56 protein-coding genes (1 of these 56 running past the window's edge) are annotated in these 57,671 nt (G+C 46.7%); 40 read left to right on the top strand and 16 right to left on the bottom strand.

Annotation, left to right across the window (positions count from 1 at the left end; translation table 11 throughout):
* Positions 1–103: the final stretch of a hypothetical protein gene (locus H6F73_RS04395; RefSeq protein ID WP_190757602.1), read on the top strand. Its footprint begins 1,361 nt before the window's first position; 103 of the gene's 1,464 nt are visible here — the last part of the coding sequence; its start codon lies off the left edge, out of view; its stop codon occupies positions 101–103.
* Between the two features lie 41 nt (positions 104–144).
* Here H6F73_RS04395 and H6F73_RS04390 read toward each other — a convergent pair whose 3' ends face one another.
* Positions 145–1,185: a YbhN family protein gene (locus tag H6F73_RS04390; RefSeq protein WP_190757601.1), complete on the bottom strand. Its 1,041-nt coding sequence runs from the start codon at positions 1,183–1,185 to the stop codon at positions 145–147.
* A gap of 449 nt (positions 1,186–1,634) precedes the next feature.
* On the opposite strand from H6F73_RS04390, the gene H6F73_RS04385 reads away from it, so the two are divergent.
* From H6F73_RS04385 to uvsE, 6 genes are all read left to right on the top strand, one after another.
* Positions 1,635–2,015: a response regulator gene (locus H6F73_RS04385; RefSeq protein ID WP_190757600.1), complete on the top strand. Its 381-nt coding sequence runs from the start codon at positions 1,635–1,637 to the stop codon at positions 2,013–2,015.
* Positions 2,016–2,618: 603 nt separating this feature from the next.
* The gene (locus tag H6F73_RS04380) at positions 2,619–2,774 is read left to right on the top strand and encodes a hypothetical protein (RefSeq protein ID WP_190757599.1); all 156 of its coding nucleotides are present in this window, start codon (positions 2,619–2,621) and stop codon (positions 2,772–2,774) included.
* Positions 2,775–3,093: 319 nt separating this feature from the next.
* Entirely contained in the window at positions 3,094–5,643 is a 2,550-nt protein-coding gene (locus H6F73_RS04375; RefSeq protein ID WP_190757598.1) for a GAF domain-containing protein, read from the top strand.
* Between the two features lie 58 nt (positions 5,644–5,701).
* Positions 5,702–6,757: a hypothetical protein gene (locus H6F73_RS04370; protein WP_190757597.1), complete on the top strand. Its 1,056-nt coding sequence runs from the start codon at positions 5,702–5,704 to the stop codon at positions 6,755–6,757.
* Positions 6,758–6,871: 114 nt separating this feature from the next.
* Positions 6,872–7,228, top strand: a complete 357-nt coding sequence (locus H6F73_RS04365; protein WP_190757596.1) for a DUF6464 family protein — start codon at positions 6,872–6,874, stop codon at positions 7,226–7,228.
* Between the two features lie 88 nt (positions 7,229–7,316).
* Complete coding sequence (gene uvsE / locus H6F73_RS04360) at positions 7,317–8,258, top strand: UV DNA damage repair endonuclease UvsE (RefSeq protein ID WP_190757595.1); 942 nt, start codon at positions 7,317–7,319, stop codon at positions 8,256–8,258.
* Between the two features lie 94 nt (positions 8,259–8,352).
* Here the strand turns inward: uvsE and fmt are convergent, their stop codons facing one another.
* The 3 genes from fmt to H6F73_RS04345 all read right to left on the bottom strand — a co-directional run bounded on the left by fmt (position 8,353) and on the right by H6F73_RS04345 (position 10,656).
* Positions 8,353–9,360, bottom strand: a complete 1,008-nt coding sequence (gene fmt / locus H6F73_RS04355; RefSeq protein WP_190757594.1) for a methionyl-tRNA formyltransferase — start codon at positions 9,358–9,360, stop codon at positions 8,353–8,355.
* A gap of 365 nt (positions 9,361–9,725) precedes the next feature.
* Positions 9,726–10,193: a hypothetical protein gene (locus tag H6F73_RS04350; RefSeq protein WP_190757593.1), complete on the bottom strand. Its 468-nt coding sequence runs from the start codon at positions 10,191–10,193 to the stop codon at positions 9,726–9,728.
* Positions 10,194–10,251: 58 nt separating this feature from the next.
* A complete protein-coding gene (locus H6F73_RS04345) occupies positions 10,252–10,656 on the bottom strand; it encodes an NIL domain-containing protein (protein WP_190757592.1) in 405 nt (134 codons plus the stop codon).
* 68 nt (positions 10,657–10,724) lie between these two features.
* Between H6F73_RS04345 and H6F73_RS04340 the strand changes: the two genes are divergently transcribed.
* A complete protein-coding gene (locus H6F73_RS04340; RefSeq protein ID WP_190757591.1) occupies positions 10,725–11,351 on the top strand; it encodes a thioredoxin family protein in 627 nt (208 codons plus the stop codon).
* A 76-nt stretch (positions 11,352–11,427) separates the two neighbouring features.
* Here the strand turns inward: H6F73_RS04340 and H6F73_RS04335 are convergent, their stop codons facing one another.
* The 3 genes from H6F73_RS04335 to murG form a co-directional block, all read right to left on the bottom strand.
* Positions 11,428–12,189, bottom strand: coding sequence for a Uma2 family endonuclease (locus H6F73_RS04335; RefSeq protein ID WP_190757590.1), 762 nt, complete (start codon positions 12,187–12,189; stop codon positions 11,428–11,430).
* A 156-nt stretch (positions 12,190–12,345) separates the two neighbouring features.
* On the bottom strand, positions 12,346–13,254 hold the full coding sequence (locus tag H6F73_RS04330; RefSeq protein WP_190757589.1) for a hypothetical protein: 909 nt from the start codon (positions 13,252–13,254) through the stop codon (positions 12,346–12,348).
* Positions 13,255–13,268: 14 nt separating this feature from the next.
* A complete protein-coding gene (murG, locus tag H6F73_RS04325; RefSeq protein ID WP_190757588.1) occupies positions 13,269–14,330 on the bottom strand; it encodes an undecaprenyldiphospho-muramoylpentapeptide beta-N-acetylglucosaminyltransferase in 1,062 nt (353 codons plus the stop codon).
* Between the two features lie 107 nt (positions 14,331–14,437).
* Here murG and H6F73_RS04320 point away from each other — a divergent pair, with 107 nt between their 5' ends.
* The 3 genes from H6F73_RS04320 (at position 14,438) to lepB (ending at position 17,283) form a co-directional block, all read left to right on the top strand.
* Positions 14,438–15,283, top strand: coding sequence for a nuclear transport factor 2 family protein (locus tag H6F73_RS04320; RefSeq protein ID WP_190757587.1), 846 nt, complete (start codon positions 14,438–14,440; stop codon positions 15,281–15,283).
* 110 nt (positions 15,284–15,393) lie between these two features.
* Positions 15,394–16,167 (top strand): SDR family oxidoreductase, encoded by a 774-nt coding sequence (locus tag H6F73_RS04315; RefSeq protein WP_190757586.1) that lies wholly within the window; start codon positions 15,394–15,396, stop codon positions 16,165–16,167.
* A 6-nt stretch (positions 16,168–16,173) separates the two neighbouring features.
* Positions 16,174–17,283 (top strand): signal peptidase I, encoded by a 1,110-nt coding sequence (gene lepB, locus H6F73_RS04310; protein ID WP_190757585.1) that lies wholly within the window; start codon positions 16,174–16,176, stop codon positions 17,281–17,283.
* A gap of 60 nt (positions 17,284–17,343) precedes the next feature.
* On the opposite strand, the gene H6F73_RS04305 is transcribed toward lepB, so the two are convergent.
* Positions 17,344–18,261, bottom strand: a complete 918-nt coding sequence (locus tag H6F73_RS04305) for a histone deacetylase (protein ID WP_190757584.1) — start codon at positions 18,259–18,261, stop codon at positions 17,344–17,346.
* A 233-nt stretch (positions 18,262–18,494) separates the two neighbouring features.
* Between H6F73_RS04305 and H6F73_RS04300 the strand changes: the two genes are divergently transcribed.
* From H6F73_RS04300 to ndk, 5 genes are all read left to right on the top strand, one after another.
* A complete protein-coding gene (locus H6F73_RS04300; RefSeq protein ID WP_190757583.1) occupies positions 18,495–19,013 on the top strand; it encodes a hypothetical protein in 519 nt (172 codons plus the stop codon).
* 98 nt (positions 19,014–19,111) lie between these two features.
* Positions 19,112–20,143 (top strand): mechanosensitive ion channel family protein, encoded by a 1,032-nt coding sequence (locus H6F73_RS04295; RefSeq protein ID WP_190757582.1) that lies wholly within the window; start codon positions 19,112–19,114, stop codon positions 20,141–20,143.
* A 91-nt stretch (positions 20,144–20,234) separates the two neighbouring features.
* Positions 20,235–21,263, top strand: a complete 1,029-nt coding sequence (locus H6F73_RS04290; protein WP_190757581.1) for a PstS family phosphate ABC transporter substrate-binding protein — start codon at positions 20,235–20,237, stop codon at positions 21,261–21,263.
* Positions 21,264–21,319: 56 nt separating this feature from the next.
* Complete coding sequence (locus tag H6F73_RS04285) at positions 21,320–21,490, top strand: hypothetical protein (protein ID WP_190757580.1); 171 nt, start codon at positions 21,320–21,322, stop codon at positions 21,488–21,490.
* Positions 21,491–21,568: 78 nt separating this feature from the next.
* Positions 21,569–22,018 (top strand): nucleoside-diphosphate kinase, encoded by a 450-nt coding sequence (gene ndk / locus H6F73_RS04280; protein ID WP_190757579.1) that lies wholly within the window; start codon positions 21,569–21,571, stop codon positions 22,016–22,018.
* Between the two features lie 114 nt (positions 22,019–22,132).
* On the opposite strand, the gene H6F73_RS04275 is transcribed toward ndk, so the two are convergent.
* Entirely contained in the window at positions 22,133–22,861 is a 729-nt protein-coding gene (locus H6F73_RS04275) for a TerC family protein (RefSeq protein ID WP_190757578.1), read from the bottom strand.
* A 427-nt stretch (positions 22,862–23,288) separates the two neighbouring features.
* On the opposite strand from H6F73_RS04275, the gene psaM reads away from it, so the two are divergent.
* Together psaM and H6F73_RS04265 are read left to right on the top strand one after the other, a co-directional pair.
* Positions 23,289–23,384: a photosystem I reaction center subunit XII gene (gene psaM, locus H6F73_RS04270; protein WP_190469100.1), complete on the top strand. Its 96-nt coding sequence runs from the start codon at positions 23,289–23,291 to the stop codon at positions 23,382–23,384.
* Positions 23,385–23,667: 283 nt separating this feature from the next.
* Positions 23,668–24,099 (top strand): hypothetical protein, encoded by a 432-nt coding sequence (locus H6F73_RS04265; protein WP_190757577.1) that lies wholly within the window; start codon positions 23,668–23,670, stop codon positions 24,097–24,099.
* 9 nt (positions 24,100–24,108) lie between these two features.
* Here the strand turns inward: H6F73_RS04265 and H6F73_RS04260 are convergent, their stop codons facing one another.
* A complete protein-coding gene (locus H6F73_RS04260) occupies positions 24,109–24,900 on the bottom strand; it encodes a tetratricopeptide repeat protein (RefSeq protein ID WP_190757576.1) in 792 nt (263 codons plus the stop codon).
* A 314-nt stretch (positions 24,901–25,214) separates the two neighbouring features.
* On the opposite strand from H6F73_RS04260, the gene H6F73_RS04255 reads away from it, so the two are divergent.
* Positions 25,215–26,153: a chromate resistance protein ChrB domain-containing protein gene (locus H6F73_RS04255; RefSeq protein ID WP_190757575.1), complete on the top strand. Its 939-nt coding sequence runs from the start codon at positions 25,215–25,217 to the stop codon at positions 26,151–26,153.
* Positions 26,154–26,449: 296 nt separating this feature from the next.
* Complete coding sequence (locus H6F73_RS04250; RefSeq protein WP_190757574.1) at positions 26,450–27,649, top strand: chromate transporter; 1,200 nt, start codon at positions 26,450–26,452, stop codon at positions 27,647–27,649.
* Here H6F73_RS04250 and ctpA read toward each other — a convergent pair.
* The gene (gene ctpA, locus H6F73_RS04245; RefSeq protein WP_190757573.1) at positions 27,646–28,878 is read right to left on the bottom strand and encodes a carboxyl-terminal processing protease CtpA; all 1,233 of its coding nucleotides are present in this window, start codon (positions 28,876–28,878) and stop codon (positions 27,646–27,648) included. The genes H6F73_RS04250 and ctpA overlap by 4 nt on opposite strands.
* A gap of 618 nt (positions 28,879–29,496) precedes the next feature.
* On the opposite strand from ctpA, the gene petB reads away from it, so the two are divergent.
* The 5 genes from petB to H6F73_RS04220 all read left to right on the top strand — a co-directional run bounded on the left by petB (position 29,497) and on the right by H6F73_RS04220 (position 32,975).
* Positions 29,497–30,144, top strand: a complete 648-nt coding sequence (gene petB, locus H6F73_RS04240; RefSeq protein ID WP_190670249.1) for a cytochrome b6 — start codon at positions 29,497–29,499, stop codon at positions 30,142–30,144.
* 121 nt (positions 30,145–30,265) lie between these two features.
* The gene (gene petD, locus H6F73_RS04235; RefSeq protein WP_190670251.1) at positions 30,266–30,748 is read left to right on the top strand and encodes a cytochrome b6-f complex subunit IV; all 483 of its coding nucleotides are present in this window, start codon (positions 30,266–30,268) and stop codon (positions 30,746–30,748) included.
* Between the two features lie 219 nt (positions 30,749–30,967).
* On the top strand, positions 30,968–31,393 hold the full coding sequence (locus tag H6F73_RS04230) for an anti-sigma regulatory factor (protein WP_190757572.1): 426 nt from the start codon (positions 30,968–30,970) through the stop codon (positions 31,391–31,393).
* A gap of 9 nt (positions 31,394–31,402) precedes the next feature.
* Positions 31,403–32,548 (top strand): glycosyltransferase family 4 protein, encoded by a 1,146-nt coding sequence (locus H6F73_RS04225; RefSeq protein ID WP_190757571.1) that lies wholly within the window; start codon positions 31,403–31,405, stop codon positions 32,546–32,548.
* A gap of 46 nt (positions 32,549–32,594) precedes the next feature.
* Positions 32,595–32,975 (top strand): hypothetical protein, encoded by a 381-nt coding sequence (locus H6F73_RS04220; protein WP_190757570.1) that lies wholly within the window; start codon positions 32,595–32,597, stop codon positions 32,973–32,975.
* 384 nt (positions 32,976–33,359) lie between these two features.
* Here the strand turns inward: H6F73_RS04220 and H6F73_RS04215 are convergent, their stop codons facing one another.
* Complete coding sequence (locus tag H6F73_RS04215; RefSeq protein ID WP_190757569.1) at positions 33,360–33,776, bottom strand: hypothetical protein; 417 nt, start codon at positions 33,774–33,776, stop codon at positions 33,360–33,362.
* A 215-nt stretch (positions 33,777–33,991) separates the two neighbouring features.
* On the opposite strand from H6F73_RS04215, the gene H6F73_RS04210 reads away from it, so the two are divergent.
* The 3 genes from H6F73_RS04210 (at position 33,992) to H6F73_RS04200 (ending at position 37,305) form a co-directional block, all read left to right on the top strand.
* Entirely contained in the window at positions 33,992–34,324 is a 333-nt protein-coding gene (locus H6F73_RS04210) for a hypothetical protein (protein ID WP_190757568.1), read from the top strand.
* A 15-nt stretch (positions 34,325–34,339) separates the two neighbouring features.
* Positions 34,340–36,505, top strand: a complete 2,166-nt coding sequence (locus tag H6F73_RS04205; RefSeq protein WP_190757567.1) for a pentapeptide repeat-containing protein — start codon at positions 34,340–34,342, stop codon at positions 36,503–36,505.
* A 287-nt stretch (positions 36,506–36,792) separates the two neighbouring features.
* On the top strand, positions 36,793–37,305 hold the full coding sequence (locus H6F73_RS04200) for a hypothetical protein (RefSeq protein WP_190757566.1): 513 nt from the start codon (positions 36,793–36,795) through the stop codon (positions 37,303–37,305).
* Between the two features lie 127 nt (positions 37,306–37,432).
* Here H6F73_RS04200 and H6F73_RS04195 read toward each other — a convergent pair whose 3' ends face one another.
* Positions 37,433–40,609 (bottom strand): glycoside hydrolase family 38 C-terminal domain-containing protein, encoded by a 3,177-nt coding sequence (locus H6F73_RS04195; RefSeq protein ID WP_190757565.1) that lies wholly within the window; start codon positions 40,607–40,609, stop codon positions 37,433–37,435.
* 17 nt (positions 40,610–40,626) lie between these two features.
* Between H6F73_RS04195 and H6F73_RS04190 the strand changes: the two genes are divergently transcribed.
* From H6F73_RS04190 to H6F73_RS04135, 12 genes are all read left to right on the top strand, one after another.
* A complete protein-coding gene (locus tag H6F73_RS04190; RefSeq protein WP_190757564.1) occupies positions 40,627–42,492 on the top strand; it encodes a hypothetical protein in 1,866 nt (621 codons plus the stop codon).
* Between the two features lie 406 nt (positions 42,493–42,898).
* Positions 42,899–43,018, top strand: a complete 120-nt coding sequence (locus tag H6F73_RS04185) for a photosystem II reaction center protein I (protein WP_190670270.1) — start codon at positions 42,899–42,901, stop codon at positions 43,016–43,018.
* A gap of 108 nt (positions 43,019–43,126) precedes the next feature.
* Entirely contained in the window at positions 43,127–45,511 is a 2,385-nt protein-coding gene (locus H6F73_RS04180; protein WP_190757563.1) for a DUF3769 domain-containing protein, read from the top strand.
* A 101-nt stretch (positions 45,512–45,612) separates the two neighbouring features.
* On the top strand, positions 45,613–46,629 hold the full coding sequence (locus H6F73_RS25885) for a hypothetical protein (RefSeq protein WP_199330412.1): 1,017 nt from the start codon (positions 45,613–45,615) through the stop codon (positions 46,627–46,629).
* Positions 46,630–46,944: 315 nt separating this feature from the next.
* On the top strand, positions 46,945–47,091 hold the full coding sequence (locus tag H6F73_RS04170) for a hypothetical protein (protein WP_190757562.1): 147 nt from the start codon (positions 46,945–46,947) through the stop codon (positions 47,089–47,091).
* A 221-nt stretch (positions 47,092–47,312) separates the two neighbouring features.
* Positions 47,313–48,797 (top strand): PP2C family protein-serine/threonine phosphatase, encoded by a 1,485-nt coding sequence (locus tag H6F73_RS04165; protein ID WP_190757642.1) that lies wholly within the window; start codon positions 47,313–47,315, stop codon positions 48,795–48,797.
* 368 nt (positions 48,798–49,165) lie between these two features.
* Positions 49,166–49,414, top strand: a complete 249-nt coding sequence (locus tag H6F73_RS04160) for a hypothetical protein (RefSeq protein WP_199330411.1) — start codon at positions 49,166–49,168, stop codon at positions 49,412–49,414.
* Positions 49,415–49,532: 118 nt separating this feature from the next.
* Entirely contained in the window at positions 49,533–50,924 is a 1,392-nt protein-coding gene (gene argH, locus H6F73_RS04155) for an argininosuccinate lyase (protein ID WP_190757561.1), read from the top strand.
* A gap of 86 nt (positions 50,925–51,010) precedes the next feature.
* On the top strand, positions 51,011–52,240 hold the full coding sequence (locus tag H6F73_RS04150) for a P-loop NTPase fold protein (protein WP_190757560.1): 1,230 nt from the start codon (positions 51,011–51,013) through the stop codon (positions 52,238–52,240).
* An 80-nt stretch (positions 52,241–52,320) separates the two neighbouring features.
* Positions 52,321–53,310: a CBS domain-containing protein gene (locus H6F73_RS04145; RefSeq protein WP_190757559.1), complete on the top strand. Its 990-nt coding sequence runs from the start codon at positions 52,321–52,323 to the stop codon at positions 53,308–53,310.
* Between the two features lie 24 nt (positions 53,311–53,334).
* Positions 53,335–54,414, top strand: a complete 1,080-nt coding sequence (locus H6F73_RS04140; RefSeq protein WP_190757558.1) for a CBS domain-containing protein — start codon at positions 53,335–53,337, stop codon at positions 54,412–54,414.
* A gap of 382 nt (positions 54,415–54,796) precedes the next feature.
* Complete coding sequence (locus tag H6F73_RS04135; protein ID WP_190757557.1) at positions 54,797–55,627, top strand: ion transporter; 831 nt, start codon at positions 54,797–54,799, stop codon at positions 55,625–55,627.
* A gap of 4 nt (positions 55,628–55,631) precedes the next feature.
* Here the strand turns inward: H6F73_RS04135 and H6F73_RS04130 are convergent, their stop codons facing one another.
* The 3 genes from H6F73_RS04130 to H6F73_RS04120 form a co-directional block, all read right to left on the bottom strand.
* A complete protein-coding gene (locus H6F73_RS04130; RefSeq protein ID WP_190757556.1) occupies positions 55,632–55,817 on the bottom strand; it encodes a PCP reductase family protein in 186 nt (61 codons plus the stop codon).
* A 188-nt stretch (positions 55,818–56,005) separates the two neighbouring features.
* Positions 56,006–57,370: a photosystem II reaction center protein CP43 gene (gene psbC, locus H6F73_RS04125; RefSeq protein ID WP_190757640.1), complete on the bottom strand. Its 1,365-nt coding sequence runs from the start codon at positions 57,368–57,370 to the stop codon at positions 56,006–56,008.
* Between the two features lie 133 nt (positions 57,371–57,503).
* Positions 57,504–57,671 (bottom strand): photosystem II protein D2 (locus H6F73_RS04120; RefSeq protein WP_190757555.1); only part of this gene is annotated, 168 nt, incomplete at its 5' end.

Below are 57,671 nucleotides of genomic sequence, written 5' to 3'. Positions count from 1 at the left end.
CAACTCAGGTGGGTATGTAAATCCTTTTGACACCACCGGCAGCAATTCAGACATGGATTTCAATCCGTTTGCGGTGGAAGTAGAAGAAATTTTTGCCCAGTAAAATAAGAGGTTGATTGTTAGATAATTTGCCTGTTTTACGGATTATTTTTTCGATTTATGCTGATTTGATAGATTTTTTGGGTGTAGATAACGATTAACCCACCGGCAGGCTTGAGCGAAATCCACCCAACCTAGAAAAGCACCGGCAACTTCTGCTAAAACACTGATCAGCCGGTAAAATGCAACAGCACTTAAAATTAGGCCGGCAGAAAATTGACCTTTTAAAAGCACCGTCACAGTCGCTTCAAACACGCCTATTCCCCCCGGTGCTCCCGGCACAACCAGTCCCAATAGCCACGCCAAACTAAAAGCTCCCAATAGCATTGGCAGACGCACAAATGCCAAATCTTGAACTTCTGCCGGCGCGATCGCTAGCAGGGTTAAGAAGAATCCCGCGCCACGCAGTCCAAGAAACCCCATCTCTCCCATCAGCAACCAGAAGGGGTATCGCTCAATTTTGAATACATCCCCATCTGACTGTGACTGGCTACCCAGCGCTTTTTGCTTCAAACGTCTCAGCGATTGCATCACGGGATTTAAAATCCGGGGGTGAATCACTATCAGTACAAACGGCAAGGTAATCCAGGCATATTGCCACAGTCCGCCGCGCTCTGTGAAGAAACTGCCGGTTAAGGCGATCGCTAAGGCGGCTGCAGCCATCAACACCGGCTCGATTAGCACGCTTAAGGTTGCGACATCTGGGGAGATTCCCATGCCGGTGACGGCTAAAATACGACCGTAAAAGTGCCAAACATTTCCGGGTAAATACTTAGCGATGTTTGTTTTCAGGTAAACTCGAACACCCCACAGTATCGGCACCGGCTGCTTGAACTCCCGCAGAATCGCAGTCCAAACCCATCCAGACCAAATGTGAGCAAGGAGAGTGATGCCTAATGCAGTTGCCAAACCGGCTAATTGCGGGCCGGCAATCTCAATAGCGGCAACTTCCTGCCAGTTGTCCTTAAGCGTTTTCGCCAAGAAAAACAGCGTTCCGCCCAAAATCACCCAGCGCAAATAGGGCTTCAGTTGCGATTTAATTAACTGCACTCGCTTGAGAATTTGACGAAAAGGTTGTTGCCCCATGCTAGATAATTTTTTTATGAGCTAACGCACATTTTAAATAGCTGCTAACCGTTATTTCCTGACTTAAACCAGAGCCGTAAGCCAATCCAGCTTTAGAATCTGTTAAAAGCTAGCGTTGTGTTTAATGATAATTTTTTATGGCAACGATAACTTAAACAAGGTGATGCTGTAGTAAGTTGTGCATTGAAAAAGCGTTATCCTGAAATATCGTACCCTTGTTAATAGAGTTCAAGCAGCACTAATTGTGGCAACTGTGTTTCTACAGATCAGCCAGTGAGCACTCTACCACTGTATAGTCGTCAAAACACAAACAAGTTTGGGCACAAGCACTCAGGAAAAAAACGCAGCCTATTCGTGAGCGATTGCCCCAAATCGCCGGTAAAATTTGACTGGTAATTTCAAGACGCAGCCTAGGCTGAGCGTTCAACGTATGGAGGAAGACGAAAATCGTGGCAGCCAAGCGCATCTTGGTCATTGATGATGAGGAAGATATTCGCGAAGTCGCTCAACTCAGTTTGGAGATGGTAGGCGGGTGGGAAGTTATCACAGCCGGTTCAGGCAGTGAGGGAATTGCTAAGGCTGAAACTGAACAGCCTGATGCCATCCTTCTCGATGTCATGATGCCTGATATGGATGGCCCTGCTACCTTTGCTAAAATGCAGCTGAGCAAGGCAATCCAGCAAATTCCTGTGATTCTGTTAACTGCCAAGGTACAGGCAACCGATCAGCGGCGATTTGCTGAATTAGGCGTTGCGGGAGTCATTGCCAAGCCGTTCGATCCGATGAACCTCGCGAATCAAGTGGCTCAAGTATTGCACTGGAGTTTTTAAGAGGCTGCACTGACTTCCGTTGATTTGTGTTTTCGCCGGCAGGGATAAACACCGGCTCCTTCGCATAATTTTACAAACATATTACCGCGCAAATGTCAAGTAAAGCGGTTGTTTTTCCGTGCTTTATTTGCCCCACTTGGGGCATGGAAACGAATTCTTTGCAAAAACCGGCTCTCTCTTCACGACTTCTTCACATTTGCTAGCTACGCTCAAGAGAGTAGGTAAAGTCTCTTCTGAGCATGAACCCACTAATTCGGAGGTGAGAAACCGGCTCTCAGTCGCTCTCACGTTTCAACAAATGACTGCCTACAGGTTTCATGTGTATCTGTGAGATTAAAGTTTACCACCAAACATTTATCACAGTTTAACCTCGGATAAGCTTGTTAAGGGTTACTTAAAGTTAAGAAACCCTTAGCAAACATTGATTTATCCGTTCTCATTATCCGCTTGGTTTAACGGATTCACTGTAGAAACCTGAAATCAAGTTTCACTCTCAAAATTTTTAAGAAATGTAAGCGAAGCTGCAACACATCAATGAAAAATTGATTAACTTTAAGCAACTTAGTAATAGTGACGAGTTTTTTATAGATTAGGAGTTGAGGAATGAACAAAGAAGTGATAAGTTTACTAGCTCCCGTCGTGACTGAAGACGCGGAAAAAGTGTTGGAAAGTTATACGAACTGTGTTTATCAAAAAGATTTTATCACGTCTCACTGGCACCAGGAGTTAACAGCGTATGTCCTGAGCCATTTGCCCTGACTCTATTAAATAAATAAATAAATAAATAAAATAAACAGCCACTAGATAGATCGAATTGCAAAAGGGGAATACTAAAAAAAATAGTCATGAATCTTGCTGGAATATACATATTCGAGCGAGACAGACAATTTTTTAGAAAAAAATCGCTCAACCTCGTGGTCACCCTGAAAAATAAACATCAAAAAAGCGACTGAATTGAATGGGCTGAAATTTTAATATAAGGCAAGAAAATTCAGGATAAAAGTAGGGGAAAAAGATAGGCAGTTGAGGCTGAGCAAGCCGTGAAAAAACCGGCACAAACATAATCAAGGAGAGATCAATGCAGTACACTGCAGAATACTTAGAAAGCCAGCAAGAAACTGCTCAATCGATGCAGCCGGCGCGTTCCCTACAAATCATGGCGCGTTTAGCGCTTAGCCAGTTGCAGCAACTCCTACCCTGCCGGCAAGCCAGTCTTGTCAAGTTCGATAGAGAAGCCGGTGCAGCAACCATCCTAGCCACCTACACCCTCGGCGAACCCCCCAGAGAAAAAGCAACCCGCCTGCCACTAGAAGTCCTGGCACTCACCCCAGAGATTTGGCAAGGCGAAGTTCACCTGACAGGAAACCTCCTCAACCTCTCCAAACCTTCAAGAGCGTTTCAAGCCTTGCAAGCAGAGGGCGTGCGCTGCTATCTCAGCGTACCAATCCTTGGGCATCCAGAAGGCTCTCGCCCCGCTAAAGCGCCGATCCTAGGTTGCCTCAACATCGGGGCAGACACTGCAGATGCCTTTACTCCCGAACACATTCACTGGGCGTGTGAAGTAGCTAGCATGGTGGCAGTTGCCATCGGGCAAGCCGTTTTATGCCAACAGGCGCAGCATCAAGTCAATGAGCTAGAACACCGGCTGGCTGAACGTAAGGCGGTAGAAACCGAATTGATCTCGTCTGTGCAGGCGACGGAGGAACAGCTGCAACAGAAAGCCAAGGAACGCCAGCAGCTAGAAGCCGTGGTGCGCCGGCAAGCCCAAAAAGAACGGCTGAGCGCGACAATATCTCAGCAGATCCGGCACTCTTCCAACCTTTGGGAAACGCTCAACACAGCTGCCTCAGAAGTGAGAGAAGCGCTGCAAGCCGATCGCGTGCTAATCTACCGATTTGCGGAAGACTGGAGCGGTTCAATTGTTGTAGAATCTTTAGCGTCGGGCTGGATACCGATGCTGGGATTTTCGCTCCGCGAACCCTGCCTTTCTAGTCCTCAGTATCTGAGGCGGTATCAGCGAGGTCGCTTTCAAGCGATTGACGATACCAACACTGTCAATTTGGAGCCGGCTCATCTTGAGCTTCTAGAATTCTTTGGGATCAAATCTCAGTTAATTGTCCCCCTGCTTGTGGGTGAAGAATTGGGAATCCACGCACAAAAAACTCTAGATTCTCAACCGTCAACTTCCCCTTCAAAATTGTGGGGATTGCTAATTGCCCATCAGTGCGAAAACAGCCGGCAGTGGCAACCGTTTGAAATTGATTTACTGACGTCAGTTACGGCACAATTAGAAATTGCGATCCAGCAATCGCGACTGTGTGAGAAGGTGCGGCAGCTCAATGCAGATTTAGTACGTCAAGTTGAAGACTTCAACGAAAAGCTGCAACAAGTTCTGGAGTTTGAAGCAATGCTGCAACGCATCACCGATAAAGCCTGCGACAGTCTTGATGAAACTCAGATTTTGCAAACAGCAGTTCAAGAACTGGCTGAGGTGCTAGGCATTGAAGAGTGTAGCAGTGCAGTGTACAGTGCCGACAGAACAACGGTTACCCTTTGTCACGAACACTCAACTTCGTCGCCGTCTTCGCCACGCAGCCGACCAATGGCAGACTTTCCCGAAGTTTACTGCCAGCTGCTTCAAGGCAAGGAATTTCAGTTTTGTCAGGCCGGCAGCAATAACAGTCAAGAAAACGCAGCCATCTTAGCCTGCCCCATTTCTCATGGCGATGAAGTCCTCGGCGATTTGTGGTTATTCAAACAGCCAGAGGATAATTTTAACGATCTAGAAATTCGCTTAGTGCAACTCGTGACCCATCATTGCGCGATTGCACTTCGACAAGCTCGACTTTATCAATCCGCACAAAGTCAAGTAACGGAACTCGCTAAACTTAATGAACTGAAAGATGACTTTTTGAGTACAGTTTCTCACGAATTGCGGACGCCTTTATCGAATATGAAAATGGCGATTCAAATGCTCGCGATCTCGCTGAATCAGGAAACAGGCTTTTTTGCAGAATTGACCAAGCCGGAAGCAGAACGCAGCAAACTCGCCCGCTACTTCCAAATTGTGCGGAATGAATGTGAGCGAGAAATTCACTTGATCAATGACTTGCTGGAGTTACAGCAACTTGATGCCGGTTCTCAAACTTGGGCACCGGCAATCATCCAGCTACAACGGCTGATCCCGCAAATCGTTGAGCCTTTTGAAGATCAAACTCGCAACTGTCAGCAAGTTCTGCAACTGAAAATGGCACCCGATCTGCCAGATTTATTCGGCGATCCATCGATTCTGAAGCGAGTTTTAGCAGAGTTGCTGACCAATGCCTGCAAGTACACGCCGGCAGGTGAGAAAATTACTGTAGAAGTGGCGACAGTGGGCGAACGAGTGCAGTTCAGCGTCACCAATTCAGGTGCTGAAATTCCGCCAGAAGAATTAAACAACATTTTTAAGAAGTTTTACCGAATTCCCAAAGCCGATCGGTGGCAGCAAGGCGGGACTGGCTTAGGACTTGCAGTGGTGCAGAAACTGACTGAACGCATGGGAGGTACAATCCAAGTCAAGAGTGAACCCGGTCAAACTTGCTTTACAGTGGATTTACCCACTCATAAACCCAGCCAAATAAGCTAAGTCTAGCCGGCTCAAACGTTGAAAATGACGCTTTTTTCGAGTCAGGAGAGGACAAACTATGCGGGAGTTCAAGGATCATCAATCTCATTTGCGGATAGCACAGTTGGCGTGCCGGCAAATAATGCCGATGAGTTTAGCCGTTATTTTAGGATTAGTCGGCGGCGTCTGCTCACTTCAAAGTGCCATTGCCTCCGAGATCGCACAAGCCGATCCCAACCGCATAGACCTTTCCCTGAACTCTCAGCCTGAAGAAAGCTACGAATCTTTAATCGATAGAGCCAAAACAGCCGCAAGCGTACTCATCCAGCGAAGATTTAATAATAGTTCGGTTAGCGAAATCACACTAAGTGTGGTAGGTCAGAACCAAGGCTTAATCGCACCGATTTTGTCTGTACAAGTGAGTCGCGATCAATGGCAAAGCCAGCCTGATCTCGAACAATGGGCAACCTACTTTCCCAGTTCAAAAATTTTACTGGGATTTGAAGCGCCAGAACCTGCACCCGGACAGCCGGTGGCAACACCCCAACCAGGACAGCCGGCGGCAACACCCACACCAGGACAGCCGGCAGTAACACCCACACCAGGACAGCCGGCAGTAACACCCACACCCGGACAGCCGGCGGCAACACCCACGCCAGGACAGCCGGCGGCAGTACCCACGCCAGGGCAGCCGGCGGCAACACCCCAACCCGGACAGCCGGCGGCAATACCCACGCCAGGGCAGCCGGCGGCAGTACCCAACACCGGCCAACCCACAAATCTTCCCAGCACTGGCCAACCCACAAATCTTCCCAACACCGGCCAACCCACAAATCTTCCCAACACCGGCCAACCCAACATAGGCCAACCTAACACGACACAGCCCAACACCACACAGCCCAACACCACGCAGCCCAACATCACACAACCTAACACCGTTCCCAACACCACACAGCCCAACACCACGCAGCCCAACACCGTTCCCAACACCGGCCAACCAAGCACCGTTCCTAACACCACACAGCCCAACACCGGCCAACCAAGTACCCTTCCCAACGCTGCACAGCCAACGATAATAATCCCCAGCACTGGTCAACCAATTATCATTCCCAACCCCGCACAGCCAACACCCTAGTAAACTAAATTCCTACGAATCTAGCCCCAACCATTTACTCCTGTTGGCTGGGGCATTTTTCATCACAGGCTTATTACTTTAAAGTGAATAGGTAAGCCACATTACATAGGAACTATGGAGCCAGATTCTCTACCAACAGAGGTCATTCTGACCCAACCCTCTCAATCCTTGGGCAGCGTTCAACTTGACTGGAGTCCTCAACCGGGTCATTACCTCGATCTAGAAGGTCAAACCTATGCAGTCTTAGAACGCCGGCATCGCTATCAACTGAAATCGGGTAAGTATCGCTTACAAAAAATTGCCCTTTACGTCCAGTCTGCACAACGACCGAGCGAAACAAGTCTCGTTAATGGACACTGGGTAGTTGGAGATGCCACCTGCCAGTTTAATGCTCACTCAGAAATCATTCGCTGTGCCGTTAATCCTCAAGGGCCATGCGAGGGTTGCCGGTTTTATGAAAAATCTTTATAGCGATGTTGTAAAAGCAAGTATTACAGCCAATGTTTTTATATCTATTTGCAGATGCCCTTGAAAAAGCTGAAAAGGTATCTTGTGAAGCATGAGTAAGATACCCAGTTTATCCGAGAATAAGGTGCCACCCAAGCTGGGGTTGGTATGCATCACAACATCTGATCACGTGCGTTTCCGCACCGTCACACGCAAGCGACTCTTGCAACTCACTGAGGATGAGCAAGCTACAATTCTGCGCGAGTTGTATCGCAGCAACCTGCAGCGGTTAAATGGCGCATGGGATTTTTGTACAGCCCATAACATCAACCTTTACCGGCTCAGTTCTGCGCTTTTCCCCTTTGCTGATACCCCGCTGGGTGAAGCCGTACTCGATGAGTTTACAGAAGAATTATTGAGTACCGGCAAACGCGCCATAGCCGCCGGCATCCGACTTGTCATCCATCCCGATCAATTTGTTGTGCTTAGTTCAGAAAAGCCGGATGTTGTAGAAAACAGCATCAAAATTCTGGAAACGCACGCCCGAATTATGGATAAACTGGGGCTGCCTCACTCGCCTTGGGCGATCATGGAAATCCACGGCGGCAAATCGAAAAGATCCGAAGCCTTAGTCAGTGTGATTAAAGCGTTGCCACAAAATATTCGCACTCGCCTCGCACTAGAAAATGACGAATACGCTTACGGCGCTTCCGAAATTCTAGAGATTTGCCGCGCTGCCGGTGTGCCGATGGTTTTTGACGCCCACCATCACGTCATTCACGAAAGTTTGGACACTTACGAAGACCCCAGCGTTGCCCAAATGCTAGCAGCCGCTCGCACCACTTGGCCCAATCCTGAATGGCAACTGGTGCATATCTCCAACGGTTGTGAGTCTTTCTTAGACCGGCACCACAGCGATTTTATTACCGTAATGCCTAGTTGCTACTCTGCTGCTCCTTGGATTGAGGTGGAAGCGAAACTTAAAGAACAGGCTATCGATAAGCTGCGAACCGAGTGGCTACCAAGTTTGTATTCAGAGCCGGTTCTCGCTTAACTACTTACATTTAAACTGCATAAAGTTTAAATAAACTTGGCATCCTCCCACTTTTGAAGAAACAATGACTTCTTTGTGGGTTCATCGTCTTAGCTTAGCCTTCCCCAGTTCCCCCATTTTCCAAAACCTCTCCCACAGCCAGACGAGTGCCATTGGCAAAGTCGGTTCCTGACTGGGCGCGTTTACCGGCAAGCTGAACTTCCCGTAATAGCAATAAACCATCGCCGGTTTGAATGATCGGCCCTAGTCCCTTAGCGATGCTCACCACTTCTCCCGGACGCCCAGACTGAGCCGGCAGATCAGCTTCCAGCCCATTCAACTCTGGAGGTAGCTGAGTCCAGTATTCCGGGCCGAGGGGTGCTGTGGCGACGATTTTTAGCTGTCCGCCCCGAAATACAGCCGCACAATTTGGGAAAAAACCTCTGACTTGATTATGCAAATTAATAGCAGAGCGTGACCAATCGAGCCAGTAATTTTCTTTTTTAATCAGTGGCGCATAAGTTGCAACCGAAGAATCTTGAGGAATTGGTTGAATTTCCTGGCGTTCCAGCTTTAACAGGGTTTCCACCAATAACTTAGCGCCGGCATCTGCAAGCGTTTGTGCCAACTGGTGAGCGTTATCAAGTAACCCCACCGGCGTTGAAGCTTTCAGCAGCATTGGGCCGGTATCCATGCCGGCATCCATCAGCATCGTCGTAATGCCGGTTTGGGGTTCACCGTTGTAAATACACCACTGCACCGGCGCTGCACCCCGGTATTGAGGCAAAATTGAGCCATGCACATTGATGCAACCCAATGCCGGCATATCCAGAATCTCCTGAGACAGAATCTGGCCATACGCCACCACCACAAAAACGTCTGCGCCTGCCGATTTTAACTGACTGAGCGTTTCCGCGTCTTTTTTCACGCGTGCCGGCTGCCACACCGGCAGGTTGTGAGCGCTGGCAACTGCCTTCACCGGCGAAGGCGTTAACTCGTTGCCACGTCCTCGACGTTTATCCGGTTGGGAAACCACAGCCAAGACTTCAAATTCTGGATGAGCCAGCAATTGTTCCAGGGTGGGGACTGCAAACTGGGGGGTGCCAAAGAAGATAACTTTCATGGGGGGCACTAAAGCGTAGATTAAGAACGATTAATTATAAGCAGACGAGCCGGCAACCGTTGTACCATCATCCCGAAAAACAAAATTGCCCCACAGCCGGGTAAGCTGCGGAGCATAAGGACAGATAAACGCTTGTTTTACATTGTTCTAAGATTCAGCCCTAAATTGGTTGAGACATTGTGACAATTTTTATATTGTCTATGGAGGAGCTGTGGGTTGGCACGCCGGCAGGGAAGTCTACCAAGCGGCTGTATCAAAAAATGTAACCCAAGCTATCCTGAACAAATCTTGCCCTACTTTATAGATAAATCCTCATGAATTCCACAAGCAGCCCCGAATTTGGCTGCTTTTTTTTGTTTTAATCGTTAATCAAAAAAATTAACGATTAAACTTATGTGGTTGACGCCCCAATAGACCGCAGCCCCTAAACCTAAGCTGGTAAGAGAAATACCACTTAAAATAAAAAAGCTTTTGGCTTCGCCTACAGCTCTCGCTTGAAGGTCGAGTCTAGCAAAGGCGGCTACCGCAACTAAAAGCAAAGCATGGGCGGAAACATCAAAATATGCGAGGATAACAACCCCTAAAAAAGACGAGACAATAGCCGAGAGAAACGCTGTTGTATCAGAGCCGAGCAAGCGTCTCGACACATTTCTGATGAATGAAAAAGGAGCAGCCAAAGCTTCTGCAATGCTCAGGCTAAAAACAATGACTAACAGCCAAACCCACCAATGAACTGCCAAGCTTAATAACAACCAGCCAAAGTTGAAATAAGTGATGACGAGCAGTAAAATGGAGACCCAAGGAAGTTTTTTCACAAAAGAATTTGAGGTCATCTGGCTGGTGTTTGCTTGAGAGACAAGATGACAAGATTGACCCGTCGTGCCATTTTGTCTAAAGATTGGTAGAAATTGCTTCTACGGGACAGGTGGGAATGCACTGCTCGCAGACAATACAACGAGAACGCGTAAATGTCAGCTTAAACGTCTGGGGTTCCAGAGTCAGGGCTTCTGTCGGGCAAACGCCGGTGCATAAGCCACAGTGAACACAGATGTCTTCATCTATTAATATCTCACGACTGGCGAGGGAAACCGTAATATCTTGTGAGCGCATCCACTCTATGGCGGCATCGAGTTCATCAATATCGCCTAAGAGTTCCACAACAAGGGTGCCAATTTGATTGGGAGCAACCTGAGCGCGGATGATATTTGCCGCGACATTGAAATCTTTCGCCAGCCGGTAGGTGACTGGCATTTGAATCGAGCGTTTTGGAAAAGTGAGCGTGACCCGTTTTTTCACGGTTGGGGAGCTTTTAGCAACTTCAGTTAGACTAATAACTGAATCATAGATCGTTTAAAAAATATCTGATGTCTGCGAATTTACCCGATCCAAAAACTGTGTCTGAGCAGAAGTCTGAATCACCTGCTGTCAAAGCGGTTGATGCCGGCGCTGCAACTCGCATCAGAAATTTTCTGATTGCAATGGTGGCAATTGTGCTGACTGTCGCCCTTTTCTTTGGACTGCGGACTGAAACGACTGCAACGGACTTAACTGAGCTAGCAGAGGGTTCTACACCCCTAGAAGTGGCGCTTGGGAATGGGCAACCAACGCTGATGGAATTTTATGCGAATTGGTGCACTAGCTGTATGGCGATGGCACCGACGATTCAGGAATTAGAAACGCAATATACCGGCAAAGTTAATTTTGTGATGCTGAATGTCGATAATACCAAGTGGTTGCCGGAGATTTTGAAGTATCGGGTGGATGGCATTCCCCATTTTGTGTTTATGGGCAAAGATGGAGAGACGATTGCCAGTGCGATTGGAGAATTGCCGCGTTCGGTTTTAGAGGCGAATTTAGAGGCTTTAGTTGCCGGCACTGCAATCCCATATGCTAAGGCTGCCGGTCAAGTGTCTGCCTTTGAAGCGCCAAGAATGCCGGCAAAGGGAAATGCCGGTGATCCGCGTAGTCACGGCGCTCAGGTAACGAATTAATTTGTTGATCGCTTTATGAGGCGGAGGTTAATCAGAATGGCTCGATCTACCTATTCGACTGATTAGCCGGTGTTGCTCACCCATTTAACTGTTCAGGATCGATGCCTAACGCTCGCAGCCGCTCTGTTAATAGTTCTGAGCGCCGGCGTTCCTGCTCTAAGAGCGATTCTGTTTCTTGCAATTGAGACTCTGTTTGCCGTAGTTGAGATTCTGCTAGCTCTGCTCGTTCCGTGCCGGTGGGGATAAGATTCCCATCTTTGTCGCACCAACGCAACCAAACATCCTCTTTATCCTCAAATACGCCGCGCCACAGCGTCAAACCAAGTCCAACTTGTTCCAGCCAAGTATCTGTCATCGGAAGGTAGCGCGTTCCCTGTAGTTGGTAAATTTGTAAAACCGGCCCTCCTAACTGCTGGATCGGATCGAAGACAACATAATAACTGACCCGCATCCGTTCATAATCTCTCAGCTTACTTCCTAACTCATTCCCCTCTCGATTAGAAACAATTTCAATCACAACTTCCGGGGGTTTACCAAACTCCCAAACGAAATAAGAGCGGTTTTTCTTCTCCCACCAATTCTCAGCAACTCCAACATCCAAGCTGAGAAAAACATCCGGCACAATTGGCGGCTGAGCGATGGCAGTAAAAACGCCTACATTCGCTGCAACCAGAAACTTCTGCGAGTCATCAGGACCAGTCCAAGAACTGTAAAGAACTCTAGTTAGTAAACGCTGTTGTTTTTCCGAACCAAAATTATCCACAGGGGTATTATCTTCGGTGATAATATGACTGATGTCTGGGGATGGAGCCATCTCAGTCGTGAGAATTTCCGACATAATTTAGGAATTGCTCAACTGAACATTATTGCTCGCAGGTTAACACATTCTATCAAGTGGGCTTTATCCATTATAAAAATGATGAACCGGCACCGGCAGACTTTTCTCTATCGTTTAAGCCTTTCCAAATGCCGGCATTTTCGTACCCTAACTTCTTCAGAGGGTTTGCGCCCCAAATTGAGCTAATAATTCTTCACGGGAAAGAGTCAACAGGAGACGGGTAAACTCCTGCGGCGGCAGTTGCAGCAAAGGCTCAATGATCGCGGATAGTTCCTCATCAAGCTCACCAAATCGGACTCTGATAAGATTGTCTATCGTGGCACGCATTCCTTCGCGCATTCCTTCGAGTAAAGTATCTTCCCGCCATTTCAGATAAGCCGGTGATAAATTCATAATTAACTCTCGCTCGTCATCACTTAAATTTTGACTCGCTTCGACAGTAATGCGCCAGTTAGAAAGCAACTCCAAAATGTTATTTAATAACGGATGAGCCGGTGGGAGTTCCGTCACCTCATTCACTGCCTGTCGCTGAGTTGAACTGTTTCCTAAAAGCCGCAGCCAGAGGGTTTCTTCGGTGCGAGGTAGCTGGTTAATTGCCACAAGCGCTGTCCTCATGGCTGCCGGCAGAAAATAAACTCCTTCTGGCCAATTTCCTGCCGTATCGGCTGTCGCCCCAAATGCTTCCAGCAGCCGAGGCGAACACGAAGGCGACAACACCCACAAGCGCGGCAGATCCGCTTCTGGGAGGGAATTTTCCTCGCGTCGGGCTTTGCGCTGCATTTCACCGTGAATTGAGAACAGTTTCAGCAGACAACTGCGGATTTCTACCCACGCCGGCTGATTCCGAAAAGGCTCTAACAGACAGGCACTTGATGCCATCTGCCCCAATAATCCTAAAATCTGCCGTTCAGATGCCGGCTCAACTCCAGCAGGTGCCGGCGCAAACCAGACATCGACTTGCCGCACTTCTCCAGCAACTTCCCGACTGGTTTCCACTTCACCCAGAGGCGCTAACAATTCGGCTAGATATTGTTTAGCGAATTGATCGTAAGGGGTTCGCGTCATCGATTAAACCTCGATTAAGCCTCCAGCAACCGGCGCACTAATTTTCCTAAACGTTCGCTACTATCTGGAATTGCCAGAGAACCGGCGCATTCAGCCATTTTTTGCAAGCGTGCCGGCGAATTTAATAAATCCAACACCTTGTCTTCCAACACCTCTGGCGTTAAATCCCCTTGCCGGCACACCACAGCCGCACCGGCACCTGCAAACACCGCCGCATTATAGGCTTGGTGATCTTCCGCCGCGAAGGGATAGGGAACCAAAATTGAAGGCGTCTGTGTCACCGCCAACTCTGTCAGGGTGCCGGCACCGGCACGAGAGATCGCTAAATTAGCCCGCTGAAATAATCCAGCCATGTTGCTATAAAACGGCATTGAGAAATATTGCGGATGCTGCAAAATTCCTGCCTCTGGATCGTTTTCCCCCGTCTGGTGGACAATCCAAGCCCCCGCGTCAAACCATGCCTTCGCGCACTGACGCACCAATTTATTCAGCGCTACCGCCCCCTGAGAACCGCCGGCAACGACAATCACCGGCACCCCCTCCGGAATGGCTAAATCTAAGGGCTGCGGCGAAAGAAACTGCAATCTCACCGGCGTCCCTACATAAACCGTTTTCGCCTTTGGCAAATATTGCGCGGCAGATTCAAACCCGATCGCCACCGCCGTACACCAGGGACTAAACCAGCGTGTCACCTTCCCTGGCAAACCATTCGATTCGTGCAAAATCACCGGCAACCCTAGGGAACGCGCCGCAATAATTGCCGGTGCTGCAATATAGCCGCCGGTGGTGAATACACCTTGAAATTTCCGTTCTACTAGCAAACGCCTGACTTGACGAACCGAACCCAGCAATTTGCTTAAAACACGCAAACTGCCAAGTCCCCGCTGCTGAAATCCTTCTACGCCAATTGTATGTAATGGATATTGCTCAGGAACCAGCTGAGTTTCTAGCCGGTTGGGAACCCCTAACCATTCAATTTCATAATCGCTCAATTGCTCTGCCAGTGCCGTCGCTGGAAATAAATGCCCTCCGGTTCCACTAGCAGCGATTAACAGTCGTACAGGTTTACTCACCAATCCCTCTGTTAAATTTAAAATGCGCGGATTTTAGATTCATTGTTAATCTAAAATCTCAAACCTAAATTTGGCAGCCGAAGCTACCCAATTATTCAAACTATCACGCTATGCACAATCCGCTAACTCTACTGTCAGGCATATCTGGGACTTCTCGCCGGCACACCCGAACCCAAGTCATCTCATTTTTAGCCGGTTTAGCCGTTTGGTGCACCGCAGGAGTGTATGCCATCGGTGTGCGGGCGGCAACTCCCGATACTGCCCCTCCAGAGTTGAAAACGCTTCTGTCAAACATTGATGAAGCGGCTAACCGTCAAGATATTGAAGCTGTGATGCAGTTTTACAGTAAGAATGTCAGCCATGCCGACGGTTTAACTTACGAGAATATGAGAAAAGCTTTGAGCGATCTCTGGCAGCGCTATCCCCAGTTGAACTACCGCACGGAACTGCAATCTTGGCAAATTGATGGCAATGGAATTGTTGCGGAAACGGTGACGGTGATCGCCGGCAGCGAGAAATTGCAAGACAGAGAAATGAGCCTCAAAGCCACTTTACGGTCACGGCAACGCTATGAAAATCAAAAAATTGTTCGGCAAGAAATTTTAGCAGAACGCACCCAGATCACCTCTGGAGAGAAGCCACCCACGGTGAAAGTTCAGTTACCGGATCAGATTCGTGCCGGCCAAGAGTATAATTTTGACGCCATTGTTGAAGAACCTTTGGGTAGTAGTTTGCTGATCGGAACTGCTTTAGAAGAATCTATCAAAGCAGAAAGTTATTTTAATCCTTCAATAGTGAAGTTAGAACCGCTGCCGGCGGGCGGACTTTTCAAAACGGGGCGCGCACCGGCAGCATCTGACCCTCGCTGGATTTCGGCTGTTTTAGTGCATAAAGATGGCATGACTTTGATTACCGAACGCCTCAAAATTGTTGGTGCCGGTGGCGTAACAAAGTGAAGTAAGGGAATTGGGAATAGGGCATAGGGAATGGGGCATAGGGAATTTTCACCCGTTCTCCCCCTCTCCTTCTCTCTTTCAGACGAAATAAGTATTAAGCAAAGACAGTAATGATTTCTATCCAAGAAAAAATTGTTTTTATCACCGGCGCGAGTAGTGGCATTGGCTCAGCTTGTGCCAGAATGTTTGCCCAAGCCGGTGCCAAGTTAATTTTAAGCGCAAGGCGTTTAGACCGGCTCGAACAATTGGCGGCTGAATTAAATGAAAAATTTTGCACTCAATCTCATTTATTACAGCTAGATGTGCGAGATCGCGCTCAAGTTGAATCCGCGCTTTCCAGTTTACCTTCCTCTTGGGAAGCGATAGATATTTTGATTAATAATGCTGGACTTAGTCGCGGTTTAAGCAAACTTCACGAGGGCAGCATTCAAGATTGGGAAGAAATGCTGGATACGAATGTTAAAGGCTTGCTCTACGTCACGCGAACGGTTGTTCCGGGAATGGTAAGTCGGGGTCGGGGTCATGTGGTGAATATTGGCTCAATTGCCGGTCGTCAGGCTTATCCTGGGGGCAATGTTTACTGCGCGTCTAAGGCGGCTGTCCGGGCAATTTCTGAAGGTTTAAAACAAGATTTGTTGGGGACGCCGGTGCGAGTAACAGAAATTGAACCGGGTTTAGTTGAAACAGAATTTAGTATGGTGCGGTTTCATGGAGATAACGACCGCGCTAATAAAGTTTACCAAGATTTAACTCCGCTCACCGCTGAAGATATTGCTGATGTGGTGTTTTTCTGTGCCACTAGACCGGCTCATGTTAATATCAGCGAACTGCTGATTGTGCCGACAGATCAGGCAAGTGCAACGCTTGTTCACCGGCGAAGTTGAACGCGAATGAAACCTTCTAAGTTAAATCAGCCGGCAAAAAGAGAGAATAAAGAACCTTGGCTGGCTGTTAATTTATCCTTATTTTTTCCTGGCATTGGACAAATCTATGCCGGCAAACTTTTTAAAGGGGTAATTTTGATAGTTAGTCAAGTTACTCTGATTCTAATTGCTGCCTGGTCAATTTTTAGTCCCACTGGTAACACAGTAGCCGGGATTAGCTTTTTAGCATTTATGCTCGTTATTTATATTTTAAATCTTTTTGACGCTCACAATAGTATAAAAAAAACAAAGCCCCAGAAAATAAACAACGTTTCTGTAAAACAACCTCCCACTTATTCATCCTTTAGCCTTCATCGTTCATCCGCTATCAAAGACCCTTGGCTAGCAGTCTTTTTATCCCAAATTTTGCCAGGTATTGGTCATCTATACATAGAGAAAATCTTTTTGGGTGGAGTTTTCCTGATTTTTATCATTATTTTTTCAAATTTATCTGTATTTTTCTGGCCCTTACGCGTAGTTACTGCAATTATTGCTGCAATTGCCTGTTATCACGTCTATCTCGCTTCCTCCAAAAAATCTAGAAAATCAAGGCAGTTAATTAGGCAAGTTGTCGTTGCGATTATTATATTTAAACTTACAATGGCATTCCTGCCTATTTTGGTTGAACAGCAGGTTGAAAAATTTACAATTCCTAGCAATTCAATGCTGCCGACGCTGCAACCTGGGGATAAAATATTTGTGCATCAATCTAGGAATTATATTCCTCAGCAAGGGGATTTAGTTGTCTTTAATCCGCCTCCAAAAAACCGATTTTCAGATGTGAACAAAAATGAATTCTTTGTTAAGCGAGTGATTGGTAGACCGGGGGAAACTGTTCAAATCAGTAATGGGGTTGTTTATATTAATAACCAACCTTTGAAAGAAGATTATACTGCCCAACCGGCTGCTTATCAATGGGGTCCCCTAGCTGTGCCTGCCGGCAACTATTTGGTTCTAGGAGACAATCGTAATGATAGTTTTGACTCCCACGCTTGGGGATTTTTGCCGGCAGCCAATATTATCGGCAAAGTCTATAAAATTTATTGGCCTCCAGCCCGTATTCAACCTTTAAATTAAAACCTTTTATGTTTACTTGCAGTTCGTTAGTTTCTTGAGATATATAAAACGGAATTTACCTCAAAGCCGGCACTGTCGATATACTTGACTGGCAGCCCGATGCAATAAAGAATGCCGGTAAACTAATCCCTTCATATCCTCAGCATAACCGCCGCCAATTACACAAGCAACCGGGCAGCCGGCGGCTACACAAGTCGTCAAAACCTGCATATCTCGACGAAACAAACCTGTATCTGTCATTGCTAACTTGCCCAAACGATCGCCGGCATGAGTATCAACGCCGGCATCATAAAGTACCAAATCTGGCTTCACCTCCGACAGCAAATCTGGTAAATATTTATCCAACGTTTGTAAGTAATCATCATCCTCCATCCCCACTGGCAACGGGACATCTAAATCGCTTTTTTGTTTCGTTCCCGGAAAATTAATCTCACAGTGCATTGAAAACGTAAAAACACTAGAATCTTCTTGAAAAATAACCGCAGTTCCGTCTCCCTGATGCACATCTAAATCCACAATTAAAACTTTGCGAATTAGCCCTAACTTTTGCAAAACGCGGGCGGAAATTGCCAGATCATTAAAAATACAAAAACCTGAACCAAAATTTGGAAACGCATGATGTGTACCACCGGCAGTGTTGCACGCCAAGCCGGCACTTAGCGCCAACTTTGCCGTGAGAATTGTACCCCCCACCGCAATGCAAGTGCGATTTGCCAGCGCAGAACTCCAAGGCAACCCGATCCGCCGCTGCGCCTTGGCATCCAGCGTTCCCTCACAGTATGCCTGAACATAGCTAGGGTGATGAACCAGTTGAACCCACTCTAGGGGAGGCAACACCGGCGCGTGAAATTGTTCCAAACGCGCCACCCCATCCGCCAAAAGCATTTCGTAAAGTTGCCGAAACTTCGGCATGGGAAAACGATGTCCTGCCGGCAGCGCTACGACGTAATCTGGATGATAAACGATTGGCAGATCCATGACTGATTTATTGATTGAAGCCTTGACTTTTGCTCACAGCAGCAACTCTAATAGTAGTGGTTTAAACACTTACCTGCTGGAGTTTTCCGCTTTCTAACCCCTAAAATACTAGCGCCGGAGTGCAGAGTTTCGCCACAAACCCACCACAAATGCTGCCGGATTCTGAGACAATTACCGTCCTTGCACCTTATGCTATTTGAAGATAAGGAAAAACAAGCCACCCCAAACCAATTATGCAACCCAAGATAATCTGGCAACTAGGCAGCAGCAACCCTGACAATGCTAATAATTTAGATGCTATCCGTCAGTGGTGGCGCACACTTACCGGCAAAGAAATTAGCTGGCGGCAACGACTTATCCCGCCAAGCGGCGATGTAAGCGAACTCGACTGGGAACCTCAGCGTTTTGATGAACTGTTCGTTATTTCTAGTCCCGAAATTCGTGGCATCACGCTTTATTGGCGCAAGCCGAATTCTCCAGATGAGCGCAGCACAACCCCGCATAAAATAGAATTAGACACGCGACGCCAGCAGTTTTATATTTATCCTCAATCTCAAAAAAATCTTGTGATTCAGGTGGGATTCCCTGAAATTGTTTATCAGAAAATAAAATTAAACAATCCTGAAATCGAATACAGTCAAGCTGCTGAAAAATACGTTATTACTCTACGGGATACCCTGCAACAGCTAGAAATAAAAGTTACTCTTAATAAAGAAAAAATTACCCAATTAAAGCAAGACTTGCCCTCTTAACTATTTTTGAGAAAAATCCCTCTTTAGACAGAAGTCAAAAGCTAAAATCTGACCGAGCATTTATTTAAAATCTTGGCAAATTTTTGGTGCATTTTTTAATGAAACAATGGATTGTTCCTGTAGCATTCATCTTAATTGGCTTGATTGCCGGCGTAATTTCCGAGCGAGTTCTTCTCAATAAATTAAAAGGATTTATTGCCAGAACAAAGTTGCCGGGAAATGAACTTTTTATTCTATCACTGCGCGGCATGACTTTTATTTGGTTAGTCGTTGCCGGCTTTTCGGGCGCAGTGATTAGCCTCCATGTTAATGGACTAATTTCTGCTAGCGTTTTCGCAATCCTGCAAAAAATCCTCACCAGCATTTTCCTTTATTCGGTGACAATCGTCGCAGCTAGACTCGCTGCCGGTTTTGTCACGATATTGAGTCAAAAAGCAGAAGGCGTTTCCGCCTCCCTCCTTTCTAATCTCGCTCGAATTGTCGTTTTTGTTTTTGGCATTCTGACGATCCTCCAAACACTAGGATTTTCAATCACCCCCATCCTAGCAACCTTGGGAATTGGAGGTTTAGCCGTAGCTTTAGCTTTTCAGGATACGCTATCCAACTTGTTCTCTGGTTTATACCTAATTATCTCCAGACAAGTCAGAACCGGCGATTATGTAAAACTGGAAACTGGACAAGAAGGTTACGTGATCGATATCACCTGGCGCAACACTATCATTAAAGAACTTCCCAATAATGTCATCATTGTGCCAAATACAAAACTCGCTTCTGCCATCTTTACCAACTATCACCTGCCGGCAAAGGAAATTACAGTTCAGGTTCAAGTAGGGGTGAGTTACCAGAGCGATCTTGAGCAAGTTGAACAAGTAACTCTTGAAGTTGCCCAAGAAGTCATGCAAGAAGTTTCACAATGCGTTCCAGACTTTAAACCTTTTATTCGCTTTCAAAGTTTTGGAGAATTTAGTATTAATTTAACTGTTTTTCTGAGAGTTAATGAATTTTTTGATCAAAATATTGCTAGACATGAATTTATTAAAAGATTGCATAAACGATATCAGCAAGAAAGAATAGAAATTCCTTTTCCCAGCAGAGATCTCTATTTAAAAGACAAGCAGGAAGACCTTTAAGCCGGCAGGAATTCGTCATTAAATGTAGAGGCGAGATTTGGCTGTTTTGTCTAAGCTATTAAAAGAGAAACTGCGACCCTACAATCAGGTCATGGCACAAAAAAATGAAACCGCTGTTCTCATCTTGTCCCTGCTGATCACCGTTGGGTTGGTAGGTGCCGGCCTTTGGTGGTTCCTCCAGCGTTCTGGCACAAATTTAGGGGGTAGTGCCCCATCCAATCAGCCGGCGCAAACCAGCAGTCAGAGTTTTGCCCAACTGCAAGATGTCCCAGCCGGCCTGTTTAGCTATGGTGGTAGCACCTCTTGGGCACCGATTCGACTTACAGCAGATCCCGCAGTTCAAGTGGCTAGACCTGAGTTTAAACTGCGCTACATCGATCCGATTGGTGAGCCACCCGGTTCTAGCACCGGCATTCGGATGTTACTTGATGGCCAAATGGCCTTCTCCCAATCCTCCAGACCGATCCGCGACACCGAGTTTCAGCAGGCACAGCAGCGAGGGTTCAGCCTCAAACAAGTTCCCGTAGCCATCGATGGCTTAGCAATTGCCGTTAACCCCTCCCTCAACATCAGCGGTTTAACACTCGCTCAACTAAAAGATATTTACATCGGCAAGATTGACAACTGGAGCCAAGTGGGAGGGCCAAATCTCAACATTATCCCCTTTACACGCCCAGCAGATACCGGCGGCACCGTTGAACTGTTTGTGCAAGAAATCCTAGGAGGTCAAGCTTTCGGGCCAAACGTTAAATTTGTCCCCAATACCACTCAAGCGCTACGCCAGTTGGCTGACAACCCAGGCGGAATTTACTTTGCCTCCGCCCCAGAAGTTGTCCCACAATGTACGATTAAGCCGTTGCCAATTGGCCGGCAAGCCGGTGAATTTGTGCCACCCTATCAAGAACCGCTTGTGCCGATTGAACAGTGTCCCAACCAGCGAAACCAGCTAAACATTCAAGCATTTCAGCAAGGTCGATATCCAATCACCCGCAGTTTATTTGTAGTCATCAAGCAAAATGGCCAAATCGAACAGCAAGCCGGTGAAGCTTACGCAAACTTGTTGCTCACCGTCCAGGGACAAGAACTGATTTCCCAGGCAGGGTTCGTCAGAATTCGTTAAATTTTGCCTTTAGATAGCAATCAAATTCAATTAACCAAGCCAATAGAGAGAAAAATATGGAAAAGATGCAACCGCCCAGCGATCAAACATGGGATTATCCTTGCCCCCGGTGTGATCGCCCGACGAACAAAGCCAAACCAGAAGACGAGTATGAATGGTACTGCGAATGCGGCGCAGTTGGGTATGCCACAGGAGTTGTGAGTGAGGCCAAAACAGAAGACACTTAGCATCCCGAATCGCCATAGAAGGGACGTTCTGAGCTAATCTGATTTTTGTGTTAGTTGAAGCAGTTCTAGGAGATCGGTGTGGAGAGAACATTTTTAGCAATTAAGCCAGATGGCGTTCAACGCGGCCTGATCGGCGAGATCATCAGTCGTTATGAAGCAAAAGGCTTTACCTTAGTCGGCTTGAAGCTGATGAAGGTAAGCCGCGAACTGGCCGAACAGCACTATGGCGAGCATAAAGAAAAACCTTTTTTCGCTGGGCTGGTAGATTTTATTACCTCCGGCCCAGTTGTCGCAATGGTCTGGGAAGGTAAGGGAGTTGTCGCCTCAGCGCGGAAAATTATCGGCGCTACCAACCCCCTCAACTCAGAACCGGGCACCATACGCGGTGATTATGGGGTTGATATTGGCCGCAATATCATTCATGGCTCTGACGCCGTAGAAACCGCCCAAAGAGAAATTAGCCTCTGGTTTAAAGAAGAGGAATTAGCCCGTTGGGAACCCACCCTTACCAAGTGGATCTACGAATAGCCACTGACAAACAAAGGTGGGCGGTGCCCACCTTAAACATCTAACCCTAGCCGCTAGTCCTAGGCCAAGGATGAAGGATGAGAGGCGTTTCTTCCCCTCTGACTGGTGCCGCCTCTAGTCGCTAGTTTCTAGCTCCTTTTCTTTCGCCTCACCGGCATCTGCCACACTCGCCGGTTTGCGTTTAGAAAATCCCCAGATGAATAATCCGGCGATCACGGAAATCATCAACCACTGTGGTGGCGCGAAATCGTCTCTGAACACTTTCACCAGCAGCCGTGCTCCTACCAAGCCAACCGTCATATAGCCGGCATCCTCAAGGTAGACATATTCATCCAGCCAACGGATAAATAACCCGGCCATAAACCGCAGCGTCACGATCCCGATTGTTGCGCCGGTGAGAACCAGCCAAGTTTGGTCAGATACCGCAATTGCAGTTGTGACACTATCGAGCGAAAACGCCAAATCTGTCAGAGCGAGCGTTGGAATTGCCTGCCAGACTGTGGTAAAACGCGGCCCTCGGTGTTCTCCCTCCTCGCCCTCATCGGACGTAAAGTGTTGGAAAACTAGCCACAGCAGATAGAGCGCACCCAGCAGTTCAAACTGCCAGAACTTGATCACCCAAGTAGCCGTGAGAATCAAAGCCATTCGCAGCACAAAGGCAACCACCAAACCCACATTCAGCGCCTGAGTCTGCATCTTGGCATCTTCCAAGCCTTTGGAAATGGATGCCAGGGCGATGGCATTGTCTGCGGATAGCACCGCCTCTAGGGCCACCAAAATGACCAGTAGAAAAAAGGCGTCTATCCCGAAATTGGGGTAAAAGTCTAGAAATTGATCCAGCATTAACGATTTTTTGAGCTTGACAGTTGCAAATTAAGAGCAACAACCAAATTGCCTAAATTATCAAAGAGTATGACTCTATTTACATAGCTTAACCTTTAATTAGGGAACTCTGCCGCCTAACCCATGTAACTAAGTCGCAGAGTCACAGAGTCCTGAGTTACCCTTTACTGCTCTATGGTGGGCTTTTCGTCCGCTTGTCCCTACCAGAAGTTATTCAATGCTGAGTGCCGAGTGAGTTGTGATGCAGCGCTACCCTCACTCAAAAAAGCAGTTACTGATACAAATTTGATATAACAGCCCCAACTATCTCCCAGAGGGCTTGCCGAAAGCGCACTTTTTGTTTCATCTTGTTACAAGAGTATTCCAGAAATCCGCAATTTGGTCGAAATTGGTGAACGACTACCCGTGAAATTAGGAGTTTTTAACAATGTCTCTATCAGACACACAAGTCTTAGTCGCTCTTGTCGTTGCGTTGATTCCAGGCATTCTAGCCTTCCGGCTGGCAACAGAACTTTACAAATAAAGTTCTCAAGAGTCCCGCTATGGGGAGCCTGTCTGGGGAAGTGACCCCCACGCTTGCCGGCAACAACGACCATTAACGGTAAATTGTCAGGTAAGATTACTGGCGGTCAATTTTCAAGGGAGGCTCCCCTTGCGATCTGTGTAAAGCTTAACAAGGCTGTAAAATGGCAGGTATTCTAACCTAGCGTCGTTTAACTTCCTCAACAAATCCACACAGGTGTGCATCTGGTGAGGTCTGCCTCAAACTCAGTTGCAATCCCTACTTAGCGCTGAATTTCAACACCATGAATGCCATTCAACCCTCAAGACCCACTCTGCAACCTGTAGAACCCCGCCGTCGGGTAGCGCGTCGCGCTGGGAAGCAACAGCGACAAAATCCTCACTTGATGATGGCCACTGAAACGACTGTGAAGTTAGCAGTCAATGTTGTGCTGTCTCTTGTCGCTGTTTCTGCTTTAGTACAACTGTTGCCCCATAACCGAGCTGGGCAAGAGAAGTTACAGCAAGTTCAAACAGAAGTTCAATCAGCTCAAGGACGGGTTAATCAATTGCGGGCAGACTTTAGCCGCTCTTTCGGCCCACAACAAGTGAAAACGATTATGCAAGAGCAAAGCTATCGAATGGACCCCGCACAGTTGCGGATCGTTTGGTTGGAAAGCCGGCCTAGCGAGGCGCAAGAATTGACCGAACCTCCACAGGATTTAGACACTCCCTAAAAGAGCCGGTTACGCGCTCAAGGGTTTGAGGAGATGATCGAGCCAGCTTTCTACACGCTGCTGCAGCCGGCTTGCACCTTCTACCTGTCCCACATTCGCTGAGTGCAGTTGGCTTAAGGCACGCCGGTAATCGGCCATTGCTAAGTTCCAATCACCCATTAAGTGATACGTCCGGCCTCTTTCAGCCCAGATATTGAGTTTCAGCGTTCCTAAGCGCAAAGCACAGTCAAAATTCTCAATGGCTTGTTCATACAATCCCAAGTCCCTGAAGGTAATTCCTCGATTAATCCAGGCGCGAATATAAACCGGGTTGAGATCGATAGCCTTGCCATAGTTAACAATTGCTGCCGACAACTTCTTTTGCGCCGCGTAGTAATTGGCTCGATTGTTGTAGGCGCTGGCTAATCCCGGATTGAGTTGAATTGCCTTGTTATAATCCGCAATAGCCTTGTCCATCTGGCCACTTTGGAAATAAATTAACCCGCGATTGTTGTATTCGCTTGCACTTTCAGGATGGCGCGAAATCAGTTGGCTCAGGATCTCAATCGCCTCAGTATATTGTCCTCGTTGAGCTGCCTCTTTCGCTTGGCTGCGACAAATGAGTAACTCTTGCTCTTGCTGGCTTGAGGTAAGCATCGGCTCTGTAGTAGGTTCTAGGGGATTAATGCTTGGCTGCTGCATTCGCTGACGTTTCTCAGCCAATTGGTGCTCCTGCTTAGATCCCACCTGCGTCCCTTGAACTGTTGTGCGGCAGTGGGGGTAAGTTCTGTTTTGGCGGTCTGCAAAAGAGCGAGCGTTCATGGCGTTATCCGTGTCCCTAGTAGCCTTCAAACATAAATTTATAAAGTTCTCTGTGCCGGCGGGATCGCCGATGTGTCACTTCCGAAGGCGTCTGGCAAATAATTGGATAAGGTGTATTGACTCAGGGGCTTCACTTAACCGAAAAAGCTTGCGGTTTCTAGGTTTGAGCCGGCATCCGTTAGGTGAAGCGAAAACAATCTTTTCAACCATCCGCGCAAGTGTCATAGTGATCAACCTCACACACGCTGGCGCTCGGTGGGATGATAGGAATGTAAGTAACACTTGTTACACCCACATCCTAAATAAATCCGCCCATGAAGTGGGTTGTCTTTTCTTACTCTCTGCCATCCAAGTCAAACTCTAGCCCACGAGTTGCCCTGTGGCGTCGTCTGCGCCGGCAGGGTGCGATTTCTTTGACGAGTGGAGTTTATGTTTTACCGGCACGCGATGAATGTATCGAAGCCTTTCAGTGGCTTGCTCAAGAGGTGCAACAAGCAAACGGGGAAGTTCTGGTTATTCATGTTGAGCGATTTGACGGATTAACTGACTCGCAGTTAATCGAACTTTTTCGGGATGTTCGCCGGCCAGAATATGCAGAAATTGAGGCGCAAGCTGAAGAATTGGAAAAGATTCTCAGTGCCAACACAAACTCGGAAAATCGAGAGCCGGTGAAAGACGCACTGGCAAAGCTGCGTAAGCGCTATGCAGAAATCACGAGAATTGACTTTTTCGACTGTCCAGAAAGCACGCAATTAGCATCACGACTAACACAAATCGAGCGGCTACTTTCTTCCACCAACTCTTTAGCTGAAGCAATTGTGCCGGCTGCCATTGCCCAATATCAAGATAAATGCTGGGTGACTCGTCCGCGTCCTTATGTAGATCGCATTGCCTGTGCTTGGTTAATCCGGCGATTTATTAACCCCAAGGCTGTGATTCGCTACTCATTGCAGCCGGCTCCAGACGAGGTGGCGTTTGATATGCAAGGTGCAGAGTTTGGTCACACCGGCAACCTCTGCTCTTTCGAGACAATGGTATTACGATTTGGCTTGAAAAAACCAAGTGTGCAAACGCTTGCAGAGATTGTCCACGAACTTGACTTGCGTGATGGATTGTATATACATCCTGAGACAGCAGGAATTGAAGCGGCTATCCGAGGTTGGGTACTTTTGGGGCTTTCTGACGCTGAACTTGAGTTGCGCGGACTTGAACTTTTTGACGGACTTGACGCTGTACTTTCTAGAAATAAGTAATATAAAATCAGGTTAATAACTCATTATAACAACTTCAAAAGAAAATTCAATTTATAGCGAATCCATCAAAAGAAAACTTCTCCCGATGAAGTTTTTCCCCTCTTGTCAAGTTTATTTTAATCTTTAATAAAAAAATTCTTAAAAACACTTTTCAAGCGGATTATTTGTAAATATTATCCGCCGTTTCTTATTTGGGTATAAGATGTTGCTCAAGATAGAAACACATATTACATTATTACTGACATCGAAAGAGTGGAGCTTCGTGGCAGCTCCCTCAAGGCACAACATTCAACCCTATGACTGAACCTTTAGAAAATCAGACAAATTCCCAGCCAGAGACAGAAACTCCCCAGTATTCGTTGTGGCAAATGATTATGTACGCACTCAAACTGGGAGCAATTGGCTTTGGTGGGCCGGTTGCCTTAGTTGGATATATGCACCGGGATCTCGTTGAGGACAAGCAGTGGATCTCCGAAAGCGACTACAGTGAGGGACTGGCACTGTCTCAACTCGCTCCCGGCCCTTTAGCAGCGCAGTTAGCCATCTACCTCGGCTATGTGCATTACCGTATCCTTGGGGCTACCTTGGTGGGAATTGCCTTTGTTGTGCCGTCTTTCCTGATGGTTGTGGCATTAGGCTGGGCTTACACGCGCTATGAGGGCATTCCCTGGATGCAGGCGGTGTTTTATGGAGTGGGATCAAGTGTCATTGGGATTATCGCTTACAGCGCCTACCGGCTCACGACAAAAAGCATCGGGAAGGACTGGTTGCTGTGGGCGATTTATCTGGTTGCAGCGGCTGTCACCATCATTACTGAATCGGAAGAAGTGCTGCTGTTTTTGGCCGCCGGCATCCTAGTTTGGCTCGTGAAAGCGCCACCTAAGCAATGGTGGCGAGGCAAGAAACTGAGTAGCTTTACGGTATTGCCCCTGATCCCGCTTTTTGCAGCCGCACCGGCAGCCGGTTCGGGAACGCTGTGGAACATCATGATCTTCTTCAGCAAGGCAGGTGCCTTTGTCTTCGGCAGCGGTTTGGCAATTGTGCCTTTTTTATATGGCGGTGTGGTTAAAGAATTCGGATGGCTGAACACCCAGCAGTTCCTAGACGCTGTCGCGGTTGCCATGATTACACCTGGGCCGGTGGTGATTACAACCGGCTTTATTGGTTACTTAGTTGCCGGCTTTCCAGGCGCTTGTGTAGCCGCCCTTGCCACTTTTCTTCCCTGCTATTTGTTTACCATCATTCCCGCTCCCTACTTCAAGAAATACGGAAAGCGCCCCGACATTGCCGCCTTTGTTGATGGCGTGACGAGTGCGGCAATTGGGGCGATTACGGGGGCGGTGATTGTGCTGGGCCGGCGTTCGCTGATCGATATCCCGACTGTTTTAATTGCAGTTGTGACGCTGGCAATCTTGTTCAAATTTAAGAAGAAAGTGCCAGAACCGGCAATTGTATTAGCGGCTGCTGTGATTGGGCTAGTTCTCAAGTCCAGTTAAGGAACACCGGCAACCACCGCACCGTTTACCAGCAAATCCACAGCAGCTTGATATTGCCGATCAGCCGCCGTCGCCACCTGATTGCGGTTAATCAAGTCTAGGGACACCACTCGGTCTGGCATAATTCCTAACTTGTGGATATCTCGGTGGTTTGGCGTTTCGTACTTAGCCACTGTTACCGCTAACCCAGAACCATCAGATAAGTCAAATAAAGATTGAATCAGTCCTTTGCCAAAGGTTTTCTCTCCCAGCAGCACAGCGCGTCCATTGTCTTGAAGCGCACCGGCAAGGATTTCACTGGCGCTGGCGGTTCCCTGATTGACTAAGACGACTAAGGGATCATCCGTGAGTGCTTGGCCCGTGGCTTCAAAGCTGCCGGTGATGCCTTGCCGGTTGACTGTATAAACGATGGTGCCGGTGTTCAGCCAGAGGCGGGCAATTTCAATGCCGGCCTGCAAAAGGCCACCCGGATTATTTCGCAGATCGAGGATATAGGCTTGTGCACCTTGTTGTTCCAGTTTCCCTAAGGCATGGGCGACCTCAGCAGTAGCATTTGCATTGAATTGGGTAAGGCGAATGTAGCCTAGGGGGATGCCGTTGGCAGGGGTTTGCAGTTCGGCGTGTACGGGGTTGAGGGCGATGCGATCGCGCACCAGCTCGATTTTTAAAGGTTGCTCACTTCCCTCTCGTTCCACGGTTAGGGTGACGCTACTGCCGATAGGGCCACGCATCCGGGTTGCTGCATCGTCGAGGGAAAGACCGATGGTAGAGACGCCATCGATTTCTACGATGAGATCGCGGGGGTGAACACCGGCCCCGTCTGCCGGTGATCCCTCTATCGGTGCCACGACTTCAATTTTGCCGGTGTTCTCATCTAGAGCAATTTGCAGCCCAACGCCGGTAAGTTCGCCGGATGTATTGACTTGTAAACTGTGGTACTGATCGGGCTTTAATAATCGTGTGAATGGGTCGTCCAAGCCGGCCAGCATTTCCGTGATGGCAGTGTAGGTGGCCTCGCGATTTTTCAGTGGGGACTTCATTGCCTTTTGGCGCACTAACCACCAGTTTTGATTGTTGAATGAGTCATCCACATAAGCGCGATTGACAATTCGCCATGCTTCATTGAATAGCTGCTGTTCTTCTGTTAAGGCAGATGCCGGGGATGCCGGCCAGCCCAACATGAGCAGCAGTGTTAGTAAAAGTCCGACCCAGAAAACTCGTTTGTGCATATCACCGATTTTTAAGCTTCAACTCAGAATCCACCTGCTATCAAGGCTGAGAAAGCCGTCATCCTGTTGCTGCGCTAGAAATGCCGGTTTGGCTAGTTTCCACCGGCAGCTTTTAGTGCGGGCACTTTAAAACTAGATAACCATTTAGTTTTAAAGCAAAAACAGCTTTGCTCCCTTAATCCCTTGTTTAGACTATGTTACAGAAACCCGGCCAGAATGCCCCACCCATTGCGACTCATGAAACGTTACTAATAAACGTGATAAAATTTAACAACCTACTCCAGGTTGGTCAACTCAAAAAAAGGCTAAAAGCTTTAAAGTTGATACCTGTCTCAGGACAGAGAATAAAGCGAAAGCTAATTTGTTGAGTGTTGAGTTCCGTGGGGCGCGTGCCACCCCGCTCCTACCCTTCGGAAACGCCAAGGGCGTAAGCACGAAGGTAGCTAGCACTGGAGAGAGAGACCTGCTACCTTGAAAGGACTACTGTCTTAAGGCAAGGTTTGTCAGACAGCTATAAAATCTCTATCGTGAGATAGAGAAGCCCTGATCCCAAGGGGGATGGGAGGATCGTCAAACTTTTGATGAACAGCAATACATTTTTTGGGGAACGCTTGCCTTATGGCTAATGTCTACGATTGGTTTGAGGAGCGCCTAGAAATTCAGGCTCTCGCTGAAGACGTAACGAGTAAGTACGTCCCTCCTCATGTCAATATTTTCTACTGCTTGGGTGGGATTACCCTCACTTGCTTCTTAATCCAGTTTGCCACTGGATTTGCCATGACGTTTTATTACAAGCCGACCGTAACCGAAGCTTTTTCATCAATTCAGTATTTGATGACAGAGGTTAACTTCGGCTGGCTCATCCGCTCCATCCACCGCTGGTCGGCCAGTATGATGGTGCTGATGATGATTCTGCACATTTTCCGGGTTTACCTCACCGGCGGTTTCAAAAAGCCCCGTGAGTTAACCTGGGTAACTGGCGTCATTTTAGCGGTAATCACCGTTTCATTCGGCGTCACCGGCTACTCTCTGCCTTGGGATCAAGTCGGTTACTGGGCCGTCAAGATTGTGTCAGGCGTGCCTGAAGCAATTCCCGTCGTCGGTTCGCTGATCGTTGAGCTGCTGCGCGGTGGCACCAGTGTTGGCCAAGGAACCCTCACCCGGTACTACAGCCTGCACACATTTGTGCTGCCTTGGTTAATTGCAGTCTTCATGCTGCTGCACTTCTTGATGATTCGCAAGCAAGGTATTTCTGGGCCGTTGTAAGGAATTTTGCGTAAAGACGCGAGGTGTTCGCGTCTTTACAGGGTTTTGAGTTAAGTATTCAAAATTCAAAATTCATAATTTGCCAACGACCAACAACTAACAGGAGAACACTCGCGCTATTATGGCAACCCTGAAAAAACCGGATCTGAGCGATCCAACACTACGCGCTAAACTCGCCAAAGGCATGGGTCACAACTACTATGGTGAACCCGCTTGGCCCAATGACTTACTTTATATTTTCCCGGTCGTGATTTTAGGGACGATCGCCCTGTGCGTGGGTCTAGCTGTGCTAGATCCAGCAATGGTGGGTGAGCCGGCAGACCCGTTCGCTACCCCCCTGGAAATCCTGCCTGAATGGTATTTGTGGCCGGTTTTCCAAATCTTGCGTATCCTTCCTAACAAATTGTTGGGAATCGCTTGCATGGGTGCAATTCCTCTGGGATTGATGCTCGTTCCCTTCATTGAGAACGTCAACAAGTTCCAAAACCCCTTCCGCCGGCCCCTCGCCACAACCATCTTCATGTTTGGGACGTTGGTTACGATCTGGTTGGGTATTGGTGCAATTTTCCCAATTGACACATCTCTCACCCTCGGTCTGTTCTAAAAGACGAGATTGTTTGAACTTTGACGCCTGTCAAGTTTTCTAGAAGTGCGGCTGTACTTTTAAGAAACCTGAGCAGGCGTCAATCATTAATAAATGCCTGATTTTGTCTTCAGTAGAAATAACAGGATACTCAGGGTCAATTTTTCCTTACTCAAGCCACATTATTGGCAAAATAAAAACATTTAGTTTCCTAGAATTAATGGTTGGTCAAGCTTGGATATGTTGCAGCAAGACCATCTGACAGTCCAGAGCGATTTAACGTTACTAAATAAAGTGCAAAAATGGTTTGAGGGGTTCTGCTTGCAACATACCTCCAAGTTGTCTTTGCCAGAAGAGCAGCGCTATTGCCTGAATTTAGCCCTCGCTGAAGGATTTAGTAACGCCGTTCGCCACGCCCATCAAGACTTACCCCCGGCCACCCCGATTGATATTGATGTAACCCTCTGGGATGATCGGATGGAAATTCGGATTTGGGATTGGGGAAAGCCTTTCAATCCTGACGTTGTAGAAGAACCATCTCCGGGCACACTCCAAGAAGGCGGCTATGGCTGGTTTCTGCTTCGGCGTTTGGCTAATAAAGTTGTTTATGAACGCTATCAGGATCGTAGGAATTGCCTTTTGATTGTCAAATATCATTCAAAATGACTGACAGCTTTGAACCAGAACGTGAAAGCACCGGCACCGGATATATTTGTTTTCTTGGAAGTCTTTTCTTCTGAGGGCGGCATTCAATCTTATGTCAAGGATATTTTAAAAGCTTATGTCTCTATAAGTGCCGGCACTGCTGAGGTTTTCCTGCTGCGGGATAGTCCAGAGTGTCAAAATCCGTTTGCAAGTACTCTCCCCACAATTGCCCCTAAGCTTAAATTTCATTATTTAAAAACCTTACCCCCTTCTTTAGGCCGGCTGCGACTAGCCATAACACTGCTGCGCTGTCTCCTACAACAGCGTCCCCGACGAGTTTTCTGCGGCCATATCAAGCTAGCACCCCTAGTTGAATTACTCTGCCGGCCTTTAGGAATTCCTTATACAGTTCTGACTTACGGCAAAGAAGTGTGGGAACCGCTGCCAGCCAATTACCAAAAGGCACTCCGGCAAGCCGACAGCATTTGGACAATTAGCCGGTATAGCCGAGAGCGTGCTTGTGCAGCGAATAACCTCGACCGGCAAGCGTTCCAGATTTTGCCCTGTGCAGTGGATGGTGACGTTTTTACACCGGGAGAGAAAGACCCAGCTTTCGTTGAAAAATACGGGCTTGCCGGCACTGGGGTATTCATGACCGTAGCGCGTCTGTGGTCAGGGGATATTTATAAAGGTGTCGATGTGACGATTCGTGCTTTGCCTCATTTACTACAAAAATACCCGGAAGTCAAGTATTTAATTGTCGGGCGGGGAGACGATCAACCCCGTTTAGCTCAATTGGCGCAAGACTTGGGCGTAGCAGATCGGGTGGTGTTTGCCGGCTTTGTCAGGGCAGAAGACTTGCCGGCGCATTACCGCCTCGCAGATGCCTATATCATGCCTTCCCAAGAAGGCTTTGGCATCGTGTATTTAGAGGCAATGGCGTGTGGGGTGCCGGTGGTTGCCGGTGAGGCTGATGGTTCCGCTGAACCCTTGCTGGATGGTAAACTGGGCTGGAGAGTGCCCCATCGAGATCCAGAAGCCGTAGCCGGTGCCTGTATGGAAATTCTCAAGGGCGAAGATAGCCGGTGTGAGGGAGTTTGGTTACGGCAGCAAGTGCTGGAGCATTTCAGTACGGCTACCTTCACTTTTCGCCTTAAACAACTCCTAGATTTGTGATTAGTATGGAAATAGTCCGTACCATCGTGCCCTATAGGAGACGACCGTGAACCAGAACAGCCCCAAAACCTTTCAATTTAACCTGTCTGGCGTGGGCAATTGGCTAACCATCTTACTGATCGTTTGGTTGCTGGCAACTTTTGGCTTGGGCTGGCTGGTCAATTCCCTATTATTCTTGATGGGTTTGGTTTTAATTGTGCCGGTGATTGGATACTTTGGCTTACGCTGGTGGCTGAGTCGAAATCTGATTCAAGACCCTTGTCCGGTGTGTCAGTATGAAATTACGGCTTTGAATCAGACTCAACTGCAGTGTCCTAGTTGTGGTGAACCACTTCAAGTTCAACAAGGTCATTTGGAGCGCTTAACACCTCCGGGTACGATTGATGTTAAGGCTGTTGAAGTATCTGCTAAGCAGCTTGAAGATTAGTGACCGTCTGTGTTTCTGTGCCGGCTGCTAGATGGAAATTCGCTAATTGTTCATGCAGTGGTTGTGATTAGCGGGGGGATTTTTTAGCGCCGGCATTTGCGTGTTTTAAGGGTGTTTTTGTGGTGATAAATTGACGTTTGGAGGCGGAGTTAATGTTTTTTAACCGCAGATAAACGCAGATAAACGCAGATGATAGCGCAGCTTGCCGTTAGGCATATACAGATAAATACAAATGAATGCGGATGGGTTAAGGGTTGGGTTCTGAGATAAAGCGATTCTCAATTTGAGGCGAAGCGTTTATCGTGGATGAGTGGGTTTGAGAATCGCTATGTCTGTTTTACGATTAATTTATGTTGGAATGAAACCGGCAACTGAAGGCTTTGATTAAGGCTTTGCCGTGACAGATAAGGTGAAGGGGTTGTTACCTTTTTCGCGCTCTCCAACGTAAATATTGTAGGTTCCTGGTTTCCAAAATCCAGAGATTTCAGGCTGCCCTAATCCGCAAAAACGCCCTCCTGGCCCTTCAATTAACAGAGTTTGCTGACCGTCACCTTGGACACTGAAACGTAGATAGGTAAATGGTTCACTTAGTTGAATTTGGAGATTCGGGGCGTCTGCGATAAATCCGCAGTCACCGCTGTCTTTCGTACCTCCAGATGTGCCACCCCCAAGCGGTTGAGGATCGGGTTGGAAGTTAGGAGAAATTGGCACCACTTGGGCGTTACCCGGAACACCACTGAAAGCCGCTAAAATCAAGAGCGCGGCAGCGGGAACAACCATCCAGCGACGGAATCTTTCCATTCTTGTCATTCCCCTTTGAGCAAGGGGTTCCTCACAATTAAATACTCTATATTTCAGGACGAGTGGGGATTGTGGAGGTTCCGACCCTCACAACAGGCTATCTTTTATATTAGATGCTACATTCGCTACAATCACAAGAATCATGTAATGAAGCGGCGTCGTGTTTCTTTCTAGGGCTAAAGCCACGCTTATTTTCACACTACCGGCATATTTTTATGAATTCAGAATCTGAAGAGGCTCAACGCCTAGAACGTCAAATGCAAAAACTAGAGGTTGAAGTCAATCAGCAGCAACCTCTACAAACCCATTTTGAAGCATCTCCTGCTATTCAATCCCTCTACAGTCAATTTCTGAGTTGGTATCAAAGACTTCCTCAAATTGGCCAAATTGCAGTGATTGGCGGCGGCATACTGATCGGGCTGTCAGCGCTCAGTATAGTCTTTCAACTCATTCGCCTAGCTTTTAGTCTTGCAGTGCTAGGGGTGATAGTTTACTTGGGATACAAGTTTCTCTTGGTTCCCCAATCGTCACAAGATAAAGATTCGTAACCGGGAATTCTACTGATGGCTAGCTCAAGCGCAACTAGAGGCATTTATCGATCTAAGCAAGTGTCTATGCCGGCAAACTCGCTGCCGCTGCTAGCCCGACGTTGTGGTGCTTGGGCGGCAGAAGTTTCGTTGATTGTAGCGAGTGCGCTGATTCCGTTCAGTGTTGGGTTGTACGCCCAGTCTCACCTGCCGGCTAAGCCAGTTCCTCTCAATCCTGTGCTAGCTACTGCGGAAGAAGCGGTTGCCAAAACCCTGATCATTCCCATGCGGTTGCCTTACCGGCAGGTATCTCCCTTAACCAATTTACTGTGGAGTGGGGCGCTTGTGACGCCTTTGCTCGTCGCGGGTGGGCAAATTTACTTACTGGCTAAAACCGGCAAGACGCTTCCCAAGCGTTGGTTTGGACTGCAGGTTGTCACGGCTGCCGGTGATCCGCCCGGTTTTAAACGAGCTTTACTGCGCGAAGGGGTGGGCAAGTGGGGAATTCCGCTGGGCGTCGCTTATACGATTTGGCGCTGTAGTGGGGCAGTGCCAGATTTGGGAATTTTAACGGGACTAGCCGGCTTAATGCTACTGGCGGACGCGGTTAGCGCTAAGTTTAATCCCCAGCGTCAAACGCTTCATGACCGCTTGGCAGGAACATTTATTTTAGATGCTGAGGGCAGTGTGCCCAAGTTCCAGCGGTTCGATGCGCCAAGGTTCGGGCAATCTGGGGCGTCTTCTGCTTTCAACGATGAAGATGAAGATGCCACTATTGCAGCCCTTGTTTTAACGCCTGAAACCCGTTGGCGGCGAGCAGGAATTTTAAACTGGATTCGTCAAAATCCGGGCGTAACGCTGTTAATTGTTACCGCTACAACGTTAGGTTCAGTCTTAATAACTTTTGTCGGTACACAAGTTTATATACAAAGTCAGGTGAACTGGCGTCAAGGCCGGCAGCAGGATAAGGAGACGTTTCTGCAACTGGTGAATAAGTTCGCACCGGATGAGAGAAGAGGTGCGATCTTGGCGATGGGGACGCTAAATCAGCCGGACGCCCAGATTCAGCTATTAACCGATTTACTTAGCTTAGAAACTGAGCCACAATTGATGGATGCAATTGGGCAAGCATTAGTCACCACCGGCCCTAAAGCGCTTCCTTTTTTACAGCGTTTGAATCAGTCTGTGAGAAACGATTTAGAGTCTCTGCGCTATGGCGGCAACCGGCAGGAACGTCAGCAGGTGGCGTTGCGGTTGCGGACAACTCAGCGGGCGATTGCTAGAATTCTCACGCTGTATAATGAGCAAATCCACGCTGCGGATCTCAGCCGCACAAATCTGGCGGAAACAACTTCTGGCTCAACTCAGTTTACTTTGGTGCTAGATAAAACTGATTTATCACGCATTCAATTTAAAGGCGCGATTTTGACAAATGCCAGTTTTCAAGAAAGCCGGTTTTACGGTGCCGGTGAGGATAGACTATTTGGCACCTTTGACGATAAAATTGCGGATCTCAGTGGTGCTGATCTTAAAGAAGCCAACTTCACTGGCGCTTTACTTAGCCAAGTTTTGATGAATGGCACAAGTTTAATTCGCGCTAATTTAAACAAGGCGAATTTGTCTAGGGCGCACTTAAAGAATGCAAATCTTAGCAGTGCTCAACTGACGGGTGCAAATCTCGGTCAAGCGGTGTTAACAAATGCTAGTTTAACTGGGGCTAGTTTAGGCGAAGCGAACCTAGCCGGTGCGAATCTACAAGGGGCGCGACTCAGCCAAGTGAAAGCCGTTGGGACGAACTTTCAATGGGCAAATTTAACCCAAACTGAGTGGCAACAGGCAGATTTATCAGGGGCAGATCTGCGTCAAAGTAATCTTCAAAATGCTGACTTGTCGTCAACCCGACTGGTAGGGGCAAATTTAGCCGGCGCACAATTGCAGTCAGCCAATTTCCGCAACGCCGATCTTAGTGAAGCAGATTTACGGGAAGCAAAATTAGCCGGGGCAGATTTTCAAGGAGCAACCTTTGTCGCAATTGTGCCTGCGACACCCGATCAATTTGTGCAAGCCATGCCTGCCGGTTCCCCTTCCATCTACCTTCAAGGCGTTGATTTTAGCTTAGTAAAAAACTTAAATGTCAAACAACTAACTTATATCTGCGCCCAAGGAGGACTGCATCCAAAATGTGCCATCTCAAACCGCTAAAAACCGAAAATCGAGAACCCAGTAAAAAGGAAAAACCCTATAACAAAGTTTTGGCGTCATCTAAACTTGTGCAAACATCGTAAAAGCCAGAAATTGAACGCATTCAACCCTTAACCTTATCTGCGCTTATCTGCGTACGCCAAATAGCAAACTATCGCCCACATCTGCGTTTATCTGCGGTTTAAAAAAGTTAGCATTTGCAATAACTCAATTGTTCCTTGCTACTAACTAAAACCGCCGGCAAAAATAGAATTTTCTGCTCAATTCTAAGTGTGAGGAATAAAGACATGGAACATCTTAAGCGTTTATTGTGGGCAGTCAGTACAACAGCAGCACTCGGAAGCATTACAACATTAAATAGCAATATCGAGCCGGTTTTCGCTCAAGCTGCCTATGGTAGCTACGTCGGCGTCGGAGGTTCAGTTGGAGTTAACGGCGACGGCGACGGAACCCAAGGTGCTGCTGTCGTTGCAGTGCGCTATAAACTGCTAGAAGTTCCAGTTTCCCTCCGCGCCCAAGCCTTCATTAATGGCGACGGAACAGCAATTGTCCCTACCGTTTCCTATGATATTCCCATGAATTGGCAGACAGATGCTTATGTTGGTGCCGGCGTTTCCTTTGCCGGCGGCGATACACCCGTAGGCGACAAAACAAGCTTTGCCATTCAACCCGGAATTGACTACTCCCTGCCTAACAGCCGGTTAGTCGTATTTGGCAATGCCATTATTGCATTTGATGCCTACCGTAAAGAAGGCGGCGCTGCCGTTTCTGTGCAAGGCGGCTTAGGCTTAAGATTTTAACGATAAGATTTTTAACCGCAGATAAACACCGATGAATCATCTGTCTATGCCTAACGGCACGCTGCGCTATTATCTGTGTTTATCTGTGTGCATCTGTGGTTTATAAAAATAAACCTTTGCTATAACTTCAAACGCTAGAAGTACACTGAAACCCAACAACTTTCCACGGCTCAATTTTAAAACTTTGACCGTTCACTGTGTCAACTGTTCGTTCTAATAAATCGACACTCTGACTAATTGCCAAACCTACATCACTTTTCAATTCTAAATCACCAGCTTCTCCGTGACATTCATAGCCTCGCAAAATCCACTCATTTGGATTATCCTCTGCCGGCTTGAATGCCATTAAAATGAAATTCTCAGCCGATAACTCTAAAAAGCTACCCGATCCCGGCAGCGAGGCATTTTGATTTTCACCGGCAGGCACAATCACTTTCACTTGCAGCGGTATATTCAATTCATAGCCGCGTCGAACTGTATGAGCATTTTGCCAACTGCCGGCATGAGGATAAATCGCGTAAGTAAATTGATGAATTCCTCTATCTGCTTCTGGATTCGGCCAAGTTGAACCTCGCAGCAGCGTCAATCGCAATTGATTGCTTTGGGCATCATAGCCGTATTTGCAATCATTTAATAAGCTTACACCATAATTATCTGTACTTAAATCCGCCCAGCGAAGTGCCGGCACTTCCCATTTTGCTTTTTCTGCCGGTGTTTGGGGTTTTGTCGGGCGTTGAATGGCACCGCAAGCAATCTCATAAGTGGCAAAATCTGCCTCTATATTAAGCGGAAAAGCGGCTTTAACTAAAACATGACGTTCTTGCCAATTTACCTCATTTTCAATCTTCAACACCGGCGAATCGGCTTCTAAAACATAATCCTGCTGAAATTGCGACTCACCAAACTGTTTAACAACACGCAACCGCTGCCGTACTTTTCCCTTATCTACCCAATAAATTTCTTTTAAAACGGGTGCCGGCAAAGGATGCTGTTCGTAATTTGGAGCGATATTCCAAGCATCCCAATACTGTCCGCTATCTTGAAATGCTTGCAGTTGATTTCCGGCTTGATTGATAATCTCCCGCTTATTTATTTTATCCCAAACTCGGATCAAATTTCCCGATTCAGCATCGATAATTGCGCGGAGTAACTCATTTTCTAAAACCCAATTTTCTGTGTTTTTTCCAGAAATTGGGTTTGGATCTGATAAACTATTTGTATCCTGGGATACTTGTTTGCCTTTTTTGGGATTGTCTTCCAAAAATATATCAAGATTAAGCTTTTCTGCCGGCAAAGGACAAAGCCAATAAACCCGATAACCAACCGAGGGGATATCCGTCGCCAAAAACAGCAGTGTGGATGCTTCAGATAGCTGAGAAATTACTAATTTTCCTGCTAAGTCATAAACTTGCCATTCTTGATTGGAAGCTGCCGGCAGGGAAACTGCAACCACTTCAGATCGCTGCCAATTGAGGGGATTAAAAACGAGAATTGCTTGGGCGTTGGGTTGCGGCGGGTTTGGCAGGGTAATTTGTAAAGAAAGTGAACTGATTGCTTTGTTTAAAATTGATTGACAAACCTGCTCAACTTCTATCCAAGCTTGGTTTGCATCGATATAAACTTCAGGAATTGCAGAACCAGGCAAAATATCATGAAACTGGTTAAATAATACTTTTTTCCAAGCGTCTTCTAATTCGATTTTTGGATAAATATCACCGGCAGTGATAGTTGCCAGAGAAGCCAACAGTTCCGCTTGGTATAATAATCCCTCACATTGCCGGTTCCAGCGCTTTTGATCTGCGTGGGTGGTGTAACAACCTCGGTGAAATTCTAGATATAATTCATCTTTCCAAACCGGCAGCGTTTTTTGTCCTTGAAGGCTGTTAATCAAAGACAAATAATCAACTGCACTCGTAAATTCCATGCGTGGAAAGAAAGGAGATTGCTCCCATCTTTGGGCAATTTCTAACATATCACGAGTTGGGCCGCCGCCGTGATCACCAACTCCCGGTAGCCACAGAGAATCTTTTAAATTTGTTTGAGTTTCCCACTCACAAACATATTTTGTCATTTTCACCGGCTCAATACTTTCCCCAATCAAAGCCGACATATAACTGCATATTTGCGTGCCATCCGGTGACTGCCACCAAAAAACACCGTGAGGAAACTTTGTTGTGTCATTCCAGCGTAATTTTTGGGTAACAAAGTATTCCACACCACCTTGTTTTAACAGTTGGGGTAACTGCCAGCCAAAACCAAAACTATCGGGAAGCCATGCCACTGGCATTAATTGACCAAACTTTTCTTGGATATAACGCTGTCCGTATAAAATTTGCCGAACAATTGATTCACCGGCAATCAAATTTAAATCTGGTTCTACCCACATTCCCCCCACAATTTCCCATTTGCCGGCAGCCACTTGTTGCTGAATTGCTGCAAATAAATCGGGGCGATGTTCTTCAATCCAGGCATACAGTGCCGGCGAAGAATGGCAAAAAATTAAATCTGGGAAATCTAATTGTAAAGCTAAAACCGATTCAAAGGTTCGCTGAGCAGCAACCCACGTTTCACTCACCGGCCATAACCATGCTAAATCGAGGTGAGCGTGACCTAATAAATATATTTTAGATTTTATAGGTTGAAGTTGAGATTGAAGCGTTTGTCGCAAAGAAAACAGTGTTCTTTCAAATTTTTGCCGATTGGGTAACGCCGCCCAATTAATTTCTGTAATCGCCGCTGATAAAGTATCTAACTGTGCCGGCTCAAAGGTTTCTAAATAATGTTGCAAAACCGCTAACTCATCTGCCACAAAACCCGGATCGATGCAATCTTCATCAATCATTTCCCAGACACATTGGGAACGCACCAAAGCACCATTATCATGGGCGGGACTCACCAACCGCAATAAAACGGTAAATTCCTCGCCGGCAAACACAGCGGGACTCAGCAACACCCTCACCGCACAATCAAATAAATCTCCCTGCTGCGCTAACTTGCCATTCACAAAAATCTGGGCATCTTCCGCCCACCAACTTAGCGACAGACGCAACGTTAAGCCTTCCAAAGGATAGCCGTGCAAATCCATCGGCACACGCAACCGCTGAAAAAGCCACACCACCTGACGCCCACCTTTCCAAGCAATATGTCCCTTGGCATTTAGCTGGGCAATTGGCCAATTTTCGGCAGACGCTTCTACCTCAGCAACCGGCAAGTCTGTTTCGCAATATTGCCAGCCGGTTTGCACATTCAGATGAGTCAGCCGGCGCAATTTTTCAATCGATTCAAAAATTTGAGCGCAATCCACAGTTTAATCCTCTTCCTATGCCACAAAATAGAAATGGCAGCCTGTCGCCTCTAAAAATTATGTCCGGTTCTTCTAGTCGCTATCAAAGTAGATTTTTTAACTTCCTCTCCCAAAAATCCCGCCGCGTAGCAGAGACGTGCGATCACGCCGTACGACAACTCAAAGTCGCAACGGTTTGGGGTGCACAAGTCTTCCTGTATCCGATCTACGCCATCTTTCAAACAGCGAGATTGACAGGAAAACAGCTAGAACAAGCCGTGACTGAGGGAAAACCCTTATTGCAGGAGTCTACCAGCTCACAGCGTCAAGAACCTCCTACCGTAGACACACCCCTGCAGAAAGTGCTGGAAGCCACGCAAACGCTTTCGCTGCCAGAGGATGTGGCAAAACGGTTTTCACCACCGGCAGGCAATTCACAGTTGGCAGTCAAACCTGCCGACAAGCTGAATGCAACAAAATCAGCAAAAATTCAGAGAAATGCCGGCAAAGGCGACAATGCGATCATTCATGGCGTTGCTTCCCTGATTGCAACAAAATCCTTAGTGCTCGTAACCGTTAAAAATGAAGTTTTAGATATTTTGACACCGCCGCAGCAGGAAAAACTGCGCCAGCGAATTAGTTGGGAAGTCGCCCACTACTGCCGTTACCGAAAGCTTGCTGCAACTCAGCGCCAGAAAAATATCGCCCAACTACCGCCACCCGAAGAAAGAGCAAATCTCGCCCTGCCGGTGCGCGTATTTGTGGATGTGATGGCGTGGGTGCAAAGTGGCCCTGTGGCAGTTACCGTCAATTTATTTCAAGAAGCGGCGCTGGTTTTGCAACCCAAGGAGAGGGAGAAAGTCGCAGAGAAGGAGAATTTATTAGGGCTGTCGGCTGCTAATTTACCGCTAACACCGCTTCCGCAATCTAAAATCCAAGATTTAAAATCCAAAATACATGAATTGCTGCCAGATCGGGCGATAGTCGTCGTAGATCGCACCGTAGCGGCAGTAGAAACCCTCAGTTTACCGTCTGTATCCGCCCTAACCACTGCTTTTAAGAATCGTTCTCATGGACTGCTGGAACAAGCGAAAAAGCCATTTATCGCCCTCGTTACCGACTCCTTCGACAACCCTTTGCCGGCAGAAACAGAAACACCGGCATCCCTTCACAACGATCCCCTCAAAGTTCAAGCACTGATTCAGGCAGCAGTTGATTACTTTTTTGGCCCTCGTGGCGGACAATTAACAGGGGAAGCCGATGAAGATTGGCAACTGTCTGCCGGCGCACAAATCCCCGAAAATCAATTAGCTGCCGGTAACACTCGCCGGCAACTCCCACAAACCGCACAATTCAACTCAGAACCTGATCCCTGGCTTTCACTCGGCGATTTATTTGGCAAGTCGGCAACCTACAGTACAGCCGGCACATCTACCTATGAATTACCCGAATCTGAAGATGAGCAACCAAACTTAGCATTACCTTCCTCCCACACCAAAAACGTGCCGGTGGGCAAATCCATTCGGAACTTAGCCAAACGTTATCTAAAACGCAAATCCGAACTGGTAAGCCAACCTGAAGATACCTCATCAGTTACCAGCACTCAAACCACTGCCGGCGAGGGAATTGCGCCGGTAAATGCCAAGCCGGCAACCCCACCCATCAAAAAACAAAACCAACCCTTGCCGGCTGCCACCAGCGAAACTACCCCAACAGTAGCCCAACAATCGAGCCGGCGCTCAATGCAACACACCCCAGACTGGATAGAAACCCACGCCACCTCAGTCGGGTACGTCAAACATCCCCTTGAACTATTGCTAGAGTGGCTTGATCGTGCAATGCTCTGGCTAGAAGAACTAGCGATCCAAATTTGGAAGTGGTGGCAACAGCGCCGGCAAAACTAATAGCCACACAATTAAATTGCACAAATCTAACTTCAAAAATCCACCTCAAAGCAAAAAACTCAAACACTCAAAAAACATCAAAACCAACCTCGCCCCCAACAGATAACCCATCTGTGTTTATCTGTGTGCATCTGTGGTAAAAAAAAAATCCCCTAAAAAACCATTAACCCAAGAGCAAAAACTCAAAAAACATCAAAACCAACCTCGCCCCCAACAGATAACCCATCTGCGTGCATCTGCGTGCATCTGCGGTTAAAAACTTATAAAAAAATATGCAAAATAAAAGTCTTAACTATAAAAACCCAAACCCTAGAAATTTGTTGTCAAATATTTAGATATGATAAGAAAACTGTCATATTTTCATGGCAAATACCCCCAGCTGTTCTAATCTGTCGGAGAACCCAGAATGGTTACCCTCAAAATCGCTGTTTATATCGTAGTTGGCTTTTTCATTAGCTTATTCGTGTTTGGCTTCCTGTCCAACGACCCGTCCCGGAACCCCAACCGGCGCGATTTGTCGGAATAAACAGCCCTTCACCCATGCCTCAGGTTGGAAAGGTGCAGTGTACCTTTATGCATCTAGCGCGGTTGAGGTCAACCGTCTGGGCTATCCGTTCGACCCATTTTGCTGATTATGCCCTATCCGGTTCCACCGCCTGAACCGCCATCGGTGGTTAAATACTTACAGCCTGAGGAAGTCCCCCATTCCGCAGTTTCTGATGCAATCGCGATTTCGCCAACACCCACACAGACTGCGGCTGGGGGCAACCCCTCTTTGATAACGCAACCCAAGCCCCTAGAGCCGGAGCGTTTGCAATCGAGTCCCTTACCGGCCCTTCAAAGGCTCTCGGTGGCATCTCTGCTGAAGCCACTAACCGTGGCTATCGGATGGTCACAGCCGGCCCCAGAACCGCAAGGGGGCAACGCTAATGAGTTATTTCCCCCGCCGCCGGTAACAGCGACCGAAGAATCCTTGATGCTGCCGGCGCGGTCAGTTTTTATTCGCGTCTTAGAAAGACCCGACGGCAAACAATTTAACTATCAGCTTCACTTAAGCAACAGAGTCACCGGCACAGAACCTTTGACACAGAACCCTGTGCCGGTCGAGATTGCCGCCGCTGTCTTAAAAAAGTCAGTCCAATGGCAAAATGCGCCAACGGGTGAGCCGGTGCCCTTACCCCCCATCGCGCCAGAAGATGTGGTGGAATTAACCGCTGATCGTCAAGAGTACGACTCAGAACGCCAAATCGTCACCGCACAAGGCAATGTTGTCATGCGAGTTCGCGACTCGGTGCTGGATGCAGACCGAATTCAAATCAACTTGCAGACTCGCATGGCGGCAGCCGAAGGAAACGTTGCTTGGAGACGCGGACAGCAGGTGTTGCGCGGTGATCGATTTGAATATAACTTCATTCAAAACGTCGGAACTGTTAGTCCTGCCGGCGGTGAGCTGTATCTGGCAACCGGCAATGAGGCATCCGCATCAACCTTACCCACCGATGTCAGCGCAGTCGCCTTGCAAGAGGGAGCATTAAGCGATCGCATCCTCTCCAGCCAACCCTTGGAAAACGTCACAGAGACTCCTGGCGGCGTTTCTATTAATGTCGGTTCCGGTTTCGGCCAAAGCGGGCAGATCAGACGTGTGCGTTACGAAGCCGACCAGCTAGACTTCACCCCAGAGGGAGGACTCGCCCGGAATATTCGCATCACCAACGACCCGTTTTCGCCCCCTGAATTAGAGCTGAGGGCAGAACGCGCCACATTTACGCGCATTTCCCCTTTAGTTGATGAAATTCGGGCAGAGCGCCCCCGCTTGGTGTTTGATGGCGGTTTTTCCCTGCCGTTGTTGCGAAATCGCGTGCTAATCGACCGGCGTGAGCGTGACCCAGCTTTATATAGCTTCGGTTATGACCGCGAGGATCGGGGCGGGGTGTTCGTGGAAGGCCGGTTTAATCCGCTTTCTCAACCCCAGATGCGGCTAAGCTTGCGACCGCAATTTTACATTCAACGAGCCTTAGAAGGGGAAGGCAGCAGTTTTGCAGATTTGTTTGGTTTAAAAGCCAGACTTAATGCCACCCTCACCCCAAGCACCAGTTTGCTAGGTTCAGCAGTATTTACAAGTCTGGACTTGAACGAAGTAGACGATAATTTACGGGCAAGTCTGCGACTGCGTCAATTAGTGGGCACTCATGCCCTAACCGGCGAATATTCATTCCGTGATCGCTTGTTTAATGGTTCCTTGGGCTATCAAACCGTTCAAAGCAGTCTGGGTGCAGTTCTCACATCGCCGGTGACTCAATTAGGAACCAGCCGGATTAACCTCAGCTATCAGGCAGCAGTGCAGTACGTTAACGCCGACACAGATCGCCTGGAATTACTCGACCCGATCCGGGAAAACAATCGCGCCGGCCTGGGTCGCTATCAAGCCAGCGCAGCGCTGAGCAGAGGTATTCCCCTGTGGCGGGGTCAATCACTGCCGGCCACTGCCACAGAAGGCTTAAAATACACACCCGTGCCGGTGTTACCCTATCTCCAGCTCGTTCTTGGACTCCGGGGCGTCACCGGCTTCTACAGTAACGGCGATAACCAATCTTCCCTCACCGGCAGCGTTGGCATCCTCGGACAAATCGGTAATTTTTCCCGGCCTTGGTTAGACTACACCGGCTTTAATCTCACTTATACCCAAGTCTTGCAAAGCGGGGAATCTCCCTTTTACTTCGACCGCATTGCCGATGTAAGAGTCCTGGGTGGGGGCATCGTCCAGCAAATTTATGGCCCGTTTCGCCTAGGATTTCAAACCGCTGTCAACTTGGATACTGGAGAAGAAATCAATACCGACTACATTCTGGAATACAGCCGGCGCACCTATGGCATCGTCCTGCGCTACAATCCAGTGCGGGAAATTGGCACCCTGACTCTGCGAATTAGCGACTTTAATTGGACGGGTGGCGCTCAACCCTTTGCCGGTTCAGATGAGATCCGCTCAGTAGAGGGAGGCGTTCGCCGCGATTATGATTAAGGCATGGGTGAACATTCGTCCTTTGTCCTTTGTACTTTGTCTGGTGACAAATAATAAATGACAAATGACCTCCTAAGTCCTGAGTTGTTCTCAGAACAGCGATGATAGAATCGGCCAAAGATTTTGCGGTTGCCGCTGCAACTGCGCTACTAACTCACTACAGTTTTGACCTGGGTGGCTACACTGCTGAGCAACTGATCGAGCGGTGGCTTGGCGACTATCAGGCTCATTGGTTGCGTTTGGCCGTGATTGAGGCGCTCTATCAAGGACGTTACAAAGCGATTTCTGTGGCCCAAATTTTAGCGTTTTGGCGTCGGCGTGGTCAGCCGATTTTCCATTTCAACCATGAATTTGAGCGCTTAGTGTGCCGCAAGTTTCCCAATACCTTAAGCACTCAGCTAGATTTTTATCCGGAACTTTCTTCAGTCTCAGGCGCAACTATTTCTGCTGCCGATTTTCCCGGCGAAGGCGAAGAGGATGAGGCAGTGGTTGCCGGCCAAGAAGAGGCTAACCCCTTAGAAACGCCCGCACCTAAGCCTGGTGAAGCCGTTAGCCCGCCTAATGAGGCGCAAACCAAGGCAAGTACGTTCCCGCAAACCGACGTGGTAGGAGACGCTGAGGCAATCCTTGAGTTTACCGATAATGCAGCGCTAACAGAACCGCGATACTACCAAGCTGAACAGTCTAAGCCGGCTCGTTCCAATCCCAAAGCAGCAGAACCGGCAGAAACGGAGAAGACTGCCGAACAACTGCTGCAAGCAACTTGGCCCGTCAAAATCCAACAGTTGCCGGCTGATAGCGAGTCGGCAAAAGTGCAGCCAGAAGCGTTGGCTGCGCCTCAAGAAGAGCCGGTTGAGGAGGCAAAGATAGAGGGGGAAGCCGGTTTAAGTCCGAAGCCCCAAACATCGTCTCAGGGTAAGTATCAGGCTGATTGGTCGCGCTGTGATATTAGCAAACAACCGATTGTTCAGTTCTCTCCCAGTCCTGAAGTCTCTGATTTTTACACCAAGCTCAAAGCAGTGGCCCACCCCCCAGAAGATGCCGGTGTGGAACATTCAGCCGGCAAATCTCCAATCAGAGATATTGAGGTAGAGAGAGATTTGTGGGAAGACGATTGAGTTGTGAGTTGGGAGAGACAGAGGTAGTTTTGAATCCCCCATGCGCCATGCCCCATGCCCCGTTTTGAGTTTGGAGGCGAAGAGAAGAAGTTCTGTGTTTTGAGTGCTGCTGAACTAAATTTTTACTGCTATAACTAGAAAAATTAACAACTTGACTCCGCTAATGGCATTGACTGGAGTACAATGATCCGGTAAAACTTCCCTGAAGAGCATCCTGTTTGTCCATTAGCAGGACTCCAAATAAGGACCGTTACTGTCGTTTTGACACTTGAACCGGCAACAACTTGTAACCGTTCACCAGTTCAGCCCTCAGATGTGAGCGACCTAGAAATGCGTTCGGCGTCCAAGAGCGTGCGCGGGCATTGCTTTCGCACATCCCTCACCGGCCTCTGGGTCAATCTCAAATGCAAGCGTTCGGAATTGGGAGAACAGTATTCGATGATCCCGCTTCGCATTCGTTAGAATTTTTACAAAAATCACCGGCGTATTCTTCCGGGAATCGCCCTAAGTGGATATCATGGACAACTTATAGGTGTCCAAATACCAAAAAGCAGCTATATTTAGCAGAACTGAGTCCAGACTGCGGCTCTCGCGGTCTTTGTGTGGAACTTCTGCAAGCTTCCTCAGTTCCTAACTACCCAACCGTTTCGCTCGTCCTTAAACTCGCCTCTGGCATATTATTGATGACTGCTGTACCTCTGCCTCGCCGGCCATCGCAACCTGTGAATCCTGCTGACAGTAGTGCCTCTGCGGACATGACACCCGTTTTTGCCCTCAAAGACTTAGTTGCACGTTTGCAGCGGGAACAGCACAAAATTCAGGATTTGCTCAGTTCCCTCGGTTTCGCTCTGCGAAGCTTTAACAATCTCAATCAGTTTTTAGAGCTAATTCCCCTTGTCGCCAGTCGTGTGACTGATGCAGATGGGGGGGCGCTGGTGCTATTTAAACCAAATGGCCAAGTGAGGCTACAGCGGTTGCACTGCCAGGAGGGCCGGCAGTGTCAGGATATCCGCCAAGCGCTGGAGGCAGCAACCCGTCAAGTAGCAGCCTCTTCCTCAACTGCTGCCCCCCTAACGCCTTCCACTGCCACCCTCGATAGTGAAGTCAGCCGATCATTAGGCGCAGATGTGCAATTGTTTGGCACTGCCATTTTGATTAAGAATGCTGAACGAGGGCGTCTGTATGTTTTTAGCCGTGATCCCGAATACACCTGGACGGAAACGCGCCAGAAGTTAGTCCGGTTAGTGGCTGACCAAACCGCAGTGGCCATTGAAAATGACGAACTGACGGTTGAACTGCGCCAGAAAGAACGCCTAGATCGGGAACTGGAAATTGGGGCAGAAATCCAGCTGCGCCTGCTGCCTCGCCAATGTCCCAAAATACAAGGCGTTGAACTAGCGGCAAAGTGCCAAACGGCGAACCGCGTGGGGGGAGATTACTACGATTTCATTCCCACCAGCCACGATTGTGAGAGGCGCACGCAAGGTGAACAGGTGCGCTCTAAAACGCCTGGTGGTAACCCAGCCGGTCCCTGGAGTGTGGTGATCGGGGATGTCATGGGTAAGGGAGTGCCTGCCGGCCTGATTATGACCATGACGCGAGGAATGCTGCGGGCGGAAGTTCTTAATGGCCACTCGCCGGCTCGGATTCTGCAACATTTAAATCGGGTCATGTATACCGATTTAGAAAATTCCCACCGATTTGTAACGCTATTTTATTCCGAGTACGACCCACAAACGCGTATCCTGTCTTACAGTAATGCTGCTCACCACCCCCCACTGTTGTGGCAGGCCGGCACCGGCGCGATCAAACGCTTAGATACGCTGGGAATGCTGATTGGTTTGGATGCAGATACCGCCTACCAAGAAGCTCAAGTGCAACTTCACCCCGGAGATACGATTATTTATTTCACGGATGGGTTTACCGATGCGGCTAACCAAAGTGGTGAGCGTTTCGATGAGGAAAATCTGATCGGCGCTTTTGAATGGGCTTGCCAGCATTGCCCGAATCCCCAAGCGATTTTAGATTATCTGTTTGAGCGGGTGCAGCAGTTCATTGGCCCAAATAACCACAATAGTGATGATATGACGCTTGTGGTCATGCAGGTGCAATCTTCTGAGATTGCTGCAGGACTTTCAGTTCAAAAGACTGCGGTAACAGGGGAGTAGGCAAAGGTGAAGGGTGAGACGGTAAAGCTCACCTCCCATCTAACACTCATATTTTGCCGGCTTTTTACTGTGAGAAACTGGCCGCTGTGAGCAGAAACCAAATTCAGGCAGATAACCCCTTTACAAATGCCAAAAATATGCAACATTTAATGATGAGCTAGCTGCATTCAAAGGGTTATATCGGCTTGTATGATTTATGGCTGCTGGAAATTCATTAAGTGATTGGTTTTATTAATACAAAAATCGAAATTAAAAATGGTATAACTTTTAGTAGTTCTCACTTCAGTGGCTTTCCCTTGACGTGAGGAAAGTCATGTATTTACCGTCAAACCTCAATAGTCAGCTTAGATTTTGTGTAAGGAGAAAAAATGGTCATTAACTTAATTCACCAAGCGACAGCAGGGTTAGCCGGCATGACAGTCAGCAGTGATTCTGTGCAGCTTTTCCTTTGGAAGTCCTTGTTCAATGGAGCGGTACTGGCTCAACAAGTCAGCGAGACAAACGTTTTAACAGATATGCAAAAAGCCTTTAACAATTTTATCCAAACCGGCCAAGTTTGGGCAATGTTGGCAGGAATTGTGATTGGCTACACAATTCGGAATATCACGGCTTCTTAATAATTTGCTAATTGTTAGCAGTGAGGTTTTTAATAAGCTAAAAAGTTAAACCTTACAGGTATTACCTAACAATCAATAAACCCTAGCCCCTCAGAATAAGGCAAAGCGAGAAACTGCCGTGACAGAACAAAAGACTTGGAGCCAGCGATTTGAATCAGCGTTGCATCCCGCCATTGCACGGTTCAATGCCAGTATTGATTTTGACATTGAACTAATTGAATATGACATCACAGGCTCTGTCGCTCATGCCAAGATGCTGGCAAAAACCGGCATTATCTCAGCGGAGGAAGGCGAAAATCTGGTGGCAGGTTTAGAGAAGATCCGGCAAGAATATCGCCAGGGATTTTTTAAACCAGGCGTTGATGCTGAGGATGTACACTTTGCCGTTGAGCGCCGGCTGACAGAAATTGTTGGGGATGCCGGTAAAAAGCTGCACACGGCACGCTCTCGCAATGATCAAGTTGGCACAGATACTAGGCTGTATTTGCGCGATCAAATCGGTCAAATTCGAGAACAAGTGCGTGAATTTCAGGAAGTTTTGCTGAATTTAGCCCAACAGAACATTGAGACGCTGATTCCCGGTTACACGCACCTGCAACGAGCGCAGCCAGTGAGTTTGGCTCATCACCTGCTGGCTTATTTTGAAATGTCTCAGCGCGACTGGGAACGCCTAGGAGATGTGTGCCGGCGCGTGGATGTATGTCCCCTAGGTTCAGGTGCACTTGCCGGCACCACTTTCCCCATTGATCGGCATTATACGGCTGAGCTGCTGGGGTTTAGCAATGTTTATGCCAACAGTTTAGATGGCGTCAGTGATCGCGATTTTGCGATTGAATTTCTCTGTGCGGCTAGCTTAATTATGGTTCACCTCAGCCGGCTATCTGAGGAAGTAATTTTTTGGGCATCTCATGAGTTTGGCTTTGTCACCCTCAAAGATAGCTGCGCCACCGGCTCTAGTATTATGCCCCAGAAGAAAAACCCCGACGTTCCTGAATTAGTGAGGGGAAAAACAGGGCGTGTATTTGGGCATTTGCAAGCAATGTTGGTATTAATGAAGGGATTGCCCTTAGCCTATAACAAAGACTTGCAAGAAGATAAAGAAGCGCTATTTGATGCCGTTAAAACCGTTAAAGCTTGTTTAGAAGCGATGACAATTTTGCTGCGGGAAGGCATAGAATTTCGCAGTGAGCGTCTGGCTGAAGCAGTGGCGGAAGACTTCTCGAATGCGACAGATGTGGCAGATTATTTAGCAACAAAGGGCGTGCCTTTCCGAGAAGCTTATAATCTTGTGGGAAAGGTGGTAAAAACTTGCTTAGCTGCCGGGAAATTGCTCAAGGATTTGAGTTTGGAAGAGTGGAAAGAATTGCATCCCGCTTTTGAGGGGGATATTTATGAGGCAATTACACCCAGGCAGGTTGTTGCTGCGCGAAATAGTTATGGCGGTACAGGTTTTGCGCCGGTGAGGAAAGCAATTGAGGAGGCAAAATGCCGGCTGAACTCTCAGGCTTGACAAGCAAGTTATTGACTGTCAGATTTAGGGTGAAATGCTGAACAGGCAACTCCAAAAAATTTACGCTTAAAAGGAGCGACAGACGTATGAAGTTTGGTGATGGACCTAACCCAACCCCGGGGGCAGAATTTGAGACATATGCTACTCATCTATGCGGCATAGCTAGAGAAGCAATTGATAAAGCTGAAGGAGCATTTACCATAGGGATTTTTGGTTCTTGGGGGAGTGGAAAAACTACATTGATGCGTTGTATAGAGAAAAAATTTGCTGAATTATCTGAACATAATAAGTATAAAACTATCTGGTTCAACCCCTGGAAGTATGAAGGTAAAGAGGCAGTATGGAATGCTTTAATTAAGACAATTCTTATTGAAATAGAAGAAGAATTAAGACTTAAACATGGTTGCATTGAGCTACGAGAAAAACTTAATTTGTATGGAAATGCTGCTTTTACGCAACTTCCTAGTGCTTTATTGAATGTTTTGCTTGAGAAGAATTTAGGTATTAAGTTAGGTGAATTAAAGACTGAAGAACTTGAAGCTTTATACCTTATCGATAAACAACACTATAATTTAGTTAATCGATTTGAAATTGATTTCAAGAAGTTGGTAGATAAGTATGTTGATTTAGATGGTAAGTTAATAATATTTATAGATGATTTAGATCGATGTCTTCCAGAAAATGCTTTAAATGTACTTGAGGCTATAAAGCTTTATTTGGATTATGAAAAATGTGTCTTTTTTATAGGAGTTGATAAAAAAATTATTGAACAAGGAGTGAGAAAAAGATATTTAGCAAGTTTAAAAATAACTGGTAAAGAATACATAGAAAAAATGATACAACTAGATTTTTATCTCCCGGACAAGTCTCCAGAAGAACTTAAGAATTTGTTAAAAGCTAGGATAAGCAATAAGTGGAGAGACGATCAAGAAATGTGGGATATGGTCTTAGAAGGTACTAGCTACAATATTCGTAAAGCAAAGAGATTTTTACATTCTTTTAATTTAATTGAAAGAATAGCAAAACCTATTGGCGTCAGAGAAGAATTGTATCCGAGGCTAGCCAGGGTCTTATTAATTCAAATGAATTACCCTGATTTCTTTGTAGAATTCAAAAGGGAATTTAACCGTAAAGATAGTCGTATTATTGATAATAATGAGGATTTTTTTACAAAATTTATTAATTTTCCTGAAAATAGTAAATTCCAAAATGATTCTGAACTCATGAAATTTATAGAGGTAACTTCCGAGAACAGTACAAAAATTAGCCAACAAAACCAACTTGAAATTATACTTAAATTGGTAAGGGTACAGTGATAATATACCTTAAATGTATCTTAAATAAAGTTTTTAACTTGATTGGGTGCAAGCCGTCGAAGGATTTTTCTCCAACTACAATGTATAAACTTGAAGAGAAAGTTAGCATAGAATCTCAGTCAAGTAATCTGAATTCTGAGAATAAAACAATGCTGAAATATGATGATTTACTAGAAGACGTAGAAAAAGTTATCAGTTATGACTTTTGTGTAATGAAAGCTTCTGAACCTTTAATCAATGCTTTAACATTTTTAATGCTACAAAATATCAATTACATTATAGTTGTCGATCAAGATAACAAATTTTTAGGATTTGTGAATGATACATTAATTCTATGTAAGTTTCCACCACCAGATTCAAGCCTTCCACCAGAGTACAAAATTAACGATAGGAATTTTCACAAAAAAGTTAGAAATTATATAAATCATGCAAAAAAACAACCTATCGAAGATATACTTGGTGTGATGCCTTTTTTTCGCTGTTTTTACAAGAACCGAGCAACAATTCTTGGTGCAATGGAAGAGCTAGTGAAACCCTATGGGCATTATATTGAAGAAAAGATAATACCCGTTTTAAATGAAAACCAGAATCTTGTAGGTGTAGTTTCAGATAAAGATATATTAAAATTTATTAGAGATGAGCCACTTTTAATCAACACATCTGTAGAAGTTGCCTTTAAAAAAAAATTTATAGATTTATTCACCCTACCTCCAGAAACCACTTTGGCTAGTGCTTACTTATGTATAGAATATATCCCAAGAGAATACATACTAATATGTGATGAACGAGACAATTTACTAGGGTGGATAAACAGACGCAAAGTTACTCCTATGGCTCATCCACTCTACCATCATTTGATAAAGATGCCCATAAAAGAAATAATGGAGCCTGTTACTAAATTAGACTTAATAGAGTCAAAACAAGCAATAAGCGAAGTTATCAAAGCTTTTCTAGACAAGGGTAGAGAAGCTGTTGTTATTGTTACTAAAAATAAAGAAAATCATGAAATTCCATTAGGAATTATAACTCCAAAAGATGTCTTACAGTTTTTTTACTTCAATTTTCAGTAAATAAATTAGGGAGAGTAATTCAAAATGCCTGACACTAATCAAAAATCAGACAAAGGTTTTTTTGCCGACTTGTACGATCAACAAATAATGGCCTGTGTTAAAGAGTTAAAATTAGATGATCCCACGATGAGACAGTTTACATTTAAGAAGCCAAAAGACACATTGTCGGAATTAGCACTTGTTATAAAATGCTGTGACAGTATACTAAAAGCTATACCAAGCATACCAATTATGGAAGATAGGAATAAGGAACTAATTGGTATTATTAGTCTTGTGGATTTACTGAAATTTCTTCCTCCTGGCGACAAGCTACCAAAAAAATATTTTGCCAATAACCAGACTCAACTTATAGCTCTTCTACAAGAAGTTAATGCCTTTATTTTAAAAAACCAATCTATAACTATTGAAGAGGCTTTTTCCATAGAACTAGAAAATTTTTCGGGCAATGCCGTTCATATTCTAGACAGCCTTTTCTTAAACGACTTATTTCAAAGCCTTATTGATGCAGCTGATGGAAAAATAAAATATCGCACCCTGCCTATTGTAAGACATGATCCTGACAATGGTGGGTTTGAAGTTAGAAGGATGTGGTCTTATATTGATGCGCTCCAACTAATCATAGAGATGAAAGACAGAGGAACTGATTCTTTTTTACAAGAAAAAGTAGCCACTATATGTACTAGAAGCGTGTATACTTTGAAACAGGATGATCAATTATCTCAAGCGCTTATTAATATAGAAAACCTTTCATTTTTTCCTACACACTTACCTATTACAGCAGCAGGCGGTTTGACGACAGGGCGTACTCCTGTTAGCGGAATTGTCGATGAAGCGTTAATTTATACTTTGCTACACAACATATTTAGTCAAGCTTTAGCAGCAATGCCTATTAGCTATATTGCAAAGCCTATTCAACCGAAGGAAATAGTAAAATTAGACACAAAAATAGGTGACTTAATAGAAATATTCATAAATAGACTTACAAAGCCAACAGCTATCCTAGTGGGTGATTATAATAAAAAAACAAAGGAGTTTGAAATGGATGGAATTGTTAACTATGTAGATTTGCTTAATCGGTTTTTAGCCTGGTCAAAAGAAAGCTAGAGCGATGAGCAATCTACTTAGATTGCTCATTAGGTGTTTGTTGGTTTTAAATCTCTGCTAATTGAAGTGTCCCTACAACATTTATATACCGCTTGTCGATTGCCTCAGCGCTAATTTTAAAAACTGTTAAACACATTAAATTTTTACAAGAAACCTGATTGGCATTGGCCATCGATAAACAATAGCGCTTGCCAGAAATGATTGGTATTCCGCTATTAGTTGAATTGCAAACACAATTAGATCGGCCAATCAATCTTTTTTCTTGCACCAATTTTAATCTAAGCTTTCCTCTTGGGTTAGCCTGCATCTGCAACTTTAGGAGTAGTCAATAACGAGGCGGAGAGCCAGACAAAAGCATTTCATCCCCTGCCTATCAAAAACCATGAATGTTGAACAGCAGTTGTTGCAACTGCATTTACTGAGAAAAAAATTAGCCTTTTACCTTGAAGATATTGAAACACCGGCAGGGAGAGCAGTTGATTTATTTATCACAGCGATCGTTTTACTCTCCTCGGTCATTTTCGTCATAGAAACTTACCCAATTTCTGCGAAATGGCGACAAATCTTAGAGGCTATCAACACCGGCACCCTTACCATTTTTGCGATTGAATACTTACTTCGCTTTTGGTGTGCTGAGCGCAAAACACAATATTTTTTTAGCCCCTACGCCCTAATTGATTTAATTGTTATTCTCCCATTTTTTTTGAGAGCGGTTGATGTTAGCTTTATTCGGATCTTCCGCTGGTTTCGAGTTTTACGTTTAATTCGATTCTTAGATCGCCAAACATTATTTGGTTACATTAACACCCAAGATGGTGTCATTATCACTCGCATTCTCTTCACTTTATTTGCCATTATCTTTGTTTACTCAGGCTTAATTTATCAACTTGAGCATCCCGTCAATTCTGAAGGGTTCACCACTTTCTTAGATGCTGTTTATTTCTCTGTCGTCACCATGACAACCGTCGGGTTTGGCGATGTCACCCCCATTTCCGCAGGGGGGCGTTTAATGACCGTTCTGATGATATTAACCGGCATCGCCTTAATTCCTTGGCAACTCGGCGATCTAATCAAACAATTTGTTAAAACCGCCAACCAAATCAACACCCAATGTTCGGGATGTGGCTTATCCTTCCACGATAAAGATGCCGGTTTTTGCAAAATTTGCGGCACTCAACTACAAACATCCGAGGAAAACAAAAACCTCAACTAACCCTCTACTGCCCAAACTCAATTCTTGCCTGCTCAACGATATCAGCCGTCACCATATCGAGTTCTCCCTCACGCGCTAGCTGCTCAATTCGCTGCCGAGCCTGGGAACGCACAAAATAGGGAATATTCTTTAACTTCGCCTTTGCTTCAGGCGTCCAGGTCAACTCATCATTCAAATCCGAATTAGACATTGCAAATATAGCGATCAATGTTCAGCAATATTATAAAAGTTTAAATTTTAATTTTTGAAGTTTAAACTTTAAGTTTTGTACCGGCATCCTAACCATCCCCCAAAAAAAAGAAGCTCCTGCTTTTACACAGGAGCACCTCGCAATTCAAAACTTAGAAGTCAGAATTCATTCATCCTTCTCGCTTTAAATTAGTCAAGAGGATTCATAGACAGCACTGGCTCGGTTTCACGGTCGATACCCTTTTCAAAGCCGGCAGCAGCCGCACGAGCGCGACCCGCGTGCCACAGGTGACCGATCAAGAAGAAGAAGCCCATCACAAAGTGGAAGGAAGCCAACCACGCACGAGGAGACACATAGTTAAATGAGTTCGCTTCCGTAATGACACCACCCACAGAGTTGATGGAACCCAAAGGAGCGTGTGTCATGTATTCAGCGGCGCGACGTGCTTGCCAAGGCTGAACGTCATTCTTGATTTTGTTCAAGTCAAGACCGTTAGGGCCACGTAGCGGCTCCAACCAAGGACCTTGGAAGTCCCAGAAGCGCATCGTTTCACCACCGAAGATGATTTCGCCGGTGGGAGAGCGCATCAAATATTTACCCAAACCAGTCGGCCCTTGAGCGGAACCCACGTTAGCACCTAAGCGCTGGTCACGAATCAGGAAGGTCATCGCTTGAGCTTGAGACGCTTCAGCGCCGGTCGGCCCGTAGAATTCGCTGGGATAGACAGTGTTGTTAAACCAAACAAAGCAAGCTGCAACAAAGCCCATCAGGGACAAAGCGCCCAAGCTGTAGGAGAGATAAGCTTCTCCAGACCAGATGAAAGCGCGACGTGCCCAACCAAAAGGCTTGGTTAAAACGTGATAGATCCCACCGGCAATGCAAATAAAGCCAACCCAAATGTGGCCGCCGATCACATCTTCCAGGTTATTAACGCTAACGATCCAACCGTCCCCACCAAACGGAGACTTGATCAAATAACCAAAGATAGCTGCCGGGTTCAGAGTCGGGTTTGTAATAACACGCACATCACCGCCGCCCGGTGCCCAAGTGTCATAAACACCGCCAAAGAACATCGCTTTAATCACCAGTAGCAGGGCACCAATTCCTAACACAATTAGGTGGAAACCCAGAATGGTGGTCATCTTGTTCTTATCTTTCCAGTCATACCCAAAGAAAGAAGAATACTCTTCTAGGGTTTCTGGGCCGCGAACAGCGTGATAGATACCGCCTAAACCGAGAACGGCAGAGGAGATCAGGTGAAGCACCCCAACCACAAAGTAGGGGAAGATGTCAATTACTTCACCACCAGGGCCAACACCCCAACCTTGGGTTGCGAGGTGAGGCAACAAGATCAAGCCTTGCTCGTACATAGGCTTTTCAGGGATGAAGTGAGCGACTTCAAACAAAGTCATCGCTCCAGCCCAGAATACGATCAGACCAGAGTGGGCAACGTGAGCACCCAGCAATTTACCAGAAAGATTGATTAGACGAGCGTTCCCAGCCCACCAGGCAAAGCCTGAGGATTCTTGGTCACGACCACCGCCCATCACCATTGAACTATTAAAGGGCGTTTCCACGGCGTAGAACCTCTTTTGTCATCAACAAAACAAGATACCAAATTTACATTTAGATTTCAGATTTTAGCTTTGAAATGCATTCAAACGCTAAAATCCAAAATCCAGCATTTTACAGAGCGTTACCGCGAGGCAGAACTTCTTCAGGGAAGGTGAAGCCTTCATGAGGTTGGTCTTGGGGAGCCATCCAAGCGCGGATGCCTTCATTGAGCAGAATGTTCTTGGTGTAGAACGTTTCAAACTCAGGATCTTCTGCAGCCCGTAATTCTTGTGAAACGAA

This window comes from Microcoleus sp. FACHB-68 (assembly GCF_014695715.1).
In the GTDB taxonomy this organism is placed as follows: domain Bacteria; phylum Cyanobacteriota; class Cyanobacteriia; order Cyanobacteriales; family Oscillatoriaceae; genus FACHB-68.
This window is presented reverse-complemented; position numbering and strand designations above follow the sequence as displayed.

Excerpts from the sequence above, each read along its gene's own strand:
- ctpA (WP_190757573.1), bottom strand. The coding sequence starts at position 28,878 with ATGCACAAACGAGTTTTCTGGGTCGGACTTTTACTAACACTGCTGCTC.
- H6F73_RS04250 (WP_190757574.1), top strand. The coding sequence starts at position 26,450 with ATGACTGAACCTTTAGAAAATCAGACAAATTCCCAGCCAGAGACAGAA.
- H6F73_RS04185 (WP_190670270.1), top strand. The coding sequence starts at position 42,899 with ATGGTTACCCTCAAAATCGCTGTTTATATCGTAGTTGGCTTTTTCATT.
- H6F73_RS04350 (WP_190757593.1), bottom strand. The coding sequence starts at position 10,193 with ATGACCTCAAATTCTTTTGTGAAAAAACTTCCTTGGGTCTCCATTTTA.
- H6F73_RS04210 (WP_190757568.1), top strand. The coding sequence starts at position 33,992 with ATGAATTCAGAATCTGAAGAGGCTCAACGCCTAGAACGTCAAATGCAA.
- H6F73_RS04375 (WP_190757598.1), top strand. The coding sequence starts at position 3,094 with ATGCAGTACACTGCAGAATACTTAGAAAGCCAGCAAGAAACTGCTCAA.
- psaM (WP_190469100.1), top strand. The coding sequence starts at position 23,289 with ATGTCTCTATCAGACACACAAGTCTTAGTCGCTCTTGTCGTTGCGTTG.
- H6F73_RS04265 (WP_190757577.1), top strand. The coding sequence starts at position 23,668 with ATGAATGCCATTCAACCCTCAAGACCCACTCTGCAACCTGTAGAACCC.
- H6F73_RS04370 (WP_190757597.1), top strand. The coding sequence starts at position 5,702 with ATGCGGGAGTTCAAGGATCATCAATCTCATTTGCGGATAGCACAGTTG.
- H6F73_RS04180 (WP_190757563.1), top strand. The coding sequence starts at position 43,127 with ATGCCCTATCCGGTTCCACCGCCTGAACCGCCATCGGTGGTTAAATAC.
- petB (WP_190670249.1), top strand. The coding sequence starts at position 29,497 with ATGGCTAATGTCTACGATTGGTTTGAGGAGCGCCTAGAAATTCAGGCT.
- H6F73_RS04295 (WP_190757582.1), top strand. The coding sequence starts at position 19,112 with ATGAAACAATGGATTGTTCCTGTAGCATTCATCTTAATTGGCTTGATT.
- psbC (WP_190757640.1), bottom strand. The coding sequence starts at position 57,370 with ATGGTGATGGGCGGTGGTCGTGACCAAGAATCCTCAGGCTTTGCCTGG.
- H6F73_RS04300 (WP_190757583.1), top strand. The coding sequence starts at position 18,495 with ATGCAACCCAAGATAATCTGGCAACTAGGCAGCAGCAACCCTGACAAT.
- H6F73_RS04140 (WP_190757558.1), top strand. The coding sequence starts at position 53,335 with ATGCCTGACACTAATCAAAAATCAGACAAAGGTTTTTTTGCCGACTTG.
- H6F73_RS04275 (WP_190757578.1), bottom strand. The coding sequence starts at position 22,861 with ATGCTGGATCAATTTCTAGACTTTTACCCCAATTTCGGGATAGACGCC.
- H6F73_RS04320 (WP_190757587.1), top strand. The coding sequence starts at position 14,438 with ATGCACAATCCGCTAACTCTACTGTCAGGCATATCTGGGACTTCTCGC.
- H6F73_RS04205 (WP_190757567.1), top strand. The coding sequence starts at position 34,340 with ATGGCTAGCTCAAGCGCAACTAGAGGCATTTATCGATCTAAGCAAGTG.
- H6F73_RS04215 (WP_190757569.1), bottom strand. The coding sequence starts at position 33,776 with ATGGAAAGATTCCGTCGCTGGATGGTTGTTCCCGCTGCCGCGCTCTTG.
- H6F73_RS04145 (WP_190757559.1), top strand. The coding sequence starts at position 52,321 with ATGTATAAACTTGAAGAGAAAGTTAGCATAGAATCTCAGTCAAGTAAT.
- H6F73_RS04305 (WP_190757584.1), bottom strand. The coding sequence starts at position 18,261 with ATGGATCTGCCAATCGTTTATCATCCAGATTACGTCGTAGCGCTGCCG.
- H6F73_RS04285 (WP_190757580.1), top strand. The coding sequence starts at position 21,320 with ATGGAAAAGATGCAACCGCCCAGCGATCAAACATGGGATTATCCTTGC.
- petD (WP_190670251.1), top strand. The coding sequence starts at position 30,266 with ATGGCAACCCTGAAAAAACCGGATCTGAGCGATCCAACACTACGCGCT.
- H6F73_RS04260 (WP_190757576.1), bottom strand. The coding sequence starts at position 24,900 with ATGAACGCTCGCTCTTTTGCAGACCGCCAAAACAGAACTTACCCCCAC.
- H6F73_RS04335 (WP_190757590.1), bottom strand. The coding sequence starts at position 12,189 with ATGTCGGAAATTCTCACGACTGAGATGGCTCCATCCCCAGACATCAGT.
- H6F73_RS04165 (WP_190757642.1), top strand. The coding sequence starts at position 47,313 with ATGACTGCTGTACCTCTGCCTCGCCGGCCATCGCAACCTGTGAATCCT.
- H6F73_RS04365 (WP_190757596.1), top strand. The coding sequence starts at position 6,872 with ATGGAGCCAGATTCTCTACCAACAGAGGTCATTCTGACCCAACCCTCT.
- H6F73_RS04130 (WP_190757556.1), bottom strand. The coding sequence starts at position 55,817 with ATGTCTAATTCGGATTTGAATGATGAGTTGACCTGGACGCCTGAAGCA.
- H6F73_RS04200 (WP_190757566.1), top strand. The coding sequence starts at position 36,793 with ATGGAACATCTTAAGCGTTTATTGTGGGCAGTCAGTACAACAGCAGCA.
- H6F73_RS04390 (WP_190757601.1), bottom strand. The coding sequence starts at position 1,185 with ATGGGGCAACAACCTTTTCGTCAAATTCTCAAGCGAGTGCAGTTAATT.
- H6F73_RS04160 (WP_199330411.1), top strand. The coding sequence starts at position 49,166 with ATGGTCATTAACTTAATTCACCAAGCGACAGCAGGGTTAGCCGGCATG.
- H6F73_RS04290 (WP_190757581.1), top strand. The coding sequence starts at position 20,235 with ATGGCACAAAAAAATGAAACCGCTGTTCTCATCTTGTCCCTGCTGATC.
- uvsE (WP_190757595.1), top strand. The coding sequence starts at position 7,317 with ATGAGTAAGATACCCAGTTTATCCGAGAATAAGGTGCCACCCAAGCTG.
- lepB (WP_190757585.1), top strand. The coding sequence starts at position 16,174 with ATGAAACCTTCTAAGTTAAATCAGCCGGCAAAAAGAGAGAATAAAGAA.
- H6F73_RS04190 (WP_190757564.1), top strand. The coding sequence starts at position 40,627 with ATGCCACAAAATAGAAATGGCAGCCTGTCGCCTCTAAAAATTATGTCC.
- H6F73_RS04380 (WP_190757599.1), top strand. The coding sequence starts at position 2,619 with ATGAACAAAGAAGTGATAAGTTTACTAGCTCCCGTCGTGACTGAAGAC.
- H6F73_RS04340 (WP_190757591.1), top strand. The coding sequence starts at position 10,725 with ATGTCTGCGAATTTACCCGATCCAAAAACTGTGTCTGAGCAGAAGTCT.
- H6F73_RS04330 (WP_190757589.1), bottom strand. The coding sequence starts at position 13,254 with ATGACGCGAACCCCTTACGATCAATTCGCTAAACAATATCTAGCCGAA.
- H6F73_RS04150 (WP_190757560.1), top strand. The coding sequence starts at position 51,011 with ATGAAGTTTGGTGATGGACCTAACCCAACCCCGGGGGCAGAATTTGAG.
- H6F73_RS04230 (WP_190757572.1), top strand. The coding sequence starts at position 30,968 with ATGTTGCAGCAAGACCATCTGACAGTCCAGAGCGATTTAACGTTACTA.
- H6F73_RS04255 (WP_190757575.1), top strand. The coding sequence starts at position 25,215 with ATGAAGTGGGTTGTCTTTTCTTACTCTCTGCCATCCAAGTCAAACTCT.
- H6F73_RS25885 (WP_199330412.1), top strand. The coding sequence starts at position 45,613 with ATGATAGAATCGGCCAAAGATTTTGCGGTTGCCGCTGCAACTGCGCTA.
- H6F73_RS04315 (WP_190757586.1), top strand. The coding sequence starts at position 15,394 with ATGATTTCTATCCAAGAAAAAATTGTTTTTATCACCGGCGCGAGTAGT.
- H6F73_RS04135 (WP_190757557.1), top strand. The coding sequence starts at position 54,797 with ATGAATGTTGAACAGCAGTTGTTGCAACTGCATTTACTGAGAAAAAAA.
- fmt (WP_190757594.1), bottom strand. The coding sequence starts at position 9,360 with ATGAAAGTTATCTTCTTTGGCACCCCCCAGTTTGCAGTCCCCACCCTG.